This is a genomic window from Novosphingobium sp. KCTC 2891 (assembly GCF_025938155.1).
GTDB lineage: Bacteria > Pseudomonadota > Alphaproteobacteria > Sphingomonadales > Sphingomonadaceae > Novosphingobium.
On sequence record NZ_JAPCZG010000005.1, the window covers coordinates 1 to 55,615 of the forward strand.

At 66.5% G+C, this 55,615-nt stretch carries 52 protein-coding genes and 5 tRNA genes (1 of these 57 cut by a window edge); 36 read left to right on the forward strand and 21 right to left on the reverse strand.

The window, feature by feature from the left end:
• Positions 1-233 precede the first annotated feature (233 nt).
• From OLX02_RS10955 to OLX02_RS10965, 3 genes are all read right to left on the reverse strand, one after another.
• Positions 234-380, reverse strand: coding sequence for a hypothetical protein (locus OLX02_RS10955; protein ID WP_264422777.1), 147 nt, complete (start codon positions 378-380; stop codon positions 234-236).
• Positions 381-517: 137 nt separating this feature from the next.
• Positions 518-592: transfer RNA gene (locus OLX02_RS10960), tRNA-Asn, on the reverse strand.
• Between the two features lie 78 nt (positions 593-670).
• Positions 671-1,450 (reverse strand): NAD kinase, encoded by a 780-nt coding sequence (locus tag OLX02_RS10965; protein ID WP_264422779.1) that lies wholly within the window; start codon positions 1,448-1,450, stop codon positions 671-673.
• A gap of 134 nt (positions 1,451-1,584) precedes the next feature.
• Between OLX02_RS10965 and OLX02_RS10970 the strand changes: the two genes are divergently transcribed.
• Entirely contained in the window at positions 1,585-2,871 is a 1,287-nt protein-coding gene (locus OLX02_RS10970) for a GGDEF domain-containing phosphodiesterase (RefSeq protein ID WP_264422780.1), read from the forward strand.
• A gap of 9 nt (positions 2,872-2,880) precedes the next feature.
• Here the strand turns inward: OLX02_RS10970 and mfd are convergent, their stop codons facing one another.
• From mfd to OLX02_RS10985, 3 genes are all read right to left on the reverse strand, one after another.
• Positions 2,881-6,366 carry a transcription-repair coupling factor gene (gene mfd, locus OLX02_RS10975; protein ID WP_264422781.1) on the reverse strand — a complete coding sequence of 1,162 codons (3,486 nt, stop codon included), beginning with the start codon at positions 6,364-6,366 and terminating at the stop codon, positions 2,881-2,883.
• Positions 6,367-6,429: 63 nt separating this feature from the next.
• Entirely contained in the window at positions 6,430-6,696 is a 267-nt protein-coding gene (locus OLX02_RS10980; RefSeq protein WP_264422782.1) for a succinate dehydrogenase assembly factor 2, read from the reverse strand.
• 144 nt (positions 6,697-6,840) lie between these two features.
• Entirely contained in the window at positions 6,841-7,248 is a 408-nt protein-coding gene (locus tag OLX02_RS10985; RefSeq protein WP_264422784.1) for a host attachment protein, read from the reverse strand.
• 125 nt (positions 7,249-7,373) lie between these two features.
• Here OLX02_RS10985 and recG point away from each other — a divergent pair, with 125 nt between their 5' ends.
• On the forward strand, positions 7,374-9,431 hold the full coding sequence (gene recG / locus OLX02_RS10990; RefSeq protein ID WP_264423265.1) for an ATP-dependent DNA helicase RecG: 2,058 nt from the start codon (positions 7,374-7,376) through the stop codon (positions 9,429-9,431).
• Positions 9,432-9,501: 70 nt separating this feature from the next.
• Here recG and OLX02_RS10995 read toward each other — a convergent pair whose 3' ends face one another.
• The 4 genes from OLX02_RS10995 to OLX02_RS11010 all read right to left on the reverse strand — a co-directional run bounded on the left by OLX02_RS10995 (position 9,502) and on the right by OLX02_RS11010 (position 12,248).
• Positions 9,502-10,008 carry a hemerythrin domain-containing protein gene (locus OLX02_RS10995; protein WP_264422786.1) on the reverse strand — a complete coding sequence of 169 codons (507 nt, stop codon included), beginning with the start codon at positions 10,006-10,008 and terminating at the stop codon, positions 9,502-9,504.
• A gap of 176 nt (positions 10,009-10,184) precedes the next feature.
• Positions 10,185-10,261 (reverse strand) — tRNA-Pro (locus tag OLX02_RS11000).
• A 150-nt stretch (positions 10,262-10,411) separates the two neighbouring features.
• Positions 10,412-11,968 (reverse strand): methyl-accepting chemotaxis protein, encoded by a 1,557-nt coding sequence (locus OLX02_RS11005; protein ID WP_264422788.1) that lies wholly within the window; start codon positions 11,966-11,968, stop codon positions 10,412-10,414.
• Positions 11,955-12,248, reverse strand: coding sequence for a hypothetical protein (locus tag OLX02_RS11010; protein ID WP_264422789.1), 294 nt, complete (start codon positions 12,246-12,248; stop codon positions 11,955-11,957). Before OLX02_RS11010 ends, OLX02_RS11005 begins: the two co-directional genes overlap by 14 nt.
• Before the next feature lie 181 nt (positions 12,249-12,429).
• Between OLX02_RS11010 and thyA the strand changes: the two genes are divergently transcribed.
• From thyA to OLX02_RS11030, 4 genes are all read left to right on the forward strand, one after another.
• Positions 12,430-13,392, forward strand: coding sequence for a thymidylate synthase (gene thyA / locus OLX02_RS11015; RefSeq protein ID WP_264423266.1), 963 nt, complete (start codon positions 12,430-12,432; stop codon positions 13,390-13,392).
• A gap of 134 nt (positions 13,393-13,526) precedes the next feature.
• A complete protein-coding gene (locus tag OLX02_RS11020) occupies positions 13,527-14,810 on the forward strand; it encodes a 3-methyl-2-oxobutanoate dehydrogenase (2-methylpropanoyl-transferring) subunit alpha (RefSeq protein ID WP_264422791.1) in 1,284 nt (427 codons plus the stop codon).
• A 2-nt stretch (positions 14,811-14,812) separates the two neighbouring features.
• Positions 14,813-15,865 carry an alpha-ketoacid dehydrogenase subunit beta gene (locus OLX02_RS11025; RefSeq protein ID WP_264422792.1) on the forward strand — a complete coding sequence of 351 codons (1,053 nt, stop codon included), beginning with the start codon at positions 14,813-14,815 and terminating at the stop codon, positions 15,863-15,865.
• Positions 15,866-15,870: 5 nt separating this feature from the next.
• Entirely contained in the window at positions 15,871-17,190 is a 1,320-nt protein-coding gene (locus tag OLX02_RS11030; RefSeq protein WP_264422793.1) for a dihydrolipoamide acetyltransferase family protein, read from the forward strand.
• A 10-nt stretch (positions 17,191-17,200) separates the two neighbouring features.
• Here OLX02_RS11030 and OLX02_RS11035 read toward each other — a convergent pair whose 3' ends face one another.
• Positions 17,201-17,665 carry a hypothetical protein gene (locus OLX02_RS11035; protein WP_264422794.1) on the reverse strand — a complete coding sequence of 155 codons (465 nt, stop codon included), beginning with the start codon at positions 17,663-17,665 and terminating at the stop codon, positions 17,201-17,203.
• A 208-nt stretch (positions 17,666-17,873) separates the two neighbouring features.
• Here OLX02_RS11035 and OLX02_RS11040 point away from each other — a divergent pair.
• Both OLX02_RS11040 and OLX02_RS11045 read left to right on the forward strand, forming a co-directional pair.
• Positions 17,874-17,950, forward strand: a tRNA-Asp gene (locus OLX02_RS11040).
• A 52-nt stretch (positions 17,951-18,002) separates the two neighbouring features.
• Positions 18,003-18,079, forward strand: a tRNA-Asp gene (locus tag OLX02_RS11045).
• Between the two features lie 73 nt (positions 18,080-18,152).
• Here the strand turns inward: OLX02_RS11045 and OLX02_RS11050 are convergent.
• From OLX02_RS11050 to OLX02_RS11065, 4 genes are all read right to left on the reverse strand, one after another.
• A complete protein-coding gene (locus tag OLX02_RS11050) occupies positions 18,153-18,377 on the reverse strand; it encodes a DUF2842 domain-containing protein (protein WP_264422795.1) in 225 nt (74 codons plus the stop codon).
• A gap of 2 nt (positions 18,378-18,379) precedes the next feature.
• Positions 18,380-19,003: a 5-formyltetrahydrofolate cyclo-ligase gene (locus OLX02_RS11055; RefSeq protein WP_264422797.1), complete on the reverse strand. Its 624-nt coding sequence runs from the start codon at positions 19,001-19,003 to the stop codon at positions 18,380-18,382.
• Positions 19,004-19,172: 169 nt separating this feature from the next.
• Complete coding sequence (locus OLX02_RS11060) at positions 19,173-19,520, reverse strand: cell division protein ZapA (protein ID WP_264422799.1); 348 nt, start codon at positions 19,518-19,520, stop codon at positions 19,173-19,175.
• Between the two features lie 9 nt (positions 19,521-19,529).
• The gene (locus OLX02_RS11065; RefSeq protein ID WP_264422800.1) at positions 19,530-19,748 is read right to left on the reverse strand and encodes a hypothetical protein; all 219 of its coding nucleotides are present in this window, start codon (positions 19,746-19,748) and stop codon (positions 19,530-19,532) included.
• 318 nt (positions 19,749-20,066) lie between these two features.
• On the opposite strand from OLX02_RS11065, the gene tkt reads away from it, so the two are divergent.
• The 5 genes from tkt to OLX02_RS11090 all read left to right on the forward strand — a co-directional run bounded on the left by tkt (position 20,067) and on the right by OLX02_RS11090 (position 25,780).
• On the forward strand, positions 20,067-22,037 hold the full coding sequence (gene tkt, locus OLX02_RS11070; RefSeq protein WP_264422802.1) for a transketolase: 1,971 nt from the start codon (positions 20,067-20,069) through the stop codon (positions 22,035-22,037).
• 27 nt (positions 22,038-22,064) lie between these two features.
• Positions 22,065-23,072, forward strand: coding sequence for a type I glyceraldehyde-3-phosphate dehydrogenase (gene gap, locus OLX02_RS11075; protein ID WP_264422804.1), 1,008 nt, complete (start codon positions 22,065-22,067; stop codon positions 23,070-23,072).
• Between the two features lie 6 nt (positions 23,073-23,078).
• The gene (locus tag OLX02_RS11080; protein WP_264422805.1) at positions 23,079-23,540 is read left to right on the forward strand and encodes an MOSC domain-containing protein; all 462 of its coding nucleotides are present in this window, start codon (positions 23,079-23,081) and stop codon (positions 23,538-23,540) included.
• A complete protein-coding gene (locus OLX02_RS11085) occupies positions 23,537-24,730 on the forward strand; it encodes a phosphoglycerate kinase (protein ID WP_264422806.1) in 1,194 nt (397 codons plus the stop codon). The genes OLX02_RS11080 and OLX02_RS11085 overlap by 4 nt, the downstream gene beginning before the upstream one ends.
• A 141-nt stretch (positions 24,731-24,871) precedes the next feature.
• On the forward strand, positions 24,872-25,780 hold the full coding sequence (locus OLX02_RS11090; RefSeq protein WP_264422808.1) for a fructose bisphosphate aldolase: 909 nt from the start codon (positions 24,872-24,874) through the stop codon (positions 25,778-25,780).
• A 91-nt stretch (positions 25,781-25,871) separates the two neighbouring features.
• Here the strand turns inward: OLX02_RS11090 and OLX02_RS11095 are convergent, their stop codons facing one another.
• Complete coding sequence (locus OLX02_RS11095) at positions 25,872-26,261, reverse strand: hypothetical protein (RefSeq protein WP_264422810.1); 390 nt, start codon at positions 26,259-26,261, stop codon at positions 25,872-25,874.
• Positions 26,262-26,343: 82 nt separating this feature from the next.
• Between OLX02_RS11095 and thiE the strand changes: the two genes are divergently transcribed.
• From thiE to OLX02_RS11115, 4 genes are all read left to right on the forward strand, one after another.
• Entirely contained in the window at positions 26,344-27,003 is a 660-nt protein-coding gene (thiE, locus tag OLX02_RS11100) for a thiamine phosphate synthase (protein ID WP_264422812.1), read from the forward strand.
• 40 nt (positions 27,004-27,043) lie between these two features.
• Complete coding sequence (locus tag OLX02_RS11105) at positions 27,044-28,231, forward strand: L,D-transpeptidase family protein (RefSeq protein ID WP_264422814.1); 1,188 nt, start codon at positions 27,044-27,046, stop codon at positions 28,229-28,231.
• A gap of 105 nt (positions 28,232-28,336) precedes the next feature.
• Positions 28,337-28,873, forward strand: coding sequence for a M23 family metallopeptidase (locus tag OLX02_RS11110; protein WP_413630229.1), 537 nt, complete (start codon positions 28,337-28,339; stop codon positions 28,871-28,873).
• A 66-nt stretch (positions 28,874-28,939) separates the two neighbouring features.
• Complete coding sequence (locus OLX02_RS11115; protein WP_264422818.1) at positions 28,940-30,895, forward strand: OPT family oligopeptide transporter; 1,956 nt, start codon at positions 28,940-28,942, stop codon at positions 30,893-30,895.
• Between the two features lie 9 nt (positions 30,896-30,904).
• Here OLX02_RS11115 and OLX02_RS11120 read toward each other — a convergent pair whose 3' ends face one another.
• The gene (locus OLX02_RS11120; RefSeq protein ID WP_264422820.1) at positions 30,905-31,339 is read right to left on the reverse strand and encodes a hypothetical protein; all 435 of its coding nucleotides are present in this window, start codon (positions 31,337-31,339) and stop codon (positions 30,905-30,907) included.
• 96 nt (positions 31,340-31,435) lie between these two features.
• Between OLX02_RS11120 and efp the strand changes: the two genes are divergently transcribed.
• The 3 genes from efp (at position 31,436) to OLX02_RS11135 (ending at position 32,971) form a co-directional block, all read left to right on the forward strand.
• The gene (gene efp, locus OLX02_RS11125; protein WP_264422823.1) at positions 31,436-31,999 is read left to right on the forward strand and encodes an elongation factor P; all 564 of its coding nucleotides are present in this window, start codon (positions 31,436-31,438) and stop codon (positions 31,997-31,999) included.
• 6 nt (positions 32,000-32,005) lie between these two features.
• Positions 32,006-32,845 carry an inositol monophosphatase family protein gene (locus OLX02_RS11130; protein ID WP_264422825.1) on the forward strand — a complete coding sequence of 280 codons (840 nt, stop codon included), beginning with the start codon at positions 32,006-32,008 and terminating at the stop codon, positions 32,843-32,845.
• Positions 32,846-32,887: 42 nt separating this feature from the next.
• A tRNA-Leu gene (locus tag OLX02_RS11135) sits at positions 32,888-32,971 on the forward strand.
• Between the two features lie 50 nt (positions 32,972-33,021).
• Here OLX02_RS11135 and OLX02_RS11140 read toward each other — a convergent pair.
• Complete coding sequence (locus OLX02_RS11140) at positions 33,022-33,576, reverse strand: hypothetical protein (RefSeq protein WP_264422827.1); 555 nt, start codon at positions 33,574-33,576, stop codon at positions 33,022-33,024.
• Positions 33,577-33,649: 73 nt separating this feature from the next.
• Between OLX02_RS11140 and radA the strand changes: the two genes are divergently transcribed.
• The 9 genes from radA to OLX02_RS11185 all read left to right on the forward strand — a co-directional run bounded on the left by radA (position 33,650) and on the right by OLX02_RS11185 (position 44,796).
• A complete protein-coding gene (radA, locus tag OLX02_RS11145; RefSeq protein WP_264422829.1) occupies positions 33,650-35,017 on the forward strand; it encodes a DNA repair protein RadA in 1,368 nt (455 codons plus the stop codon).
• 10 nt (positions 35,018-35,027) lie between these two features.
• On the forward strand, positions 35,028-35,612 hold the full coding sequence (locus OLX02_RS11150) for a CvpA family protein (RefSeq protein WP_264422830.1): 585 nt from the start codon (positions 35,028-35,030) through the stop codon (positions 35,610-35,612).
• A gap of 9 nt (positions 35,613-35,621) precedes the next feature.
• Complete coding sequence (locus OLX02_RS11155) at positions 35,622-36,044, forward strand: iron-sulfur cluster assembly scaffold protein (RefSeq protein WP_264422831.1); 423 nt, start codon at positions 35,622-35,624, stop codon at positions 36,042-36,044.
• Positions 36,045-36,133: 89 nt separating this feature from the next.
• On the forward strand, positions 36,134-37,750 hold the full coding sequence (locus tag OLX02_RS11160) for an MFS transporter (RefSeq protein ID WP_264422833.1): 1,617 nt from the start codon (positions 36,134-36,136) through the stop codon (positions 37,748-37,750).
• Positions 37,731-38,792, forward strand: coding sequence for an alanine racemase (alr, locus tag OLX02_RS11165; RefSeq protein WP_264422835.1), 1,062 nt, complete (start codon positions 37,731-37,733; stop codon positions 38,790-38,792). The genes OLX02_RS11160 and alr overlap by 20 nt, the downstream gene beginning before the upstream one ends.
• A gap of 88 nt (positions 38,793-38,880) precedes the next feature.
• Complete coding sequence (gene phaR / locus OLX02_RS11170; RefSeq protein WP_264422836.1) at positions 38,881-39,435, forward strand: polyhydroxyalkanoate synthesis repressor PhaR; 555 nt, start codon at positions 38,881-38,883, stop codon at positions 39,433-39,435.
• Between the two features lie 66 nt (positions 39,436-39,501).
• Positions 39,502-41,052, forward strand: coding sequence for a proline--tRNA ligase (gene proS, locus OLX02_RS11175; protein ID WP_264422838.1), 1,551 nt, complete (start codon positions 39,502-39,504; stop codon positions 41,050-41,052).
• A 71-nt stretch (positions 41,053-41,123) separates the two neighbouring features.
• Positions 41,124-42,461 carry a M28 family peptidase gene (locus OLX02_RS11180; RefSeq protein ID WP_264422840.1) on the forward strand — a complete coding sequence of 446 codons (1,338 nt, stop codon included), beginning with the start codon at positions 41,124-41,126 and terminating at the stop codon, positions 42,459-42,461.
• Between the two features lie 52 nt (positions 42,462-42,513).
• Complete coding sequence (locus tag OLX02_RS11185) at positions 42,514-44,796, forward strand: ribonuclease R family protein (protein ID WP_413630231.1); 2,283 nt, start codon at positions 42,514-42,516, stop codon at positions 44,794-44,796.
• Between the two features lie 12 nt (positions 44,797-44,808).
• On the opposite strand, the gene OLX02_RS11190 is transcribed toward OLX02_RS11185, so the two are convergent.
• Positions 44,809-45,270 carry a universal stress protein gene (locus OLX02_RS11190; RefSeq protein WP_264422843.1) on the reverse strand — a complete coding sequence of 154 codons (462 nt, stop codon included), beginning with the start codon at positions 45,268-45,270 and terminating at the stop codon, positions 44,809-44,811.
• Positions 45,271-45,445: 175 nt separating this feature from the next.
• Here OLX02_RS11190 and OLX02_RS11195 point away from each other — a divergent pair, with 175 nt between their 5' ends.
• The 6 genes from OLX02_RS11195 (at position 45,446) to OLX02_RS11220 (ending at position 51,324) form a co-directional block, all read left to right on the forward strand.
• Positions 45,446-46,732: a pyruvate dehydrogenase complex dihydrolipoamide acetyltransferase gene (locus tag OLX02_RS11195; protein WP_264422844.1), complete on the forward strand. Its 1,287-nt coding sequence runs from the start codon at positions 45,446-45,448 to the stop codon at positions 46,730-46,732.
• 86 nt (positions 46,733-46,818) lie between these two features.
• On the forward strand, positions 46,819-48,231 hold the full coding sequence (gene lpdA, locus OLX02_RS11200; RefSeq protein WP_264422846.1) for a dihydrolipoyl dehydrogenase: 1,413 nt from the start codon (positions 46,819-46,821) through the stop codon (positions 48,229-48,231).
• 83 nt (positions 48,232-48,314) lie between these two features.
• A complete protein-coding gene (locus OLX02_RS11205) occupies positions 48,315-48,461 on the forward strand; it encodes a hypothetical protein (RefSeq protein WP_264422848.1) in 147 nt (48 codons plus the stop codon).
• A gap of 85 nt (positions 48,462-48,546) precedes the next feature.
• Positions 48,547-49,752, forward strand: coding sequence for an NAD(P)/FAD-dependent oxidoreductase (locus OLX02_RS11210; RefSeq protein WP_264422850.1), 1,206 nt, complete (start codon positions 48,547-48,549; stop codon positions 49,750-49,752).
• 188 nt (positions 49,753-49,940) lie between these two features.
• Positions 49,941-51,071: a calcium-binding protein gene (locus OLX02_RS11215; protein WP_264422852.1), complete on the forward strand. Its 1,131-nt coding sequence runs from the start codon at positions 49,941-49,943 to the stop codon at positions 51,069-51,071.
• 70 nt (positions 51,072-51,141) lie between these two features.
• On the forward strand, positions 51,142-51,324 hold the full coding sequence (locus tag OLX02_RS11220; RefSeq protein ID WP_264422854.1) for a hypothetical protein: 183 nt from the start codon (positions 51,142-51,144) through the stop codon (positions 51,322-51,324).
• Between the two features lie 31 nt (positions 51,325-51,355).
• On the opposite strand, the gene OLX02_RS11225 is transcribed toward OLX02_RS11220, so the two are convergent.
• Both OLX02_RS11225 and OLX02_RS11230 read right to left on the reverse strand, forming a co-directional pair.
• The gene (locus tag OLX02_RS11225) at positions 51,356-54,013 is read right to left on the reverse strand and encodes an HWE histidine kinase domain-containing protein (protein ID WP_413630194.1); all 2,658 of its coding nucleotides are present in this window, start codon (positions 54,011-54,013) and stop codon (positions 51,356-51,358) included.
• Positions 53,904-54,440 (reverse strand): biliverdin-producing heme oxygenase, encoded by a 537-nt coding sequence (locus tag OLX02_RS11230; RefSeq protein WP_264422858.1) that lies wholly within the window; start codon positions 54,438-54,440, stop codon positions 53,904-53,906. The genes OLX02_RS11225 and OLX02_RS11230 overlap by 110 nt, the downstream gene beginning before the upstream one ends.
• A 222-nt stretch (positions 54,441-54,662) precedes the next feature.
• Between OLX02_RS11230 and OLX02_RS11240 the strand changes: the two genes are divergently transcribed.
• Positions 54,663-55,615, forward strand: the 5' portion of a protein-coding gene (locus OLX02_RS11240; RefSeq protein ID WP_319641242.1) for a calcium-binding protein. The gene runs 160 nt beyond the window's last position; 953 of the gene's 1,113 nt are visible here — the first part of the coding sequence; the start codon lies at positions 54,663-54,665; its stop codon lies beyond the right edge, outside the window.

Sequence of the window (55,615 nt, forward strand, 5' to 3'; positions counted from 1 at the left end):
GCCTCGGCTTCCTTCAGCACCGCAATGATCTGCTCTTCCGTGAACCTCAATCGCTTCATCGTCCGTCCTTCCATCAGGGCCGGACTCTAATCACACTTGGAGGAAAATCAGGGGGTCACGTCACCGCGATTGTTAGTAAGCAATTAATAAATAAAGATCTTCTGCGTCCAGGAAGCCGATGCCGCGTGTCCATGCCGGGGGACGCTTTCCATGTTGCCGCAAGGCCGCTGGAGTCAGCGCATTCGCTGCCCGCTGCCGGCAGCGGATCGCCAGGACTGCCGCGCGTCGGGCGAGAGCGGAAAATGGATGTTCCCGCCGCCTGCAATGGCCGGTTCGGGATCGAAGGCCTCGAGGTTCCTGGCCTTGTCCGCCAGCGTCATCCGACATCAACGGCATTGCAGCCGAAGCGGTCTGAGCGGCGTGACAGCTAAAGGGAAAGGGGACTAAAGCCCGTTGGGCGAATTCTTCGGAATTCAGCCATTCCCCAGCCTGCATGGGCAGGACTGGGAAAAGATGTTGGCTCCCTGAGTAGGATTCGAACCTACGACCAAGTGATTAACAGTCACCTACTCTACCGCTGAGCTATCAGGGAGCAGCCCCGGTCGCCCGGGGCAGGTGCGCCTAATAACAGGGGATTCTGGTTTGGCAAGCACCTGTTTCGATGTTTTTCTCAGACCATGAACTGTTCGGCGAAAATCCGTTCCTCAAGGCTCTGGCCGCGGTCGAACAGCAAGGTCAGCCGGTGTTCCGGTTCGGCCACCACGCGCACCTCGCTCACGTCGCGCACTTCCTTCTGGTCGGCCACGACGAGGACGGGGCGCTTCACGGATTCGCGCGCGCGGAACACGATCTCGTAGGTTTCGGGCAGGATCGCACCGCGCCAGCGCCGGGGGCGGAACGGGCTGATCGGGGTGAGCGCGAGCATGTTGGAGCCGAGCGGCAGGATCGGACCGTTCGCGGAAAGGTTATAGGCGGTCGAGCCTGCCGGCGTCGCCACCAGCACGCCGTCGCACGCCAGCTCGGGAATGCGGACCTTGCCGTTGACCGAGACTTCCAGCTTCGCGGTCTGGCGCGTTTCGCGCAGCAGCGAGACTTCGTTGATCGCCCAGGAACTGGCCTTCTCACCGGTGTTGGTGGTGGCCTCCATCCGCAGCGGCGCGACCGCGATCGAGCGGGCCTTGGCCACGCGCTCGGCGATCGTGCGACTGGATTTGTATTTGTTCATCAGGAAGCCGACGGTACCCAGATTGAGGCCGAACGCGGGCATCATCGGCCCCTGTTCCAGCATCTGGTGCAGGATCTGCAGCATGAAGCCATCGCCGCCCAGCACCACCACCGCATCCGCTTCCTCGAACGGCACCCAGTCGTACGCATCGCGCAGTGCCTGTTCGGCGTCCTGTGCCCGCTCGGTCGGCGAAGCCAGCAGCGCCAGGCGCTGGGTTTCCGGCATGGTACTCGTTCCCCTGTCATGGCCTTGTCGGCGGAGCCGCTGGCTCGCGGGTGATATGGAGCGCACCAAACTGGTGCAATGGCAAAAGGAACGGGCGGGTGATTTCGCCGTCGGCTTGGTCTAAGCGGCGGAGGATGGAAGCGAAGGGTATTCTAGCGCGCGCGCAGCGCGATGTGCTGACCGGACTGCCGGGCGCGGACAGCGCCAGGGCGTGGCTCGATGCAGCGGGGCGCGCCGGCTTCGTCCAGGCCATGCTCGTCAGCCTTCAGCGGCTGCAATCGGTCAACCTGGCCTATGGCAAGAGCGGCGGCGATCAGGCGCTGGCTGAAGTGGCTCGGCGCATCGCCGATTTCGCGGCAGAGGAACTCGGGCCGGACGCGCTGGTTGCGCGCACCGGCGGCAGCGAGTTCCTCGTCGCATCGCGCGAGGCGGTGAGCCGCGACCGCTGGCAGTGGCTGGCGGAAACGCTGGGACGCGCCATCGCCCGGCCGCTGACGGTGGAGGGTGAATCCATCCGCATCCAGCCGCGAAGCGCCCTGCTGCGCGGGCTGACCGGCGAGCCCGGCGCCAACCTGCTCGACCGGCTTGACCAGGTCAGCCTCGAACTTCAGCGCAGCAGCACGCGGCGCATCCTGTGGGCCGACGGCAGCCACCCCGCACGCGGGCAAAGCGCCGCCACCCTGGAGGCGGACCTGATCGGCGCGCTTCACCGTGAGGAAATCTCGGTGCTGTTCCAGCCGCAGTTCGATGTCGCCACCGGCGCGCTGGCCGGGGCCGAGGCTCTGGCGCGGTGGGAGCATCCCTCGTTCGGCCGTATCGGCGCGGAAACGCTGTTCGCGGTGGCGGAGCGCGGCGATCTCGTCACCCAGTTGACCGAACACATCGCGCTGCGTGCATTGCGTGCCGCCCGTGACTGGCCCGCGCCGCTGCGGCTCTCGCTCAACGTCACGGCGGAGGACTTCGCGCTCGGCCAGTTCGCCGCCACCATGCGCCGGCTGCTGGCCGAGACCGGCTTTGCGGCAGAGCGCCTGACGATCGAGATCACCGAGCGTACGCTCATTTCCGATTTCGAGGACTGCGCGATGGCGCTGCTCGACCTGGCCGAGGCCGGCGTCAGCGTCGCGCTCGACGATTTCGGCACCGGCTTTTCCAATTTCCGCGCGCTCAAGGCGTTGCCGCTTCACGCGCTCAAGATCGACCGCTCGCTGGTGAAGGACATCGCGCGCGACTTGCGTGACCGGGCCATCCTTTCCGCGATGATCGCGATGGCGCGCGCGCTGGACATGAAGGTGATCGCGGAGGGCATCGAAACCGAGGCGCAGCTCGCTATCCTGCAAGAGGAAGGCTGCGACCTGTTCCAGGGCTTCCTGCGCTCCGGCCCGGTTTCGGCGGAGGACATGGCGGCGCTGGCGGCCGGCTGATCGACCTGATCAGGCGGCCTTCTTCGCTGCCCGCCGTGCGATGGCCGAAAGCCCCTTGGTCAGCTGCACCAGCCCGTTGAGCCGGCTTTCCGCGTTGCCCCAGGCGCGCTGGATCACCAGCTTGTTGTCGGGCCGCAGCTTGGCCACGCCGTTCAGCCGCTCGACATAGGCGATCAGCCCCATGGGATCGGGGAAATCGTCGTTGTGGAACGAGACGAGCGCGCCCTTTGCGCCCACATCGATCTTGGCGATGCGCGCCTCGATCGCCTGTCGCTTCACTTCGATCAGCCGCAGCAGGTTCTGCGTGGGCGAGGGCAGGGGGCCGAAGCGGTCGATCATCTCGGCCGCCAGTGCTTCCACCGCGTCGGGCCCCTCTGCATCGTTCATCCGGCGATAGAGCGCCATGCGCACCGCAAGGTCGGGCACGTAGTCCTCGGGGATCATGATGGGTGCATCGACGGTGATTTGCGGGGAAAGCGTGTCGCGTTCGCGCGCCAGCCCGATGTCGCCCGCCTTCGCCGCCAGGATCGCATCCTCCAGCATCGACTGGTAAAGCTCGAAGCCCACTTCCTTGATGTGGCCCGATTGCTCGTCGCCCAGCAGGTTGCCCGCGCCGCGCAGGTCCAGATCGTGGCTGGCGAGCTGGAAGCCCGCACCCAGCGAATCGAGATCGCCCAAGACCTTCAGGCGCTTTTCCGCGATCTCGGTCAGCGCCTGGTTTTCGGGGAAAGTGAGGTAGGCATAGGCGCGCAGCTTGCCGCGGCCCACGCGCCCGCGCAGCTGGTAAAGCTGCGCCAGCCCGAACCGGTCGGCGCGGTGCAGGATGATCGTGTTGGCGCTGGGAATGTCGATCCCGCTTTCGACGATCGTGGTCGAAAGCAGCACTTCGTATTTCTTCTCGTAGAACGCGCCCATGCGGTCCTCGACCTCGGTCGGGCTCATCTGGCCATGCGCGGTGACGAAGCGGATTTCCGGAACGTTCAGCCGCAGCCAGTCCTCCAGCTCGGGCATGTCGGCGATGCGCGGCACCACGATGAAGCTCTGCCCGCCGCGCTGGTGTTCGCGCATCAGCGCCTCGCGCATCACCACGTCGTCCCAGGGCATCACATAAGTGCGCACCGCGAGCCGGTCGACCGGCGGGGTCTGGATCGTGGACAGCTCGCGCAGCCCGCTCATCGCCATCTGCAGCGTGCGCGGGATCGGCGTTGCGGTCAGCGTCAGCACGTGGACGTCGGCCTTCAGCTCCTTGAGCTTTTCCTTGTGCGTCACGCCAAAGCGCTGCTCTTCGTCGACGATGACGAGCCCCAGCCGCTTGAACTCCACCGATTTCGAAAGAAGCGCGTGGGTGCCGATCACGATGTCCACCGTGCCGTCGGTCAGCCCGGCCTTGGTCGCCGCCGCCTCCTTTGGCGGCACGAGCCGCGACAGCCGCCCGACATTCAGCGGGAAGCCGGAAAAGCGTTCGACGAACCCGGCATAATGCTGGCGCGCCAGCAGCGTCGTCGGTGCGATCACCGCCACCTGCTTGCCGGCCATCGCCGCGACGAAGGCGGCGCGCAGCGCAACTTCGGTCTTGCCGAAGCCCACGTCGCCGCACACCAGCCGGTCCATCGGCTTGCCCTCGGCCATGTCGCCCAGCACGTCTTCGATCGCGCGTTCCTGATCCTCGGTCTCGTCCCACGGAAAGCGGTCGACGAACGGATCGTAGCTGGCCGGATCGACCGGCATCACATCGGCCACGCGCAGCGCGCGCAGCGCGGCGGTGGCCATCAGCTGCCCCGCCATTTCCAGGATGCGCTCGCGCATCCGCGCCTTGCGCCGCTGCCATGCCTCGCCGCCCAGCTTGTCGAGCGCGACCGCTTCGTTCTCCGCGCCATAGCGCGACAGCACGTCGAGGTTCTCGACCGGGATATAGAGCTTGTCGCCGCCGCTGTAGGTCAGCTGCACGCAATCGTGAGGGCTGTCGCCCACCTTGATCGCTTCCAGCCCTTCGTAGCGGCCGATGCCGTGGTCCATGTGGACCACCAGATCGCCGGGATTGAGCGCGGACAGCTCGGCCAGGAACGCGTCTGCGTCCTTGCGCTTCTTCTTCCGGCGCACCAGCCGGTCGCCAAGGATGTCCTGCTCGGTCAGCAGTTCCAGTTCGTCGTTGGCGAAGCCCTGTTCCAGCGGCAGCACCACCGCCACCGGCTTGCCCTTGGCGGCAAGGCCCAGTGCGTCCTGCCAGGTCTCGGCCATTACCGGCGGCTGCTTGCCCGCTTCGGCCAGCAGCGAGGCAAGCCGCGCGCGCGAGCCGGTGGTATAGGCCGCCAGGATCGGCTTCAGCCCCCGCGTGCCGAGCGCAGCGAGGTGCTTCGCCGCCGCCTCGTAGATGTTCAGGCCCTGCGTCCGCTCGGGCGTGAAATCGCGGCTGCTCGCAAATCCGAAATCGAGTACCTGCTTCGATTCCGGCTCCGCGAACAACGTCATGCGGTGCACCGGCCACCCGGCCAGCGCGCGCTCGAACTCGTCCTGCGAAAGATAGAGCGCTTCTTCGCCCAGCGGACGATAGGTGCCGGGCGAGCGCTGCGCGCCCTCGACCCGCGCCTGATGATAATCGGCGATGTCGGCAAAGCGCGTTTCGGCGGCCTTGGCCGCGCCCGCGTCGATCACCATCAGGTCGTCTTCGCCCAGATGGTCGAACAGCGTGACCAGCCGCTCCTCGAACAGCGGCAGCCAGTGCTCCATGCCGGCCAGCCGCCGCCCGTCGCTCACCGCCTGATAGAGCGGGTCGCTGGTGGCGTTGGCACCGAACAGCTCGCGATAACGGCCGCGGAAGCGCTTGATGCTGTCCTCGTCGAGCAGGGCCTCGCTTGCCGGGATCAGCAGGTGCGTTTCCACCGGCTGCACACTGCGCTGCGTGCCGGGATCGAACAGGCGCAGCGTTTCCAGCTCGTCGCCAAAGAAATCGAGCCGCAACCCGTGGTCCAGCCCGGTGGGAAAGATATCGAAGACCGATCCGCGCACGGCATATTCGCCGGCATCGACCACCGTGTCGGTGCGCGAATAGCCCTGCCGCTGCAGCAGCGCGATCAGGCTCTCGCGCCCGATCTCGATTCCCGCCTTCAGCAGGCGGGTCGATTCGCGGATGCGGAAGGGCGTCAGCACGCGCTGGAGCAGCGCGTTGATCGTGGTGACGATCAACTGCGGCCGGTCGCGCTTGTGCTGCAACTTCTGCAGCGCCGACAGCCGCCGCGCGCTGATCGTCAGCGCGGGCGAGGCGCGGTCGAACGGCAGGCAGTCCCACGCGGGAAAGTCGATGACCTCAAGCTCGGGCGCGAAGAAAGCGGCGCTTTCCACCACGGCGCGCATCGCCGAATCGTCGGGTGCGACAAACACCGCGCGCCCCTTGGCGGCGCGGGCAAGGTCGGCCAGCACGAGCGGCTGCGCCCCGCGCGCGACCGAGGACAGGGTCAGCGGCGACTGGGCCGAAAGAACGCGGGAGATGTCGGACATGGGAAAGGGGGATTAGTGGGGGGCGCGCCGAGTGCAAGCGGTTCCAGCGGGCAATGCCCGCAATCAGCGCGGTATTTCGACGTAATCCAGCTTGCGCATCACATCCATCATCGGCCCGACATATTCGGGCGGGACGGAGATCGTGCCCAGCGCCCAGCCCATGATATCGACGTCTTCCTCGTCGATCAGGCGCTCGAACCACTGCACCTCGTCTTCGCCCCAGCCTGCGTGGAAGCGGTCGAAATAGCAGCCGATCATGTAGTCCGCCTCACGCGTGCCGCGATGCCAGGCACGGAACTTCAGGCGGCGGAGGCGGTCGGGTTCGATCATGGAATCGCGGTTAGGCGATCCGTTCGCCTGCATCAAGGGTAGCGCTCCCCAGGATTTCCGACCATATGAAAACACATCCCGGCGACGGGCCTTCCCCTGCCGCCGGGATGCCGCGTCCCCCCGTTCCGAGGTCCGCGTAACGCGTTACTTTCCGCGAAGGGCGGCCAGCACCTCGTCCGGCTTGCGGCCGATCAGGTCCTTGGCGACTTCGCCCAGCAGCACCTGGCTGACCTGCTTGGCATAGTGGTGCCGCAGTTCGCCCAGCGTGCGGGGCGGGGCGATCACCACCAGATGTTCGATCTTGTGGCCGATCACCTGCTGGTTGAGCCACTCCGCCACGGCGCCGGCGTGCGCGTCTTCGTGCATCTGGCGGGGCGAGGGGTTGCTGGCGGTGGGACCGTGGCGGCCGCCGCTGCCCGAATGGTTGTGCTCGTCGATATGCGGCGTGGGCAGTTCGGCAAGGTCGGGCGTGGCTTCGTTGCCGGCATTGCGCAGCAGGGTCCAGTTCTCGCCATCGACAAGGGCAATCACGGCGCCATGGGGAAGCAGCATTTGGGATCTCCTCTTTGTGTTCTCTCGCAACCGACCCAAGCGCGCCGACCGCCTGCGTTCCATGCGCTGGGTCAAATCGGGCACAGGCTGTGGCGATTTTGCCCGCAGCCGATTATGTCCGCGCCATGCGCCCAGACCTGCTCAATCCGTTGTTCGCCGAATCCGGCAGCCTCAAGGGCGTGGGGCCAGGCCTGGCCCGTCCGCTCGAGAAGCTGGGGCTGACCCGGGTCCGGGATCTGGCATACCACCTGCCCGACCGGTTCGTCACGCGCCGCGCGGTCACCAATCTGGATGAGGCGAGCGTCGGCGAGCAGATCGTGGTGGCGCTGACGGTGCGCGAGCATCGCGCCTCCGCCGGGCGCGGCCCGTTCCGGATCCTGGCGGAAGACGCGGCCGGCAACGTGGTCGCGCTGATCTATTTCGGCCGCGCATCCTACAGCGCGCGCAAGCTGCTCCCGACGGGCGAAACGCGCTGGGTGGCGGGCCGGCTCGACCAGTTCGGCCAGACGCTCCAGATCGTGCACCCCGATCATGTCGCCGAGGACGGGGCAGGGCTGATGGGCCAGCTGAACGAGGCGGTCTATCCGCTGTCCGAAGGGCTCACGCAGGGGCGGGTGCAGGGCCTCGTGCACCAGGCGCTCGAACACCTGCCGGAACTCCCCGAATGGATCGAGCCGGGCCTTGTCGACAAGATGGGCTGGCCGACGTGGAAGGACGCGCTGGGCCTTGCGCACAAGGGGCAGCACCCGCTGGCGCGCGACCGGCTCGCCTATGACGAACTCCTCGCCAACAGCCTCGCGCTGCTGCTGGTGCGCGCCAGCAACCGCACGCGCACCGGCACGCCGCTGGTGGGCGACGGGCACTTGCGCGCCAAGCTGAACCTGCCCTTCGCGCTCACCGGTGCGCAGGCCCGCTCCATCGCGGAAATCGAAGGCGACGTGGCACAGGGCGCGCCGATGCTGCGCCTGCTGCAAGGCGATGTCGGTTCTGGCAAGACGGCGGTGGCGCTCCACGCCATGCTGATCGCGGTGGAAGCGGGTGCGCAGGCCGCGCTGCTGGCGCCGACCGAAATTCTCGCGCGGCAGCACGCCGAAACGCTGACCCGCATGGTCGCCGGCACCGGTGTGACGATCCAGCTGCTCACAGGGCGCGACAAGGGCCGGGCGCGCGAATCGATCCTGATGGGCTTGCTCGATGGCTCCATCCAGATCTGCGTCGGCACCCACGCGATCTTCCAGGAGGCGGTCGCCTATCGCAACCTGGGGCTGGTGGTGATCGACGAGCAGCACCGCTTCGGCGTGGGCCAGCGCCTGATGTTGACGCAGAAGGCGAAGCGCACGCCGCATTGCCTCGCGATGACCGCCACGCCTATCCCGCGGACGCTCACGCTGGCCCAATATGGGGAGATGGACGTGTCCCGGCTCGACGAGATGCCGCCGGGCCGTCAGGCGATCGACACCCGCGTCGTCGCGCAGGACCGTCTGGTCGATGTGGTCGAGGGCGTCGGCCGCCATATCGCCTCCGGCGCGCAGGCCTATTGGGTGTGCCCGATGGTCCGCGAACAGGAAACCGAGGATCTCGCCGCCGCAGAAGCCCGTCACGCCGCGCTCAAGGAGCGCTTCGGCGATACCGTCGTTCTCGTCCACGGCCAGCTCCGGCCCGAGGCGAAGGACGCCGCGATGGAACGCTTCGCCAGCGGCGAGGCCAAGCTGCTTGTCGCCACCACGGTGATCGAGGTTGGCGTCGATGTGCCCAATGCCACGCTCATGGTCATCGAGCAGGCCGAGCGCTTCGGCCTTGCCCAGCTGCACCAGCTGCGGGGCCGTGTTGGGCGCGGAAGCCAGAAATCCACCTGCCTCCTGCTGCGCGGCGAAGCGCTCTCCGAAGTGGGACGCGAGCGGTTGGCTTTGATGCGCGAAACGCAGGACGGTTTCCAACTCGCCGAGGAGGACTTGCGCCTCCGCGGCGGCGGCGAACTGCTCGGCACGCGGCAGTCGGGCGACACACCTTTCCGCGTTGCCGATTTTGAACAGATCGCGCGCCTGCTGCCGGTGGCGCACGATGATGCGCGGCTGTTGATGGAGCGCGATGGTGGACTTTCCTCGCCGCGAGGGGAGGCGGCGAGAGTGTTGCTCTACCTGTTCGAGCGCGACTGGGGCGTGCAGTTGCTCAGGGGCGGTTGAGGCGCCCCGAGGTGCCGCTTGCGCGGCCTCGGGACGCTCTCGGGTCGTTTCAGGTGTCGTTAGGTGCCGTTCAGGCCGCGAGGCCCACAACCTTGATTTCAGCCGGCGGAAGCTCGCCCGACTTGGCCTGCACGGTCAGCTCCTGCTTGCGCGCCAGCATCGCGTCGCGCAGCGCCACAAGGTCCACGCCCGCTTCGCGCGCCTGCGCGAACATTCCTTCGGAGCGCGCCTCCTCCTCGTGGACGTGGTGCTTGATCTCCTCCGACAGCACCTTCACCTTGGCGTCGAAGAACGCGTCCTCGGGCGACGAGGCGACGATGTCGTTGATGAGCACCTTGGCGCCGTCGTGCTCGACATAGGCCTCGGTATAGGTCTCGTCCTCGATCTTGCCCTTCAGCGCGGGGTAGAAGATCTCTTCCTCGATGATCGTGTGGATTTTCAGCTCGGTGCAGATCTGCTGCGCGAGATCGGCCTTCTTCGCGTCGGAAGCGCTCTCGTACTTCGAGAACAGTTCCTCGACCTTGCGGTGATCGGCCTTGAGCAAGGCGATGGCGTCCGAATACGTCTGGGTGGGCATCGATGGTCTCCTGTTCCGGAGGCGCGAGGGGCGCCTTTGCCGAGACAGTGCGCGGGCCATGCCATTGGTTCCGCGCGGTCGCATCGGAATGCTGATCGATCCCGACCGCAGTGGCGCCGGAATCGAAAAAGCCGCCCCGAAGGACGGCTTTCCGATCTCGCTTTAAAAGCGTGAAGTGGTCGGGGAGAGAGGATTCGAACCTCCGGCCCCTGCCTCCCGAAGACAGTGCTCTACCAGGCTGAGCTACTCCCCGACCGATCCGCTGCCGGTCACCCGGCTGCGAGGCAGGCGCGCCCTATACGGGGGCGTTTTCCGGGTGGCAAGCAGGTTAGGGAACATTTTTCTCCGACCCGCCATTTTCCGCAGAAATCCGCCATTTTTTCGATATTTTCCAATTCTCCGATCAGGCCGCGCGACGGACGAAGGCGTCGGCCGATCCGGCGCGAGCCGAATCGTCGGTGCGGAAGCGGGACACCAGTCGCGTCAGCCCGTCCGCTTCGCGGGAAAGGTTGTGCGCGGCCGCGTTGCTTTCCTCGACCATGGCCGCGTTCTGCTGCGTCACCTTGTCGATCTGGCTGAACGAGCGGCTGACGTCGTGCAGGTCGCGCGCCTGCGTCTCGGCCGCATCCGCGATCTCGCCAATGGCGCTGCTGATGCCGGTGACCTGCTCCACGATGGCGCGCAGCACGGTGCCGGTCTCTCCCACCAGGGCCACGCCCTGGCCCACCTGCTGCGACGAGGCGGTGATGAGCTGCTTGATCGTCTGCGCCGCGTCCGCGCTGCGCTGGGCAAGCGCGCGCACTTCGGTGGCGACGACCGCGAAGCCCCGGCCCGCATCGCCGGCGCGCGCGGCCTCGACCCCTGCGTTGAGCGCGAGGAGGTTGGTCTGGAAGGCGATGCCGTCGATCAGCGAGATGATCTGGCCGATCTCGCTGGCCGAGCGTTCGATCGCGTTCATCGCATCGATCGCGCGTTCGACCACCTGGCCGCCATTGACGGCATCGGCCTGCGCCGCGGTGATCGCACCGTTGACGTCGCCCGCGCGCTTGGCGGTGGTTTCGATCTGGCCGGTCAGGCGACCGGTCGAGGCGCTGTTCTGTTCGAGCGCGCTGGCCTGCTGCTCGGTGCGGCGGGCCAGATCATCCGAGGCATTGCGGATTTCCGCCGCGCCGTTGGTGATCTGGTGGGCCGATCCGTTGACCGCGCAGACGAGGCGGTTGAGGTCGGTGGTCGCGGCGTTGAGCGTCTGGCGCAGCGCTTCGTAGCTGGCGGGGAAGGCCGTATCGATGTGCGTTGCAAGGTCACCTTCGGCCAGCGTCTTGAGGCGCGTGGCGAGGGCTTCGATGACCTGCTTCTGCTCGGCGGCAGTCCGCGCTCGCTCGGCAGCGGCGGCGGCTTCCAGATCGGCCTGGGCCTGCCGTGCGGCGGCCTGTTCGATGACCAGCGTTTCAAGCTGGCGTGCCACGACGGCGAGAACCGCGGTTTCGATCACCACGACCACGGCGTGCAACAGGACGCGGGCAGTGTCCGGACCATCGGGAAACACAAGGCTGGGCGCGAGGAAGTTGGTGGCGAGATGGTGGACCGCAGTGACCGCCGCGGCGAGCACGATCGGCCGCCAGTCGGCGAGGCCGGCCAGCGTGGCGATGATCGCGAAGAAGATCATGTGCTGGTCGAGAATCCAGTCGCTGCCCGCCCACTGCATCAGGAAGATCGCGGGGTAGAGCGGGATGGTGAAGCCCAGCACGAGGCGTGCGGCCGCATCGCAGCGTCCGGCACGGGCGAACATCGTGGGCGCGATCGTGATCGCCAGGGCCAGCAGGGGCGGTATCCAGCCGCCGCTGCCGAAAGCCGCGCGCAGGCCTGCCAGCACCACGCATAGCCAGCCGACGACGGCCAGTGCCATCACGCCGCGCCGGCGCAGGATGTCGAGGTCTTCCACGGTATCAGTTCCTTCCATGGCGGCCGTCGCCGCAAAGCGTCGAGGGTATCGCAACGACCAGCCAGCCCTGGCTGAGTGCGGCAAGCGCGGTGGCGTCGCTGGTCACGCGCACCATGGGCAAGCCGCTCGCGCCGGCCCCGCCGACGTCGAGCGTGCCCACCAGCGTGGCGCCGCCTTCCACCAGCCAGCGAAGCGCGCTGCCACGGTCCCCGGCGAGCGGGATCACGACGGCAGCCTGCCCGGCGCGCGGATAGGCGAGGGCCATCACCAGCGCGGTAATGGCCAGTCCCCATTGCACTGCGAGCGCTGCCCTGCCGCTTTGTCCTGAGCCGAATCGTTGCATCATCGACAAAGGTAGGGGTTGATCCCTTGATGTGGATTTCCCCTCCGATCCGGATAAATCCCTATCGGAATTGGCGATTTGTTTGGGAATGGCGCATGGGCTTCCGCTCTGCCTTCGCGCCGTCTACCCTGACGGCATGGCTTCCGTGTCGCTTCCCGCCGAGTCCCGCGCCGATGCGCCCCACGCCGAATGGCAATATCTCGACCTGATGCGCCGCATCTGGGAGCAGGGCGACGAGCGGATCGATCGCACCGGGGTGGGGACGCGGTCGGTATTCGGCGCGCAGCTCCGCTTCGATCTGTCCGGCGGGCGGATGCCGTTGCTGACCACCAAGCGGGTCTACTGGAAGACCGCGACGCGCGAATTCCTGTGGTTTCTGACGGGCGATACCAACATCCGTGCCCTCTGCGCGCAGGGCGTGGAGATCTGGACCGACTGGCCGCTCGCCCGTTATCGCCGCGAGACCGGCGACCCCATCGGCCGCGCCGACTTTTCGCGCCGCATCGTCGAGGATGCGGATTTCGCAGCGCGCTGGGGTGATCTCGGCCCGGTCTATGGCAAGCAGTGGGTTGACTGGCCCGTTTACGAGGCGGCCGGCGATGGCCTGTTTCGCCAGCGGGCGCAGGGCGTGAACCAGGTGGCCGAGGTGGTTGCCAGCCTGCGCGCCAATCCCGGCAGCAGGCGGCACATCGTGGAAGGGTGGAATGTCGCCGAACTCGATTCGATGGCGCTGCCGCCGTGCCACAAGACCTACCAGTTCCATGTTGCCGGCAACCGCCTGAACGGTCTGCTCTACCAGCGCAGCTGCGACGTGGCGCTGGGCCTGCCCTTCAACCTGTGGGGCGCGGCGCTGTTCATCCGTATGCTGGCGCAGCAATGCGATCTGGAGCCGGGCGAACTGGTGTGGATGGGCGGGGACACGCATCTTTACCTGAATCACGCCGATCTGGTGGAGCAGCAGCTTGCCCGCACGCCTTCGGGCGACCCTGTCCTGGAGATCGTGCGGCGGCCTGAATCGGTGTTCGGTTACGCGATCGAGGATTTCGTCGTGCAGGGCTATGCACCGCAGGGAGCCTTGTCTGCGCCGGTTGCGGTATGATGCGATAGCGTGATTGACTCGGAAACCGCTGTGAAATAAAATAACACAACGGTAAAATTTTGCGACTTGCGGCACGGCGGTGAGCGTCGTGCGTTGGGGTCGCGGGAGAGTCTTCATATGCGGGTTTGCGCAGCATGACCGCGAAGGCCAGTGGCAACCTGCCGCCGCTTTCGCTCCACGTACCCGAGCCGAAGTTCCGGCCCGGCGACAAGGTGGATTATTCGCACATCGTCGTGCCGCCAGCAGGCGCGCAGCCACGACCTGATGAGGGTTGTGCCGCGGCGGAAACGCATCCGCTGTGCCTCGATCTGGTCCGCGTGCTGGACGAGGATCACCGCGCGGTGGGCCCTTGGGATCCGAAGCTGGACGCCGAGACGCTGCGGCGGATGCTGCGGACGATGGCACTGACCCGCGCTTTCGATGACCGGATGTATCGCGGCCAGCGGCAGGGCAAGACCAGCTTCTACATGAAGTGCACCGGCGAGGAGGCGACCTCGGTCGCGCCGGCGATGGCGCTCGCCAGCGACGACATGGTGTTTCCCAGCTATCGTCAGCAGGGCATCCTGATCGCGCGCGGCTATCCGATCGTCGAGATGGTCAACCAGATCTACTCCAACCGGGCGGACAAGCTGAAGGGCCGCCAGCTGCCGATCATGTATTCGGCGCGCGACGTGTCCTTCTTCACCATCTCGGGCAACCTCGCCACGCAGTATCCGCAAGCGGTGGGCTGGGCGATGGCGAGCGCGATCAAGGGCGATACGCGCATCGCCGCGACCTGGGTGGGCGAAGGCTCCACGGCGGAAGGCGACTTCCATTCCGCGATGACGTTCGCCGCGGTCTACAACGCCCCGGTCATCTTCAACGTCGTCAACAACCAGTGGGCGATTTCCAGCTTCTCCGGCTTTGCCGGCGCGGAGCGGACGACCTTTGCCGCGCGCGCCATCGGTTATGGCATCGCGGGGCTGCGCGTGGACGGTAACGATCCGCTGGCGGTCTATGCCGCGTCGCGCTGGGCGGCCGACCGTGCGCGCGCCAATGGCGGGCCGACCCTGATCGAGCACTTCACCTACCGCGCGGAGGGGCATTCCACCTCCGACGATCCCGGTCAGTACCGTTCCGCGCAGGAACGCGAGGAATGGCCGTTGGGCGATCCCATCATGCGGCTGAAGCGCCACCTGATCGCGCTGGGCGAATGGTCTGACGAACAGCACGAGGCTATGGACCGCGAGCTGGTCGAGCAGGTCAAGGCCGCGACCAAGGAGGCCGAGAAGAACGGCGTGCTGGGCCACGGCCTGCACCATCCCTTCCACACCATGTTCGAGGACGTGTTCGAGGAACTGCCCTGGCACCTCAAGGAACAGAGCGAGCAGGCGATCCGCGAGCGACGGATCAAGTGGCCGGAATGGAAGGAGTCGTGAGCATGATCGAGGAAGCAGCGGTCAGCCTTGCTGACGCGCCCACCCGCCGGCTCAACATGATCGAGGCGATCAACGATGCGCTCGATATCATGATGGAGCGCGATCCCGGTGTTGTCGTGATGGGCGAGGACGTCGGCTATTTCGGCGGCGTGTTCCGCGCCACGGCCGGCCTCCAGAAGAAATACGGCAAGACCCGCGTGTTCGACACGCCGATCTCAGAGTGCGGGATCATCGGTGTCGCCGTGGGCATGGGTGCCTATGGCCTGCGCCCGGTGCCGGAAATCCAGTTCGCAGACTACATCTATCCCGGGCTCGACCAGTTGGTCTCCGAGGCGGCGCGGCTGCGCTATCGCTCGGCGGGCGAATTCACCGCGCCGATGACGGTGCGCTCGCCTTTTGGCGGCGGGATCTTCGGCGGGCAGACTCACAGCCAGAGCCCGGAGGCGCTGTTCACGCACGTCGCGGGGATCAAGACCGTGGTGCCGGCGACGCCGCATGACGCCAAGGGTCTGCTGATCGCCGCGATCGAGGACAACGACCCGGTGATCTTCTTCGAGCCGAAGCGGATCTACAACGGCCCGTTCAACGGGTATTACGACAAGCCGGTGGAGCCTTGGGCGAAGCACGCGGACAGCGTGGTGCCGGAAGGCTATTATTCGATTCCGTTGGGCAAGGCGCGGATCGTGCGGCCGGGGCAGGCGTTTACCGTGCTCGCCTATGGCACGATGGTCCACGTCGCCGCAGCGGTCTGCGCCGAGAAGGGCGTCGATGCGGAGATCATCGACCTGCGCACGCTGGTGCCGCTCGACATCGAAACGATCGAAGCCTCGGTCGAGAAGACAGGCAAGTGCCTGATCGTACATGAGGCGACGCGCACCTCCGGCTTCGGCGCGGAGCTGTCCGCGCTGGTGCAGGAGCGGTGCTTCTATCACCTGGAGGTGCCGATCGAGCGCGTGACCGGGTTCGACACGCCTTATCCGCACAGCCTGGAATGGGCGTATTTTCCGGGGCCGGTCCGCATCGGCGAGGCCATCGACCGACTGATGAAGGCTTGAACACGATGGGCAAGTTCATATTCCGCCTGCCGGACATCGGCGAAGGCATCGCCGAGGCCGAGATCGTCGCCTGGCACGTGAAGGTGGGCGATACGGTCGAGGAAGACGGCCGGATCGCAGACATGATGACCGACAAGGCGACGGTCGAGATGGAAAGCCCGGTTTCGGGCAGGGTAATCGAGGTTGCCGGCGAAGTGGGCGACGTGGTCGCCATCGGTTCGCCGCTGGTGGTGATCGAGACCGAGGGGGCAGGGGAGGCCGAGGTTTCCGCACCCGCGCCTGCGCCGAAGGCCGAGGCGGTGGAGGAACGGATCGAGGCGGAAACACCCGCGCCGGAACCCGCGCCCCAGACAGCGCCAGCCCCTGTGGCCGCGACTGCGCCAACGCCCGCGCCGGCACCTCCGGCGCCCACGCGTGCACCGGCTCCGGCACAAGCTCACGCCCATTCCAGCGCACGCGTACTGGCCAGCCCGGCGGTGCGCCAGCGCGCGCGGGATCTGGGCATCGACCTGTCTGAAGTGCGTCCTTCCGAGGAAGGACGCATCCGGCACGCTGATCTCGACCAGTTCCTCGCCTACAACGCGGCGGGGGGTTATCGCTCGGCCGGGGCGGAGCGGGGCGACGAGGTGATCCGGGTAATCGGGATGCGCCGCCGCATTGCCGAGAACATGGCGGCGTCGAAGCGCCACATCCCGCACTTCTCCTATGTCGAGGAGTGTGACGTAACGGCACTGGAAGCGATGCGCGAGCAGCTCAACGCCAATCGGGGCGACAAGCCCAAGCTGACCTTGCTGCCGCTGCTGATCACCGCGTTCTGCCGCACGCTGCCGCAGTTTCCGATGCTCAACGCGCGGTATGACGACGAGGCTGGCGTCGTAACGCGTTACGGCGCGGTGCACATGGGCATGGCGGCGCAGACGCCGGCCGGGCTGATGGTGCCGGTGATCCGCAACGCGCAGTCGCTCAACCTGTGGCAACTCGCGCGCGAGATCGGCCGGCTGGCTGAAGCGGCGCGCAGCGGCACGGCGAAGCCGGAGGAGCTGTCCGGCTCGACGCTGACCGTTACGTCACTCGGTCCGCTGGGCGGCGTGGCGACGACGCCGGTGATCAACCGCCCGGAAGTGGCGATCATCGGGCCGAACCGCATCGTCGAGCGCCCGATGTTCGTTTCCGACGGAATGGGCGGGGAGCGCATCGAGAAGCGCAAGCTGATGAATATCTCGATCAGCTGCGATCATCGCGTGGTCGATGGCTGGGATGCGGCCAGCTTCGTGCAGGCCGTGAAGAAGCTGATCGAAACGCCGGTGCTGCTGCTGGCCGACTGATCGGAGACGATTAGCGGACGATGCCGCGATAGGTCATCTGTCCGGCGCCGAGCGCGGCGATTGCGCCCGGCACGCGCCAGCGCAGGTGGGTGACGTCTTCGGGCGTCGCCCGCCGCAGCCGTCCGTCCGCCTCGCGTACGGCCAGGTCGCCGAGTTGGCCCCAGCTGCGTCCGCCATCGACCGACACTTCCTCGTCGCCCTGTGCGGTGCCCTGGAACGACACCGTGCGGGGCATCGGGTTGGTGACGGTGAATTCGCGTCCTTGCTGCGCCTTCCAGTTCACGACGAAGACCACGCGGTCGCCGGCGCGCAGGCGGTCGGCGCGTTCGAGTACGCGCGCGGTGCGGCCGTTGCCGGCAGGCTGGAAGCGTTCCACGAACACATCGCTGGCGAAACGCACCGGCTCCGCCGCGTGGGCCATGACCGGCGCTGCCGCTGCTGCCAGCGCGGCTCCTGCGGCCATGACTGTCGTCATCGTCCTGATCATCGTATCTTGCCCCTCACGGCATCCCGTTGCCGTTGGGGGCAGGTGTCTCACGCGTCCGGCTAATGTTTGGTTAACGCCATAGAAACCACGTTTTCGCGCCGTTCGCCGTGTGTGCGAGGCTGTTGAAAAAATCTTCGCTGCAATTTGTTGACAGCCGCCGGCACCTGCCATAGAGGCGCGGCTCCCAAGCGGAAACGCGGGTGTAGCTCAGTTGGTTAGAGTGCCGGCCTGTCACGCCGGAGGTCGCGGGTTCGAGCCCCGTCACTCGCGCCATTCGCTTTGGGAATATAAAAGGGCGCTTTGTGGCGCCTTTTTTTGACGATGAGCGGGTGTAGCTCAGTTGGTTAGAGTGCCGGCCTGTCACGCCGGAGGTCGCGGGTTCGAGCCCCGTCACTCGCGCCATCGTCGAAAATGAAAAGGCGCCCCGCGGGGCGCCTTTTTCGTTTCCGCCGTCGGCTTGGTTCCGCTGGGGACATCAGCCCCAGCGGCCGGTTTCCATCCAGATCAGGAAGCGACGCAGCGGCAGCAGCCAGACAATGCCCAGCACCAGGTAGATCGGCACCTGCGCGAGCACCGGCAGCATGCCGACGAGTCCGGACAGCGTGGCGACCAGAAAGGCGTAGAGGCCCAGCGCGACCAGAAGGGCCAGAACGCCCACCGGCTTGCGCCAGGTCGGGCGGGCCGACTTGAATTCGTCCATCGTCAGTTCTCCCACGGGCCATAGAGCCGCGTCGGCGTGACCACCGCGCGCAGGGGGTGGTCATGTGCCTCGCGCGGGAGGCTTTCGACGCGTTGACTGTCCCACGCAAGGCCGATCGCGGGAACGCCGGGATGGGCGCCAAGCCAGCGATCATAGTGTCCGCCGCCCTGGCCGAGTCGGTGGCCGTCGTCGGTGAAGCCGAGCAGCGGCACAAACAGCAGGTCTGGCGTGACGGGCTCTGCGTCCATCAGCGGTTGCGCCACGCCCCAGGGGCCAGGCTCCAGCAGATCGTTGATGTGGGGCGAATCCCAACCGCGAAATTCCATCGGTGCCTCGCGTCCGGCAAACCACGGCAACGCGATCCGATGGCCGGCCTCATGGAAAAACCGCGCATAGGAAAGCGCAGGGGCCTCTTCCGGGGTAGGAAGGTAAAGGCCGATATTGGCCCCTTCCGGAATAAGCGGCAGCAGCGGCGCGGGCGGGCGCATGAACAGCAGCGCCTTGATCCGGGGATCGAGCGCGGCAACGTGCGCCTTGCGAGCCGCGCGCAGTTCCTTCCGCAGGGCAGCCTTGCTCTCCACGCTGTGATCTCCGCAGGTTGTAAAGGGGGGTGACGGGCCCACCATAGGTCGTTTGCTCGGAAAATCCTCCGACGCCTCAACGTCAGGTGGGAGCCATATGCACCGGACCCCACTGTGACCAGTGTGATACGGGCAGGGACAGCCCCCTAGGATTGCTTATAGCCTCAGGGATGTTCAATCGGCTCGTGCCGGGCAGATCCCGTCACCGCTTGATTTAGGCGTCCGTGGCCGTTTGCTCAAGGTGCGCGGCAAGTTTTTCGACACGCGCGGCCAGCGCTTCGACGCGGGCGACCATTTCGGGCGACGGGCCTTCCGGCTCCGGCGCGACTTCAGGAGTCGGCGGGGCAGGGGGAGGAGCCTGCTTGTGCGCCTCGTGCAGTTCGTCGGCCAGCACCAGCGCGGCAAACAGCAGCATCCGCGTCTCGCTCTGTCCCGATCCGCCAGCCATGCGTCCGACACGATCCTCGATCATGCGGCCGAGCATCTCGATATGGCTTTCCTCGCCGGTCGCCGCAGAGACGGTGAACGGTCGATTTCCGATCTGAAGCAAGACGTTAGGCATGATCGGGGATCATCCGCGCGGGCTGGGGAGGTTGGCGAGCAGCAGGTCGAGCTGGCGAAGTTCCTGCGCGACCGTATCCTTCAGCTTGCGATGCCGGTTGCGCAATTCACCCAGTTCCGCCTCGGCGGCGTTGTCCTGCGCCGCCGCTTCGGCCTGCCGTTCGACAGCACCTTCGATGCGCGCCAGCGCCTGCTCGATCCGGTCGAGCGCTGTGTCCAGAGCTTCCATCGCCATCGTCTCTAGCGCTAGCACACTGTCCAAAGCGCGCAAGCGCCTGAACGATGCGGTCCCCAGCTTTGCGAAGCTGACCGGCATTGCCAAGAGGCGGGGAGAAGAACAGGGCGCAGGGACGGGCCCTGTCCGGGGCCTGGCACTGTGAAGGGGTTGCAAATCGGATCCCGCATTCGTATGCGCCAAAACGCTACGAGGGACCGATGCATTCGCCTGCCAGCCTTGACGCTGGGGGGCAGGGTGACCAAAGAGACCCCGCTCCGAATCACCGGCTAAACGCGCGCCCCCGCGCGCTGGAAGGGCTTTTCTCAGGTTATGACTCGTGAACCCACCGCGCTGGCGCCCATGGCCAACGCGATCCGTGCGCTCGCCATGGACGCGGTCCAGGCTGCCAATTCCGGTCACCCCGGCATGCCCATGGGCATGGCCGACGTTGCCACGGTGCTCTGGTCGCAGTTCCTGAAATTCGATCCCAGCGCGCCCAAGTGGAGCGACCGCGACCGCTTCGTGCTGTCTGCGGGCCACGGCTCGATGCTGATCTACGCGCTGCTGCATCTCTCTGGCTACGACAGCCCGACGATGGAAGACATCCGCAACTTCCGCCAGATGAACAGCGTCTGCGCCGGCCATCCCGAGAACTTCCTGATCGACGGCGTGGAATGCACCACGGGTCCGCTGGGGCAGGGCGTGGCGATGGCAGTCGGCATGGCGATGGCCGAGCGTCATCTCAATGCGCAGTTCGGTGACGATCTGGTCGACCACAAGACCTGGGTGATCGCCGGCGACGGCTGCCTGATGGAAGGCCTGAACCACGAGGCGATCGGCCTTGCGGGCACGCTCAAGCTGGGCCGCCTCAACGTGCTGTGGGACGACAACAAGATCACCATCGATGGCGACACCTCGCTGTCGACGAGCGAAGACGTCCTCGCCCGCTATGCCGCGACGGGCTGGCACACCGCCACCTGCGACGGGCACGACTTTGCCGACATCGCACGCGCGCTGGCCGAAGCTGCCGCCGATCCGCGTCCGTCGCTGGTCGCCTGCCGCACCGTGATCGGCAAGGGTGCGCCCAACAAGCAGGGCGGCCATAACGTCCACGGCTCGCCGCTGGGCGCAGACGAGATCGCCGCCGCGCGCGAATACCTGGGCTGGACGGCCGCTCCGTTCGAGATCCCGGCGGACATCCTTGCCAACTGGCGTTCGACCGGCGAGGCCGGCAAGGCGGTGCATGCGGCGTGGGTCGCCCGCGCCGCCGCGAACCCCAAGGCTGCTGAACTCGCGCGCCGCATGGCTGGGGATCTTCCCGCCGACACCGGCTTCGATGCCTACATCCAGTCGCTGATCGCCAACCCGCCCAAGGTGGCCACCCGCAAGTCGAGCGAGATGGCGCTGGAAGCGTTCACCGCCGCGATTCCCGAGATGGTCGGCGGTTCGGCCGATCTCACCGGTTCGAACCTGACCAAGACCAAGTCGACCGCGCCGTTCTCGGCGGACAGCTACGACGGTCGCTATGTGTTCTATGGCATCCGCGAATTCGGCATGGCCGCCGCGATGAACGGCATGGCGTTGCACGGCGGGATCATCCCCTACGGCGGCACCTTCCTCGTGTTCGCCGACTACTGCCGCAATGCAATCCGTATGTCGGCATTGCAGCACATCCGCTCGATCTACGTGCTCAGCCACGATTCGATCGGCCTCGGCGAAGACGGCCCGACCCACCAGCCGGTCGAGCATGTGATGAGCCTGCGTCTGATCCCCGGCCTCAAGGTGTTCCGCCCGGCCGATGCGATCGAGACCGCCGAAGCCTGGGCGCTGGCGCTTGCGGACAAGCACGCCTCCTCTGTCCTCGCGCTGTCGCGTCAGAACCTGCCGCCGGTGCGCTTCGATGCCGAGATGAAGAGCGCCAAGGGCGCCTATCGCCTCACCGCAGCCGAAGCCCCGCGCAAGGTCGTGCTGGTTGCCACCGGCTCGGAAGTGGCGCTGGCGAAGGACGTGGCCGGTGCGCTCGAAGCCCAGGGCATCGGTGCGGACGTGGTTTCGGCCCCGTGCCTCGAACTGTTCGACGCGCAGGATGCCGCCTACCGCGCCGACGTGCTGCCGGCCGACGTGCTCAAGGTCTCGATCGAGGCGGGCGTCACCATGGGCTGGCACAAGTATGTCGGCGATGGCCTGACCATCGGCCTGGACACCTTCGGCGCTTCCGCGCCGGCCGAAGAGCTGTTCGACCACTTCGGCTTCTCCGTGGACAAGATCGTTCCCCGGATTCTCGCCCGACTGGGCAATTAACGGACTAAAAGCAGGGAGTTTTGCGACATGGCGACCAAGGTTGCGATCAACGGTTTCGGACGTATCGGGCGCAATGTTGCCCGCGCCATCCTCGAGCGCCCCGAATGCGGGCTCGAGCTGGTTTCGATCAATGATCTGGCGGATGCTAAGGCGAACGCCCTGCTGTTCAAGCGCGACAGCGTCCACGGCGCCTTCTCGGGCGACGTGTCGGTCGATGGCAACGACCTGATCGTCAACGGCAAGCGCATCCAGGTGACCGCCGAGCGCGATCCGGCGAACCTGCCGCACGCCGCCAACGGCATCGACATCGCGCTGGAATGCACGGGCTTCTTCACCAACCGCGACGGCGGCCAGAAGCACATCGATGCGGGCGCCAAGCGCGTGCTGATCTCGGCTCCGGCCAAGAACGTCGATCTCACGGTCGTGTTCGGCGTGAACCACGACAAGCTGACCGGCGATCACAAGATCGTGTCGAACGCCTCGTGCACCACGAACTGCCTGGCCCCGATGGCCAAGGTCCTGCACGAAGCCATCGGCATCGAGCGCGGCCTGATGACCACGATCCACTCGTACACCAACGACCAGAAGATCCTGGACCAGATCCACAGCGATCCGCGCCGCGCCCGCGCTGCCGCGATGAACATGATCCCGACCAGCACCGGCGCCGCCGTTGCCGTGGGTGAAGTGCTGCCCGACCTGAAGGGCAAGCTCGACGGTTCGTCGATCCGCGTGCCGACCCCGAACGTTTCGGTCGTCGACCTGACCTTCACGCCGAAGCGCGACACGAGCGTCGAGGAAGTCAACGGCCTGCTCAAGGCTGCGGCCGACGGCGCGCTGAAGGGCGTGCTGGGCTACACGGCCGAGCCGCTGGTCTCGATCGACTTCAACCACGATCCGCACTCGTCGACGATCGACAGCCTCGAGACCGCCGTGCTCGAAGGCAAGCTGGTGCGCGTTCTGTCGTGGTACGACAACGAGTGGGGCTTCTCGAACCGCATGCTCGACACCGCGGGCGCGATGGCGAAGTTCCTCTAAGACCCGATGGATGCGGGACTTCTCAAGGGCATCGCGCGGCATGACCGGCCGCGCGGCCCCATCGAGACGGTGTCCCGTGTCCGCGTAACCGAAGGCGAGGGCGTCCACGGCGATCTGCGTGGCGCCCTCCGCCCCGGCAAGACCGGCAAGCGCCAGATCACGCTGATGGAGGCGGAATCGTGGACCGCGGCGATGGCCGAACTTGGCCTGGACCTGCCGTGGCGCGTGCGCCGTGCCAACCTGCTGGTCGAAGGATTGCGCCTGCCGCGCGAACCCGGTGCCATCATCCGCATCGGTGATACTTTACGCATTCGCGTCACCTGCGAATGCGACCCATGCAACCGCATGGACGAAATCGCCCCCGGCCTGAAGGTCGCGCTCCTGCCCGATTGGCGCGGCGGGGTGTGCGGCAAGGTCATCAGCGATGGCGATATCGCCATCGGCGACGAAGTGAGGATCGAGACATGAGCTTCAAGACGCTTGACGACATCGGCGATGTTTCCGGCAAGGCCGTGCTGGTGCGCGAAGACCTCAACGTGCCGATGGCCGATGGCAAGGTTACCGACGACACGCGCCTGCGCGCCGCCGTGCCCACGCTGACCGAACTCGCCGACAAGGGCGCCAAGGTGCTGGTGTTGGCACACTTCGGCCGCCCCAAGGGTGAGCGCAGCGAAGCCAACTCGCTCCGTCAGGTGGTCGATGCGCTGTCCGGCGTGGTCGGCCGTCCGGTCGCCTTCATCGATGACTGTGCGGGCGAAGCCGCAGAGGCCGCCGTGGCGGCGCTGCCGGCCGGCACGATCGCGATCCTTGAAAACACCCGCTTCCACAAGGGCGAGGAAAAGAACGATCCCGCGCTGGTTGCCGCCATGGCGAAGCTGGGCTCGGCTTTCGTCAACGACGCCTTCTCCGCCGCCCACCGCGCGCACGCCTCGACCGAGGGTCTGGCCAAGGCGCTTCCAGCCTATGCCGGCCGCGCCATGCAGGCCGAACTCGAAGCGCTGGAAAAGGCGCTGGGCAAGCCCGAGCATCCTGTGGCGGCCGTGGTTGGCGGGGCCAAGGTTTCCACCAAGCTCGACGTGCTGAAGCACCTGGTCGGCAAGGTCGATCACCTGATCATCGGCGGCGGCATGGCCAACACGTTCCTCGCCGCGCGCGGCGTCGCCGTGGGCAAGTCGCTGTGCGAGCATGACCTGACCGGCACCGCCGACGAGATCCTCGAAAACGCGGACAAGGCCGGCTGCACCGTCCACCTGCCGTACGACGTGGTGGTGTCGAAGGAATTCGCCGCCAACCCGGCCAGCCTGCGCACCTGCAACGTTCACGAAGTCGCTGCGGACGAGATGATACTCGACGTTGGCCCGGCTGCGGTTGAAGCGCTGGCCGACGTGCTGAAGACCTGCAAGACGCTGGTGTGGAACGGCCCGATGGGCGCGTTCGAGACCGAGCCGTTCGATGCCGCTACCGTGGCGCTGGCCCGGACCGCCGCGGCACTGACCAAGGAAGGCTCGCTGGTTTCGGTCGCGGGAGGCGGGGACACCGTCGCCGCGCTCAACCACGCGGGCGTCGCTGCCGATTTCTCCTACATTTCCACCGCCGGGGGCGCGTTCCTCGAATGGATGGAAGGCAAGGAACTGCCGGGCGTCGCGGCGCTCGGCTAAAAAAACCGCACTCCAGGACAGGCGCGATGTTGCACTGCAACCCGCGCCTGTTTATGGAGCGCTCGCGCATAGGTATGCACGGTTCGCCGTGCCCATCCCCAGGGTTCCGCCAGGCGGCCCTCAACAGCACAGGGACAGACGATGAACCACGCTGAAATGACCGAGAAGATGGCCGCGGGTAACGGCTTTATCGCAGCGCTTGACCAGAGCGGCGGTTCGACCCCCAAGGCGCTCAAGGGCTATGGCGTGGAAGAAAGCGCGTGGAACACCGAAGAGGAAATGTTCGGCCTGATCCACGACATGCGCAGCCGCATCATCAAGTCGCCCGCGTTCACCGGCGACAAGGTGATCGGCGCGATCCTGTTCGAGCGCACCATGGACGGCACCGTCGAAGGCAAGGGCGTTCCCGCCGCGCTGATCGAGAAGGGCGTCGTGCCGTTCATCAAGATCGACAAGGGGCTGGAGGACGAAGCCAACGGCGTGCAGCTGATGAAGCCGATGCCGACGCTCGACGCGCTCCTTGAACGTTCGAAGGCGCTGGGCGTCTATGGCACCAAGGAACGCTCGGTCATCAATTCGGCCAATGCCGAAGGCATCGCTGCGGTGGTGAAGCAGCAGTTCGAGATCGGCCGCCAGGTGCTGTCGCACGGCATGATGCCGATCATCGAGCCGGAAGTGAACATCAAGAGCGAAACCCGCGCCGAGTGCGACAAGATCCTGCTCGCGGAGATCCTCAAGAACCTCGACGAGCTGCCCGAGGGCGAGCGCGTCATGCTGAAGCTTTCGCTGCCGGTCGTGGCGGGAACGTTCGATCCGCTCGTTTCGCACCCCAAGGTTCTGCGCGTCGTCGCTCTGTCGGGCGGCTATGCCCGTCCGGAAGCGTGCGTCGAACTGGGCAAGAACAACGGCATCATCGCCAGCTTCAGCCGTGCGCTGCTGTCGGACCTGCGCTTCCAGATGTCCGACGCCGAGTTCGACGCTTCGCTCGGCGCTGCGATCGACGACATCTACAAGGGATCGACGGTCAAGACCGCAGCCGTCGCGGCCTGACCCATCCGGGCCTGAGGCCCGGAACGTATTGCGTGAGGATGATAAAAGGCGCGCCCCTTACCCCGGCAACCGGGGGAGGGGCGTTTTGCTGTCAGCGCGGATCGTAGCGGAAGTGGAAGCGGTAGTCGCCGCGGCGGATCGGAACGTCGGTGCGGGTCGGTGGCTCCACGCTATCGAGCACCAATGCGCCATCGCGGGTCAGCGACGGTTCGCCCAGTGTGACCGAGCGGCGCTGCGTGCTGCCGGCGTCGGTCACCGTCACCGCGAGCACCACGCGCCCGGCCCAGATGCAGCGCGCGTTCATTGGGCAGCGGCTGTCCTCCTGCACCTCGTCCGCCCGTACCACGAGCGGCCCGGCGCGGGTCGCCTCGCCAAGCCGCGCGAAACCGTCGCTGCGCACGGGGGACGGGATGGTGGCGCAGCCCCCAAGCGCCAGCAGCGCGAGGGCGGGCAGGGCGAGCGTGGTGGGGGCGATCCTCATGCTCGCCAGAATGCCGGCGGCGGCTGAACAGTTCCGGAACGACGATTGCGATCACGGCAAGGGGCGGGTAGGGGACAGGGTCATGTCCGAACCCACCTGCCAGCTTTACCTCATCTCCCCGCTCGACGTGGCGGGCTCGTTTCCCGATCGCTTGGCGCGCGCGCTCGATGCGTCCGATCCGGCGGCGCCCATTGCGGCGTTCCAGTTCCGGGTGAAGGGCGTGGACGAACACGCGGCAGCGCGCCTTGCCGAGCCGCTCCAGCGCATCTGCGCCGACCGCGACGTTGCGTTCATCGTCAACGATTCCATCGCGCTGGCAAAGCGTATGGGTGCCGATGGAGTGCATCTGGGGCAGGACGATGGCGTCGTGGCCGATGCCCGCCAGCGGCTTGGCCGCGATGCGCAGATCGGCGTGACTTGTCACGACAGCCGCCATCTGGCGATGGAAGCGGGCGAAGCCGGGGCCGACTATGTTGCTTTCGGCGCCTTCTTCCCAAGCGAAACGAAGGAAACCAAGCACCGTCCGGAACCGGAACTGCTGACCTGGTGGTCCACGCTGTTTGAAATTCCGTGCGTCGCCATCGGCGGCATCACCGCTGAAAACTGCGGTGTGCTGGTGAAGGCCGGCGCGGATTTCCTTGCCGTCAGCAATGCCGTCTGGCGCGGAGACGAAGCCGAGGCAGTGCGCGCTTTCACCCGTGCGATTGCGTCGGCCGCGCAGGACCGCGCCGGAACTTCGTGATCGCTCGGACGTTCCCCGGCAAACAAAACTGGGAGTCGTAATGCGCCGCTTGCTCTTGACCACCTGTCTCGCCGTTCTGGTCGCGGGATGCAATTCCAACGGATCGGGTCAGGCGGGCGGTGAACAAGCGACGTCGGCCGCCGCCGAGCCGAAGGTGGATCCCGATGCCTCGGCCGTGACGGCGGATTCCATGGCTTCGCATGATCCCGGCCCCGGCGAAGCGCCCGATTCCGCCACCGCCGACGACAAGCCGCGACCGATGATGAAAGTCCAGGTCGTGCTAGAGCGGCTCGGCTTCGCGCCGGGCATCGTCGACGGCAAGATGGGGCTTTCGACGCGAAACGCGCTCCTGGCCTTCCAGGAAGTCAACGCCGTGCCCGTGACGGGCGAACTGGACGAACAGACACTCACGGTGCTGTCACGCTGGTCGCAGATCGGCGCCACCCGCGTGGTCACGATCCCCGCAGACTTTGCCGCCGGCCCCTTCGCGCCTTTGCCGAAGGATCCGGTGGAGCAAGCCAAATTGCCTGCGCTGGGCTATGCCTCGCTTGATGAAAAACTGGCCGAGCGGTTCCACACCACCGTCGCCACGCTGAAGGAGCTCAACCCGCAGATTGCCGCTCCTCAAGGGGCCGCATCCCCGGTTGCGGGAGCCGCATCGACACCAGTGCCCACGCCGACCGGCCCGGTGTTCGCCGCGGGTCAGAAGATCCGCGTGCCCAATGTTGGCGCGGACGCCATTGACGGCACCGCGAACGCCGATCCCGCCTGGCTGCGCACGCTGGTGTCGCTGGGCGTCGGCAACGACCAGCCCACCGCCGACCGGATCGTGGTGAGCAAGGGCAAGGGCACGCTGCGCGCCTATGACACCGCTGGAAAGCTGATTGCCGTGTTCACGGTCACCACGGGATCGAGCCACGACCCTCTGCCGCTGGGCAAGTGGAAGATCAACGCGGTCGATCACAATCCCAAGTTCCACTACAATCCCGAGCTGTTCTGGGACGTTTCGGACGCGAAGCCCAAGGCGCTCCTTCCGCCCGGGCCGAACGGGCCGGTCGGCGTGGTCTGGATCGACTTGTCGAAGGAGCACTACGGCATTCACGGGACGCCCGAGCCGGAGACGATCGGCCGGACCCAGAGCCATGGTTGCGTGCGCCTGACCAACTGGGACGCGGCAAGGCTCGCGCAGATGGTGAGCAAGGAAACCAAGGTGGAATTCGTTTCCTGATGCGTCGGAGCCGCTGACATGGAGCGGTGGCAGGACAAGGCGCGACTGGTGATCGTGACGGCCACGGTCACCTCCGCCGCGTGGCTCGTGGCGGGGGCGCTCTGGATGAATGCGCGCGTGCCGCATCCCCAGGGGCCAGACGTCCGCCGTCTGGCAACTGTCCCGGCCCGAAATGCCGAGCCCCCAACCGGGCCGGCAGGCAACGGACTTCGCCTGATAATTCCGGTGCAGGGCGTTCTGCCTGAGCAACTGGTGGACACCTACACCCAGGCCCGCGCCGACGGCGCGCGGACGCATGATGCCATCGACATACTGGCGCCCACGGGCACGCCGGTGCTGGCTGCCGCCGACGGGCGTGTCGAGAAGCTGTTCCTGTCAAACGACGGGGGCAACACGATCTACGTGCGCAGTCCCGATGCGCGGACCATGTCCTACTACGCCCACCTGTCCGCCTACGCCCCCGGGCTTGCAGAAGGTCAGCTTGTGCGGCGCGGGCAAGTGATTGGCGCTGTTGGTGCCACAGGCAACGCCGATCCGGCCACGCCGCATCTGCACTTCGCGATCTTTCGCACGACGCCGGAAACGCCTTGGTATCAGGGTGACCCGGTCAATCCATATCCCTTGCTGCGCGGGGTTCCCTGACCCGGACGGCTGTGCCACACTTTTTGCACGTGCCGCTTTCCCCGGCCGTGCGCTGCGGAGACGACAATGGCCGGTGAAATGACGACCCGCGAGTTGACCCTGCGCGGCGTGTTGCTCGGCGCGGTGCTCACCGTGATATTCACGGCGGCCAACGTCTATCTCGGCCTGCGAATCGGCATCACGTTTGCCACGTCCATTCCGGCGGCAGTGATATCGATGGCGATCCTGCGGTTGCTGCCCGGCGCGACGATCCAGGAAAACAACATCGTCCAGACCATCGCGAGTTCGGCGGGAACTCTATCGGCCATTGTCTTCGTCCTGCCGGGTCTGGTCATGGTGGGCTGGTGGAGCGGATTTCCCTATTGGGAATCGGTCGCGGTCATCGCCATCGGCGGCGTGCTGGGCGTGATGTACTCAGTGCCGCTGCGCCGTGCTCTGGTGACCGGTTCGGACCTGCCCTATCCCGAAGGTGTTGCCGCGGCGGAAGTGCTCAAAGTGGGCGCGGGCGTGGGCGGCGCGGAGGAGAACCGCAAGGGGCTGGCCGCCGTCAGCCGGGGGGCGGCGCTGGCCGTCGCCTATCCGCTGCTCGCCAAGATGAAGCTCGTTGCCGAAGAGGCCGCGACCACCGTGCGCGTCGGCACCGGGGGCACGTCATTCGCCGGCGGGCTTTCGCTGGCGCTGGTGGCCGTGGGGCACCTGGTCGGTCTGGCCGTGGGTATCGCCATGCTGGTGGGCATCGTGATCAGCTTCGTGTTCCTGCTGCCGTCTTTCACCGCCGGGGGCGCGCCCGCCGGAACCGAGTTTGCCGATTTCGTTTCGACCGTGTTCCGGCAGAAGATCCGGTTCATCGGCGCAGGCACCATCGGCGTTGCGGCGATCTGGACCCTGCTTCGCGTGATCGGCCCGATCGTGCGCGGCATCGCGGGCGCGCTGGCCGCCAACCGTGCGCGCAAGGGGCAAGGGATCGAGGCGCTCGACATCACCGAGCGCGACCTGCCGATCGGACTGGTGGGTGGCACCATCGTGGCGCTGATGATCCCCATTGCCCTCCTGCTCGCCGATTTCGCTGCGGGCGGTCCGGTGGGCGGGAACCTTGGCATCGGGCTGATCGCAGCGGTGCTCTATGTCCTGGTCGCAGGAATCGTGATCGCTTCGGTCTGCGGTTACATGGCCGGGCTGATCGGAGCGTCCAACAGCCCGATTTCGGGTGTCGGCATTCTGGCCGCGCTCGGCATCTCGCTGCTGCTGCTGGCGCTCTTCGGGCACGGCGGCGGACCGGGCGACACCAAGGCGCTGGTCGCCTTCGCGCTGTTTGTCACGGCCATCGTGTTCGGCGTGGCGACGATCTCGAACGACAATCTCCAGGACCTGAAGACCGGCCAGCTGGTGGGCGCGACACCGTGGCGCCAACAGGTCGCGCTGATCCTTGGCGTGGTGTTCGGCGCCATCGTCATTCCGCCTATCCTCGACCTGCTCAACGCCACCTTCGGCTTCGAGGGCGCGCCGGGAGCGGGGCCGAACGCGCTTTCCGCGCCGCAGGCCGCGCTGATCTCTGCGATCGCGCAGGGCGTTCTGGGCGGCAATCTCGACTGGGGGCTGGTGGGCCTTGGCGCCGGCATCGGTGTGGTCGCGGTGGCCGTGGACGAAGTCCTGCGCCTGACGAAGCGTGGTTCGCTCCCGCCGCTTGCCGTCGGCATGGGTATGTACCTGCCGATGCAGGTGACCGCGCTCGTCGTGGTGGGCGCGGTGCTGGGCCATCTCTACAATCGCTGGGCCGCGCGGCAGTCGGACCCGGAATTTGCCGAGCGCATGGGCGTGCTGACCGCCACCGGCCTGATCGTTGGCGATGGGCTGTTCAACATTGCCTATGCCGCGATGGTTGCCGCCACCAACAATGCAGACGTGCTGGCCGTGATGGGCGAGAATGCGTGGAGCGTTCCGCTCGGGCTGGCGGTGTTCGCCGGGATCGTCGGCTTCGCCTATACGATGATGCGACGCGACGGCATGCGCCGGACGGCCTGAGGCGGCGCCTCAGCCCTGCGGCGTTGCCGCGGGGCCGGGTTGCGACGCAGGCTGGGGCGCTGGCTCGACATAGACCGATGGCGTACCGGATTTCACGCAGCGCAGGTCTTGCTGCTGTCCGTCCGCACCCAGGCGATGGACCATCGCGCTGCTGTCGAGCCGATAGCGATGGCCATTCTTCGGGCCAGAAGTCATCGTCAGCATATTGCCAAGCAACAGGTAGCTGCCCTGTTCGCCGCTGCGCAGGCGGTAGCTCGAATCCTGCACGATCCAGAAATCCTCGTCCGTCACCGGCGTCGCCGGCAAGGCCGCGTCGCCGGGCAGTTCGCACACCCAGCGGCCGACGGTCATCGTGCCGAGCTGGCCGCCCGGAACGGCCGCGGCGGGAGTTGCGGCAAGCGCCACGATCATGGCGAGCGAGGGTAGAAGCGGGCGCAGATTCATGACGATTGTCGCGCTAGCACGACGCGCGCGCTTGAAGCAATCGGCGCCAGCGGCTAAGGGCCGCGCTTCCCATTCTTTGGCAGGGCTCTTTCCATCATGAAGATCAGCGGCGTGGACATCCGTCCGGGCAACATCCTGGAATACGAAAAGGGCATCTGGAAAGTTGCCAAGACCCAGCATACCCAGCCCGGCAAGGGCGGTGCGTTCATGCAGGTCGAGATGAAGAATCTGATCGATGGTCGCAAGACCAACGTCCGCTTTCGCAGCCAGGACACGATCGAGCGCGTTCGCCTCGACACCAAGGATTTCCAGTTCCTTTACGCCGAGGGCGATGACCTGGTGTTCATGGACGTCGAAACCTACGAGCAGATCACGCTGCCGAAGGATCTTCTTGGCGACGCTGCCGCCTTCCTGCAGGACGGCATGACCGTGCTGCTCGAAATGTACGACGATCGCCCGATCTCGGTCCAGCTCCCCGAGCAGGTCGAGGCCACCATCGTGGAGGCCGACGCCGTGGTGAAGGGGCAGACCGCTTCTTCGAGCTACAAGCCCGCCATCCTCGACAATGGCGTGCGCGTGATGGTTCCGCCGCACATCGGCAGCGGCACGCGGATCGTCGTGGACGTCTACGAGCGTTCTTACGTCGGCAAGGTGGGCTGATCGACCATGGCTGCTATCTCGGGCCTGATGCGCGTCATGGAGAAGGCCGCCCGCAAGGCCGGCCAGCGCCTCCGCCGTGACTTTGGCGAAGTCGAACATCTCCAGGTCAGCCGCAAGGGCCCTGCCGACTTCGTGTCGAAGGCCGATCAGGCGTCGGAGCGCACGCTGTGGGACGAACTGCGCGTTGCGCGGCCGGACTGGGGCTTCGTGCTCGAAGAAGGCGGCGTGATCGAGGGCGATCCGACCAAGCCGCGCTTCATCATCGATCCGCTCGATGGGACGAGCAACTTCCTGCATGGCATTCCGCACTTCGCGATTTCGATCGCGGTGCAGGAGCCGGCGCTCGACGGCAAGGGACCGGATGGTTCGGGCTGGGGCGACGTCACGGCCGGAATTGTCTACCAGCCGGTCACGGACGAAAGCTTCTGGGCCGAGAAGAGCCGCGGCGCCTGGTTGCAGGACCGCCGTCTGCGCGTTTCGGCACGGCGCCATCTGGACGAATCGCTGATCGCCACGGGCATCCCGTTTTCGGGCCGGGGCGACATGGGCGAATGGACCCGCATCTACCACGAGCTGGCGCCGCGCGTGGCTGGTATCCGCCGCTTCGGCGCGGCCTCGCTCGATCTCGCATGGGTGGCGGCGGGCCGGTATGACGGCTTCTGGGAATCGTCGCTCGAATCGTACGACACCGCCGCCGGCTGCCTGCTGGTGCGCGAGGCCGGCGGCTTCGTTTCCGATTATCGCGGCCGTTCGCTGCCGATTTGCGCCGAGACGGTGCTGGCTGGCAACGATGCGCTGCACTCCAAGCTGCACAAGCTGGTTGCCGGCGCGCTCAAGGCCGGTTGAACCGGAACGGCAGGGCGGCTAAGTCCGCCCTGCCGGCCTAGTGCCCCTGTGGTGGAATGGTAGACGCGACCGACTCAAAATCGGTTGGAGAGATCCGTGCCAGTTCGAGTCTGGCCAGGGGCACCATCACTGAATTGTATCGGGCCGAGCGGTCTTGCGGCGAGACGCGGACGCGGTCAGTCGTCGCCTTCCGACCCCGACCGCAGCGCGGATGCCGAGCGCAGCGACTGAAGTTCGGCTGTCGTCGGGCGGTAAGGCCCCTGGGCCTCCCTCCGCCGTTTTTCCTCGTCCAGCTTCTTGAGGTAGGCCTGCCGCTGCGCCGGCGTCATCTGCGCCAGCATCCGGGGATCGACTTCGACTTGGATCGTGTTCGCCATGGGCGGGGGCAGAACCACGACGCTGCCGCCGTCACTGCCGCCGCTGTCCATCGGTGCGCCGAAATCGCCGCTTTCGCTGCCCCATCCGCCGCCGCGCGCATCGACGAGCACCGGCTTCGGCTTGGCCTTTTCTGTTTCCTGGCGCTTCAGTTCGGCCTGATGCTCTTGCTGCTGCACCTGTGCCGCAATCGATTCTTCCTGATCGCTGTCCGCGAAAATGGCGACGCTGATCGATATGACCAGCGTCAACGCCGCGAAGTGGCGATACATCTTCGGGTCGATGCCCAGGAGGGGTGCAGCGGCAGCCATGCTTGTCCCGCTATGACGGAGAGCGGTTAACGAGCCGTTTGCCAAGGAGAGCCAGTTTCCCCGATCTGGTGGCAATCGGTGGCTTGTGTTCGTGCTATGTTCGCGTTAGGCCGCGTCCATGGCCAAACCCAAACGTCGATATGTCTGTCAGGCCTGCGGCGGCGTCTCGCATCGCTGGCAGGGCCAGTGCCCCGATTGCTCGGAATGGAATACGCTTGCGGAAGATGCGCCGGAGACGGTGTTTTCCGCCCGGCATGATCTGTCGAGCGGCGGGCGGGCGGTGCAGTTCGTCTCGCTGGACCAGCCCGTTGCCCTGCCGAAGCGGCGCAAGACGGGCCTTGCGGAATTCGACCGCGCGCTGGGCGGCGGGCTCGTTCCCGGGTCCGCGATCCTGATGGGCGGCGATCCCGGCATCGGAAAATCCACGCTGCTGCTTCAGGCGGCGGCGAGTATCGCGCTTTCGGGCGGGCATTCGGTCTATATCAGCGGCGAGGAAGCGGCCGATCAGGTTCGTCTGCGCGCCGACCGGCTTGGGCTGGGCAAAGCGCCGATCCTGCTCGCCGCGGCGACTTCGGTTCGCGATATCCTCACCACGCTGGGCGGAATGCCCCCGCCGGCGCTGTTGGTGATCGATTCGATCCAGACGATGCATTCGGACCAGATCGAAGGCGCGCCGGGCACGGTCAGCCAGGTGCGAGGATGTGCGTTCGAGTTGATCCGTTATGCGAAGGAGAACGGCGTCGCGATGGTGCTTGTCGGCCACGTGACGAAGGACGGCTCGATTGCCGGGCCCCGCGTGCTGGAACACATGGTCGACGTGGTGATGAGCTTCGAGGGCGAACGCAGCCACCAGTACCGCATCCTGCGCGCGATCAAGAACCGGTTCGGCGCGGTGGACGAGATCGGCGTGTTCGCGATGGCCGGTGCCGGGCTTGAGGAAGTGGGTAACCCCTCGCTGCTGTTCCTGTCCGGCCGCGAGGAGCAGATCGCCGGCAGCGCCGTGTTCCCCGCGCTGGAGGGCACCCGCCCGGTGCTGGTGGAAATCCAGGCGCTGACGGTTCGCCTCGCCAGTGGCGCCACGCCCCGCCGTGCGGTGGTTGGGTGGGACAGCGGCAGGCTCGCGATGCTGCTCGCGGTGCTGGAAGCACGGTGTGGGCTCAGCTTTTCATCGGCCGAAGTGTACCTTAACGTGGCTGGCGGTTACCGCCTGACCGACCCGGCGGCCGATCTCGCGGTCGCCGCCGCGCTGGTCTCCGCATTGGCCGACAGGCCGCTGGCGGCAGATGTCGCGTGGTTCGGGGAAGTGTCCCTTGCCGGCGAGGTCCGACCCGTGGCGCACGCCTCGATCCGGTTGAAAGAGGCGGCGAAACTGGGCTTCACCCGGGCCTGGGGGCCGGACGGCGGAGTGGAGAAAGTGGCGGGCCTGAACTACGGCACGCTGCGTCTGCTGCCAAATCTCGTTGACCGCATTGTGGGCGGCTCGTAGTTTCGCGGCAATGACCGGCTTCGACTATGTGGTATTTCTGATCGTCGCGGTCGGCGCGATCGGTGGGTTCTTCCGCGGTTTCGTGGAGGAAGTCCTTTCGCTGGCCGCTTGGTGCGCCGCCTTGTTCGCGGTGCGCTATCTCCATGAACCGCTGACGCTGTGGCTGGCCCCGCACCTCTCGAACGAGACGGGGGCAGGGGTGCTGGCTTTCGCCCTGCTGCTCGTGGTGCCAACGCTGCTCACCCGGTTCATCGCCCGCCATGTGGGCCGGGCAAGCCGGGCCTCGATGCTGGGGCCGATCGACCGGCTGCTCGGCTTCGGCTTCGGCGCGGTGAAGGGCTTCATCATCGTCGTGCTCGGCTTCTCGGTCGTGGTGTTCGGCTATGACGTCGTCTGGGGCGTTTCGGGCCGGCCGGCGTGGATTTCGCAGGGGCGCACATATCCGTTCCTCAATGCCGCCAGTGAGGAATTGATGACGATGATCGCTGACCGGCGTGCAGAGGCGGCCAAGGCGGCCACCGATGAACAGGCTGGCGGCACAGATTCGGACGCGCCCCGGAAGAAAAAGAAGAGCGCCGGCGCTCCGACGGCCTGAAGCACAGTCATGGCCGCTCCCGCCCGCGCTCTCTACACGCCTGCCATGCTTTCCGCCGCAGCCGGCCTTGCAGCCTTTCCGTGGGACGAGGCGCTTCCGCTGCGCGGAGAGGCGCGGTCGCGTTCCTGCGGCAGCAGCATCGTGCTGGGGCTTTCCATCGATGACATGGGCCGCGTCGCCGGCATTGGCATCCGGCCGCATGCCTGCGCGGTAGGCCAGGCTGCTGCCCACGCCTTCGCCGGCGGCGCGACAGGACGCACCCGCGACAACATCGCCGCCACACGGCAAGCCCTGGCGCTCTGGCTCTCTGGCGAAGGGACGATGCCCGACTGGCCGGGGCTCGGCCTGCTCGAACCGGCGCTGGACTATCCGGGCCGCCACCCGGCCATCCTCCTTGCGTGGGATGCGGCGCTGTCGGCCCTGCCATCCTGATCGTTGAGCAATCCTGATCCTCTGGCGGGCTTTCGCGGCCGCGAAGGCTTCGCTAGAGCGTCCCGACAACGTGGGGAGTAGGGACGGGCATGAGCGAGACAACAGCTGAGCCAAGCGCCAGCGACATCCGGTTGGTGATCGCCGCGAGTTCGGCGGGGACCGTTTTCGAATGGTACGATTTCTTCATCTACGGCACGCTCGGCTCGATCCTGTCCAAGGCGTTCTTCCCCACCGGCAATGCCACGATGGAAATGCTGCTGTTCTGGCTGGTGTTTGCGGTGGGCTTCGGATTCCGGCCGCTCGGCGCGGTCCTGTTCGGCTTCCTGGGCGACAGGCTCGGTCGCAAGTATACGTTCCTCGTCACGGTGCTGCTCATGGGCATCGCCACCGCCGGCGTCGGCCTGATTCCGTCGGCGGCCACGATCGGCATGGCGGCGCCCGTGCTGGTGATCCTGCTGCGCATCATGCAAGGTCTCGCACTCGGCGGCGAATACGGCGGCGCGGCGGTCTATGTCGCGGAGCATTCCGCGCCCGGCCGGCGCGGCTATTTCACCAGCTACATCCAGGCCAGCGTGATGGGCGGCTTCGTCCTCAGCCTGCTCGTCGTGCTTTCCTGCAAGGGGCTGATGAGCGAGGAGACGTGGAAGGACTGGGGCTGGCGCGTACCCTTCATCGTCAGTCTGGCGCTGCTGGGCGTGTCGCTGTGGATGCGGCTGAAGCTGTCGGAAAGCCCTGTGTTCAAGGCTATGAAGGAACAGGGCGAACTGGCTGGCAATCCTTTCGTCGAAAGCCTGACCTATCCCGGCAACAAGCGCCGGCTGTTCATCGCGCTGTTCGGCGTTGCCGCCGGCCTGACCGTGATCTGGTACACGGCGATGTTCACTGGGCTTTCGTTCCTCAAGTCCGCCATGCGGGTAGAGGATACCACGGCCGAAATCCTCGTCGGCATTGCCTGCGTGATCGGGATGCCTTTCAATCTGCTGTTCGGCCACATCTCGGACAAGGTGGGCCGCAAGAAGCCGATCGTGCTGGGCTACATCGCCACGCTGGCCCTGCTGTTCCCGGCGTTCTGGCTGGTTGGCGGAGCGGCCAATCCGGCATTGGCCGACATGGCGCGCCGCGCGCCGGTCGTCGTCACTGGCCCGGACTGCGCCTACAGCGCCTTTGCCACCGAGCAGGCAACCAATTGCGGCAAGCTCCTGTCCGACCTGACCGGTTCTGGCGTGCCCTACCGGTTGCATCAGGGTGCGGACCTCTCGCTCAAGGCAGGCGATACGGCGCTGCCGCTCGACGCTTATCCGTGGGCGGACAAGAAGGCGCGGGCCACCCAGCTGCAATCGATGCTCACCACGGCGGGCTATGATTTCACCAAGGTCGTGCCTGATTTCGGCCGCGCTGCTGTCGTCGTGCTGGGGCTTGTCCTGCTGATGGCGCTTTCGGGGGCCACCTATGGTCCGGTGGCGGCGCTGCTGGCGGAAATGTTCCCGCCGCGGATCCGCTACAGTTCGATGTCGATCCCCTATCACATCGGCACCGGGTATTTCGGCGGGTTCCTGCCGTTCATTTCCAGCCTGATCGTGGCCAAGACCGGCGATCCTTACGCCGGGCTCTGGTACACGTGGATCGTCGTGCTCGTGGCCTTTGGGGTCGCGGCCTGGGGTTTGAAGGGCGGAATGCCAAAAGAATATGGAGACAACGCTGCCTGATTTCCTGCCCCCGTCGCCGCTCCGTCTGAAACTTGACCTGGAAGCCCTGGCCGCGAACTGGCGGGCGCTGGACCGGATGTCCGGCGCGGCGAGGGCGGGCGCGGCGGTCAAGGCCGACGCTTATGGCCTGGGCGCGGCGCTCGCGGTACCTGCGCTCGCTGCGGCCGGTTGCCGCGACTGGTTCGTGGCGCACTGGCAGGAAGTGCCCGAATTGCTGCGCCACGTTCCCGCAGCGCAGGTTTCGGTGCTGCACGGCCCGATGAACGCGGCGGAGGCGGCGTTCGGCGTGGAAACCGGAGTCCGCCCGGTGCTCAATTCGCTGGAGCAGGTGCGGCGCTGGCGCTCTGCGGGAGGCGGCGCGTGCGATGTGATGGTCGATACCGGCATGAGCCGACTCGGGTTGAGACTGGCCGATCTGGGCGATACGGCGCTGGCCGGGTTGGAGATCGACTGCGTGCTCAGCCATCTCGCCAGCGCGGACGAGGACGTGCCGCAGAACGAGGCGCAGCGCGCGCGCTTTGCTGAAGTGCGCGCCGCCTTGCCGGGGCGCCGCTATAGCCTTGCCAACAGCGCCGGGATCGCGCTTGGCGATGCATATCACGCGGATCTGACGCGGCCGGGCATTGCACTATATGGCGGAATTCCGCGCGCCGCGATGGAGCGGGATATTCGCCAGGTGGCCTATCCCGAAGCAGCGGTGATCCAGGTCAGGAACCTCCTCCCCGGTGACAAGGTCGGCTACAACGCCACATTCACGGCAGATCGCCCCATCCGCGCGGGAATTGTCGCGGTGGGTTATGCAGATGGTTACTTGCGCTGCTGGTCGGGCAAGGGATTGTTCCGATTTGGCGACGATGTCCTGCCGGTGCTCGGCCGCGTGTCGATGGACATGACGATTGTCGACCTTGATTCTGCGCCGCATTGCACGGAAGGCGATTGGCTCTCGATTGCCTATGACCCTGTTTCCGCAGCAAAAGTCAGCGGACTGTCACAATACGAGCTATTCACCCTGCTGGGCCGCCGCTTTTCGCGAGTTGGTTGATTTTTACCACGATCGTTAACGTTTATTGCGCTGCACATACCGCATCTGCTAAGTCATAGGTGAAATCCCAGCGGGGGGCGCGAATACCATGGCTAACCAAGCGAAAGACGGCGAAACTGTTATCATCAAGAAATACGCCAATCGCCGGCTGTATAATACGCGCACGTCGAGCTACATCACGCTCGATCACCTCGCGCAGATGGTGAAGGAAAACGTCGACTTCAAAGTGATCGACGCCAAGACAGGGTCGGACCTGACCCACACCATCCTGACGCAGATCATCATGGAGGAAGAAGCCAGCGGCGAGCAGATGCTGCCGACAAACTTCCTGCGCCAGCTGATCTCGATGTACGGCAATTCGATGCAGGCGCTGCTGCCGGGCTATCTCGAAGCGTCGATGGACCATTTCCGCGAGAACCAGACCAAGCTGCGCAAGGCGATCGAGGACAGCATCGGCGCCAACCCGCTCGCGCAGATCGCGCAGCGCAACATGGAAATGTTCAAGGCCGCCGCCGCCGCCTTCGTTCCCGGCGCCAACGCGCGCGAGGATGGACAGCCTGCTGCGGGTGAGGGCGATCAGCTCGCCGGCCTGCGTGAGCAGATGGCCGAGATGCAGCGCAAGCTCGACCAACTGGGCAAGTAAGCCGTTTCGGGCTTTCGAAGGGACTTGGGCATTGCCCGAATCCCTTCGGCCCCGTAACCGGCGGGCATGACCAAGCAGCCCACGATCAAGCACGCGCTCAACGTCACGCGCGATGAAGATTTCGCCCAGTGGTACCAGTCGGTAATCGCCGAGGCCGAGCTTGCCGAGGAATCCGGCGTGCGCGGCTGCATGGTGATCAAGCCCTGGGGATACGGCATCTGGGAACGCATCCAGAAGCTGATGGATGAGCGTATCAAGGAAGCTGGCGTCGAGAACTGCTACTTCCCGCTGTTTATCCCCCTGTCCTACTTCGCCAAGGAAGCCGACCACGTCGAAGGCTTCGCCAAGGAAATGGCGGTCGTTACCCACCACCGCCTGATCGCCGATCCCAAGGGCGGGTTGATGCCCGATCCCGAAGCGAAGCTCGAAGAGCCGCTGGTCGTGCGCCCCACCTCCGAAACCGTGATCGGCGCCGCGATGGCCCGCTGGATCCAGTCCTGGCGCGACCTGCCGTTGCTCACCAACCAGTGGGCCAATGTCGTGCGCTGGGAAATGCGCACGCGGATGTTCCTGCGCACCAGCGAATTCCTCTGGCAGGAAGGGCACACCGCCCACGCCGACGAGGCCGACGCCATGGCCGAGACGCTGCGCGCGCTCGAAATGTATCGCAGCTTTTCGGAAGACGTTCTGGCCATGCCGGTCATCACCGGGCCGAAGCCCGAGAACGAGCGTTTCCCCGGCGCCGTCGCGACATATTCGATCGAAGCGATGATGCAGGATGGCAAGGCGCTCCAGGCCGGCACCTCGCACTACCTCGGCACCGGCTTCGCGGAAGCCGCCGGCATCCGCTATCAGGACAAGGAAGGCCAGCAGACGCTGTGCCACACCACCAGCTGGGGCGTTTCCACGCGCATGATCGGCGGCGTCATCATGACGCATGGCGACGACGACGGCCTTCGCACGCCGCCGCAGGTCGCCCCGCAGCAGATCGTGATCTTGCCCATGCTGCGCGACAATGACGGCGATGAGGCGCTGCTGGCCTATTGTGAAGCGCTGCGCGCGGATCTGGCGAAGCAGTCGGCGTTCGGCGAGCGGGTCCGCGTCCTGCTCGACAAGCGCCCCGGCAAGGCCACGCAAAAGCGCTGGGCCTGGGTCAAGAAGGGCGTGCCCCTGATCCTGGAGATCGGCGGCCGCGATGCAGAAGGCGGGCAGGTCTCTGTCCTGCGCCGCGACAAGCTGTGGAACGATGCGGCCAAGGCCAATTTCGTCGCCATGAGCCAGGGCGAGTTCGTCGCCGCCGCTTCGGCGGAGCTCGAGGACATCGAGCGCGCGCTGTTCGAAGAAGCCCGCACCCGCCGCGATGCGCAGATCGTGCGCGACGTGACCGACCTTGATGGGCTGGCGGCCTATTTCGCCGAAGACCGCAAGTTCCCCGGTTGGGTTGAAATGCAGTGGTCGCGCCCGACGGGCGACGCGCTGGACAAGGTGGTCGAACAGCTCAAGGCGCTGAAGCTGACCATCCGCAACACGCCGACGGGCGCCGCGCCTGCGGACGGAACCTGCCCGTTCACGGGTGATCCGGCGGTGGAGCGCATTCTCGTCGCACGCTCCTACTAACTGACGCATAAGGGCAGGCGGTTTCTCCGGCAACCGCTTGCCCCTTTCGCCGGGGCGGCTAAGCTGCCCGGATGACACGGATAATCCTGACCCTTGCAGCACTCGGCGCTGCCGTCCCCGCGGTTGCGCAAACGCCGGTTCCCGCGCCCGAGGCCTCCGTCTCGCAAGTGCGGATGGAGACGGACATTGCCCGGCTCGTCGCATTCGGCACGCGGCACACGCTGTCCACCCAGACCGATCCGAAGCGCGGCATCGGCGCCGCGCGCAAGTGGGCGGAGGCCGAGTTTCGCAAGACGTCGAAGTCCTGCGGCGGGTGCCTCGAAATCGCGCTACCCGAAACGATGATCTCGGGCGAACGGGTGCCCACGCCGACGCGGCTTGTGAACGTGGTGGCGATCCAGCGCGGCACCGAACGTCCCAACGAAGTGGTGATCGTCCAGGGGCACATCGACAGCCGCGGCACCGACGTGATGAACGCAGCGATCGATGCGCCCGGTGCCAACGATGACGGATCGGGCACTTCGCTTGTCCTGGAAGCGGCGCGCGTGTTGTCGCAGCACAAGTATCCCGCAACCATCGTCTACGCCGTGCTCTCGGGCGAGGAGCAGGGGCTCTACGGTGGCAAGTTGCTGGCCGACTACGCCAAGGCGCAGGGCTGGACGGTGAAGGCAGTGTTCAACAACGACATCGTCGGCGGTTCGACCGGGTCTGACGGGCTGAAGGACGACGCCCATGTGCGCGTGCTGTCCGAAGGGCTGCGCGCGGACTCCACCGATGCCTTGCGCGCGCAGATGCGGCGTTTCGGCGGCGAGAACGACAGCCCGTCACGCAACATCTCACGCTGGATCGCGGGCCTGGCGGACAAGGATGCAGGAGGGCTGGCGGTGCGCCAGATCTGGCGGGCAGACCGCATGGGACGCGGCGGCGACCAGCTGCCGTTTTCGGACAAGGGCTACCCGGCGGTGCGGTTTTCCGTCGCCATCGAGGATTACGAGCACCAGCATCAGGATGTCCGCACCGAAGGCAGCGTGAAATTCGGCGACACCATCGACGCGATGGATTTCCCCTATCTCGCCAAGGTCACGCGGCTGAATGTGCGCGGGCTTGCCGCGCTGGCCTCCGCGCCGATGCCGCCGGAGGTCACCGCCAAGGCGGCCGTTTCGACATGGACCGATCTCGAGTGGGAGCCGGTGCCGGGCGCCACGGGCTACACGGTATGGCGTCGGCGCACGGACGCGCCGGGCTGGGACGAAAAGGTGATCGAAAACATCGCCGCCACGTCCACCCGGCTCGAACACGTCCGCGGCGACGACTGGTTCTTCGGCGTGAGCGCGCACGGCGCAAACGGAGTGGAAAGCCCGGTCTCCTCGGCGGTGCCGGGCGGGGCGTTCGGGCCGCTCGGCGGGTGATTTAGCGCGCTGGGCGGTTGCTATGGGGCCGGGGAACCGCCACATGGCAAGGATGGTCAAAACCAAACTCCCGCAGGGATTGCCGACGCGCCAGCAGGTGCTCGATTTCATCGCCAGCAGCGACGAGGCCGCAGGCAAGCGCGAGATCGCCAAGGCCTTCGGGCTGAAGGGCACCGAGAAGATCGCGCTCAAGTCCCTGCTCAAGGACATGGCCGAGGAAGGCCTGATCGACGGCAACCGGACCGCCTTTCATCGCATGGGCGGCGTGCCGCGCGTGACAGTGCTGCGCGTGGTCGAGATCGACGAGGGTGAGGCGCTCGCCATTCCCGATACCTGGCAGCCGGATGACGCCACCCCGCCGCCGCGCCTGCGCATCGTGGAGCCCAAGGGCCGCGCGCGCAGCCGCGAGGCGGCGCTGAAGGCGGGCGACCGCATACTGGCGCGCACCGAGGAAGCCGGCAAGGGCTGGCTCGCGTATCCGATGAAGAAGATCGCCGTGCGCGAGGAGCAACTGCTCGGCGTCATCGAGATCGACGGCGCGGGCAAGGGCTGGCTCGCGCCCGTGGACAAGCGCGTGCGCAATTCGGTGCCGGTGTCCGATCTGGGCGGCGCAGCGGAAGGCCAGCTTGTGCTGGCCGAGCCGGCGGGCCGCTCGCCCCGCGCCGGCATGAAGGTCACGGAAGTGCTGGGCGATCCGCTGGCGCCCCGCGCGTTCAGCCTGATTGCGATCCACAAGCACGGCATTCCCTTCGTTTTCCCGGAAAAGGCGCTGGAAGAAGCAAGGGCCGCAGCCGCGCTGCCGTTGTCCGAGGACATGCGCGAGGACTTGCGCCATCTGCCCATCGTCGCGATCGACCCGATTGACGCACGCGACCATGACGACGCCATCTGGGCGCAGCCGGACGGGCAAGGCGGCTTCAATGCGGTGGTCGCCATCGCGGACGTGAGCTTCTATGTCCGGCCGGGCGGAACGCTCGACCGCGAGGCGCGCAAGCGCGGCAACTCGGTCTATTTCCCCGACCGCGTCGTGCCGATGCTGCCGGAAGTTCTCAGTGCCGACGTCTGTTCGCTCAAGTCCGGTGCGGACCGCGCGGCGATGGCCTGCCATCTCACCATCGACGCCCACGGCCGGGTCACGGGCTGGCGCTTCACCCGCGCCATGGTGCGGATCGCCGAAGTGATCGCCTATGAAGAAGCGCAGCGCCGCATCGACGCGGGCGAGGCGGCGCCGCACCTGGCGCATCTGTGGGAGGCATGGCGCCTGCTGGAAAAGGCGCGCCATGCGCGCGATCCGCTGGAGCTGGAGCTGCCCGAGCGGCGCGTGGTGCTGGATGCAGCGGGCAAGATCGCGGAAGTCGCGGTGCGCGAGCGTCTCGATGCGCACCGCGTGGTCGAGGATTTCATGATCGCAGCGAATGTCGCGGCGGCGAAGGCGCTGGAGGCCAAGGTGGCCCCGGTGGTCTATCGCATCCACGAACCGCCGAGCCGCGAGAAGCTGATCGCGCTGAAGGACTATCTCGCCACGTTCGACCGCAAGCTGGCGCTGGGGCAGGTGATCACCCCGTCGCTGTTCAACCGCCTGCTCAAGGACGTGTCGGACGAGGCGGAAAAGGCGCTGATCATGGAAGCCGTGCTGCGCAGCCAGACGCAGGCCTACTACGGGCCGCAGAACGCCGGCCACTTCGGGCTTTCGCTGGGCAGCTACGCGCATTTCACCTCGCCGATCCGCCGCTATTCGGACTTGCTGGTGCACCGCGCGCTGGTCGATGCCTATGATCTGGAACAGCCCCGACCCAAGGGCGGCGAGGTGCCGCCGGCCACGGGCCTGTCGGACCGCGACCGGTCGGATCTTGGCCGGGTAAGCGAGGCGATCAGCGTCGCCGAGCGCCGCGCGATGGAGGCCGAGCGCGAAACGATCGACCGCTATGTCGCCGCATGGCTCTCGGCGCGGGTGGGCGAAGTGTTCGATACGCGCGTCACCGGGGTGCAGAAGTTCGGCCTGTTCGCCACCATCGTCGGCCTTGGCGGTGACGGGCTGGTTCCGATCTCGACGCTGGGGGCCGAGCGGTTCGGCTATGACGAAAAGGCCCACCGCCTGATCGGCGAGCAGAGCGGCGTGGAATTTGCCATGGGCATGATGCTCAAGCTGCGCTTGGCCGAAGCCAACCCGCTGACCGGTGCGCTCAAGTTCGAGCCGGTCGACGTGGCCGAAGGCGTGCGCCGGATCGAGCGGCGCGGCGGGCGGGCGGATAGCAAGCCCAAGCCGAAGGGCAAGTTCATCGCCGGACAGCGCGGGCGTCCGGGCAATATCCGGCACCAGGGAAAGAAGCGCTGAGCGATCCTCGCCTTAGCTGACGGCGTCGATCCCTTCCTCGTCGATGGCGCCGGGGACGATCATCAGCACGCAGGGGAGTTGCCCTGCGTGCGCCGCAAAGTGGGTGACGAGCGCCCCGGGTGCGCCTTCCGCGGCGGCGCCAAGGACAAGCGCGGACACTTCCGGGTGTTCGGCCAGGAATTCGCGCACCACTTGCGGGCCGTCGCCCTGCTTGACGGTGATCGTCGGGGTCAGTCCCGATTCGACCGCCAGCCCGCCGGCGGCGGTTGTGGCGAGCACTTCGGCGCGGTCGCGCGCTTCCTCCTCGATGGTGGCCTGCACGCCGCCGAAGGCAACGAATTCCTGCTGCGGAACCAGGGCCAGGATATGGACCGCGCCATCGGTGCGCACGGCTCTGCGCGCGGCAAATCGCAGCGCGCGCAGAGCCTCCGGCGTTTCGTCCATGATGACAAGATAGACGCGCTGCTGCCCCATGGCCGCTCCCCTGGCTTCGCGTTCACCATCGGTCTAATTCGTATGCGGAGCAAGCGGCAATGGGGTTGACCCCGCGCCTGAGGGTGGCGAAATGAACGCGCGCCCGCCGAACAGCAAAAAGAACCTGAACGGCACTTAAGCGATCCTGACAGACACCAGAACGGAAAATCCCGCCATGCCCGTCACCATCAAGATGCCCGCGCTTTCCCCGACGATGGAGGAGGGCACGCTCGCCAAGTGGCTGGTGAAGGTCGGCGACAAGGTCTCTTCCGGCGACATCATGGCCGAAATCGAGACCGACAAGGCGACGATGGAATTCGAGGCGGTGGACGAAGGGACGATCCTGTCCATCGACGTTGCCGAAGGCACCGAAGGGGTCAAGGTCGGCACCGTGATCGCGACACTGGCCGGCGAGGACGAGGATGCCGAGGCACCGGCGCCTGCCCCCAAGGTGGAGGCTGCCCCGGCTCCGGCACCGGCGCCCGCCCCGGTGGCCAAGGTGGAACCCGTTGCTGCGGCCGCTGCTCCTGCTCCGGCGGCTCCTGCGGCGGCACCGGCCTCGCATGCGGACCGCGTAATCGCCAGCCCGCTCGCCAAGCGGATTGCGGCTGACAAGGGCATCGACCTTGCCGGCGTGAAAGGCACCGGCCCCAACGGGCGGATCGTGAAGGCCGACGTTGCCGACGCCCGGCCGGTTGCAGCGTCGGCTGCGCCCGCACCCGCAGCGGCACCTGTTGCCGCCGCTGCGCCCGTGGCCGTGCCGGACTTCGGGATCCCTTACGAAGCGGCAAAGCTCAACAACGTGCGCAAGACCATTGCGCGCCGCCTGACCGAGGCGAAGCAGACGATCCCGCACATCTACCTCACCGTCGATATCCGGCTCGATGCGCTGCTCAAGCTGCGCGGCGAACTGAACAAGGCGCTGGAAGTGCAGGGCGTGAAGCTGTCGGTCAACGACCTGATCATCAAGGCACTGGCGAAGGCGCTGCTGATCGTGCCCAAGTGTAACGTCAGCTTCGCCGGCGATGAACTGCGCAGCTACAGCCGGGCAGACATCTCGGTCGCCGTCGCCGCGCCGTCGGGCCTGATCACGCCGATCATCGTCGATGCCGGCAACAAGTCGGTCTCCGCCATTGCCACCGAGATGAAGACGCTCGCGAACAAGGCGCGCAAGGGCAAGCTGCAGCCGCACGAATATCAGGGCGGCACGGCAAGCCTGTCGAACCTGGGCATGTTCGGCATCAAGCAGTTCGACGCGGTGATCAATCCGCCGCAGGGCATGATCCTGGCGGTGGGCGCAGGCGAGCAGCGCCCTTATGTGATCGACGGCGCGCTGGCCGTGGCCACGGTGATGAGCGTGACCGGCAGCTTCGACCACCGCGCTATCGACGGTGCGGACGGGGCCGAGCTGATGCAGGCGCTCAAGACGCTGATCGAGAACCCGCTGGGCCTTCTGGCCTGAAGCAGGACTGACACTTTGACGAGCGGCGCCGCGCGCGCGGGCCGCTAGATCATGATCCCGACAGAGGGACCTGAAGGAGCATTCGCGTGGCAGACCAATACGACGTCATTGTCCTCGGATCGGGCCCCGGCGGCTATGTCGCGGCGATCCGCGCTGCGCAGCTGGGCCTGAAGACGGCAATCGTGGAGCGTGAGAACCTGGGCGGGATCTGCCTCAACTGGGGCTGCATTCCGACCAAGGCGCTGCTGCGCTCGGCCGAAGTCTATCACCAGATGAAGCACGCGGCGGCCTATGGCCTGGCGGCGGAGAACATCACCGCCGATATCGCGGCGGTGGTGAAGCGTTCGCGCGGGGTGGCCAAGCAGCTGAACCAGGGCGTCACGCACCTGATGAAGAAGAACAAGATCGTGGTCCACATGGGCACGGGCGTGCTCAAGAGCGCGACCACGCTGGAAGTGACCAGCGACAAGGGCACCGAGACGCTTTCGGGCAAGCACATCATCGTCGCCACTGGCGCGCGTGCCCGCGACCTTCCCTTCGCCAAGGCGGACGGCGAGCGCGTGTGGACCTATCGCCACGCGATGACGCCGAAGGAAATGCCGACCAGGCTGCTGGTGATCGGCTCGGGCGCGATCGGTATCGAGTTCGCCAGCTTCTACAACGACATGGGCGCCGACGTGACCGTGGTCGAGATGATGGACCGCGTGGTGCCGGTGGAGGACGCCGACGTGTCGGTCTTCCTCGAAAAGGCGCTGAAGAAGCAGGGCATGACCATCCTGACCGGCGCGGGCGTCGAGAGCATCGACGTGGGCGCGAATGGGGTGAAGGCCAGGATCAAGGGCAAGGACGGCGCCGTTACCGAAGGCGACTACAGCCACGTGATCGTCGCGGTGGGCATCGTGCCCAACACCGAGGCCATCGGGCTCGAGACGCTGGGCGTGAAGGCCGAGCGCGGGATCATCGCCATCGACGGCTATGGCCGCACCAACGTCAAGGGCGTGTGGGCCATCGGCGACGTGACGCCGGGGCCGTGGCTGGCGCACAAGGCGAGCCATGAGGGCGTGATCGCGGCCGAATCCATCGCGGCGGAACTGGGCAACAAGGACGTCCACCCGCACCCGATGGACCGCGCCAACATCCCCGGCTGCACTTATTGCCACCCGCAGATCGCCAGCGTCGGCCTGACCGAGGCCAAGGCAAAGGAAGCGGGCTACGGGGTGAAGGTGGGCATGTTCCCGTTCATCGGCAACGGCAAGGCAATCGCGCTGGGCGAGTCCGAGGGCTTCGTGAAGACGGTGTTCGACGAGAAGACCGGCGAACTGCTGGGCGCACACATGATCGGCGCGGAAGTGACCGAGATGGTGCAGGGCTTCGTCGTCGGCAAGACGCTGGAGACCACCGAGGCCGAGCTGATGCACACCGTGTTCCCGCACCCGACGATCAGCGAAGCCATGCACGAAAGCGTCCTCGCCGCTTATGGCCGCGCCCTGCACATCTGAGCGCATTTGTGCGGTAAATACCTGATCTGAAACGGAACGGTCGCTTTCCTCGTGCATTTTGCGCAATGAGGAGAGCGACCGCCGTGGAATACGAGATCGAGGAAAGCATCAACCCGCATTCCTGGCAGCAGGAGCTGGCCGAAGCACGCGGCGAACAGTCGCCCCTGCTGCGGTGGACGCCCGTGCAGGAAAAGCGTGCGACGCTGATCCCGGAGAGTGACGAGGCCTGAAGCGAGGGGGCGCTGCCCCACCTTGCACAGCCTTTCCAGCGCACAATGCGCTTCCCTTTTTCGCTGCCTGCCCTAGGGCCGCGCCATGGCATCAACCCATGACGTGATCGTGCTCGGCGCCGGCGCCGCAGGCCTGTTCTGTGCCGCGACTGCCGGCCAACGGGGCAAGCGCGTGGTGGTGCTCGATCATGCCGAAGCGCCGGGAAAGAAGATCCTGATTTCCGGTGGCGGCCGGTGCAATTTCACCAACATCCACACCGCGCCCGATCGATACCTGTCCGAAAACGCGCATTTCGCGCGTTCGGCGCTGGCGCGCTACACGCCGGCGGATTTCCTCGCGCTGGTGGAAAAGTACGGCATAGCCTGGCACGAGAAGACGCTGGGCCAGCTGTTCTGCGACCGTTCCGCGCGCGAGATCGTGGAGATGCTGCTGGAGGAATGCGCGGTGGGCGCCGCCGAGGTGCGCTGCCATGCAGTGATCGAGGACGTAACCCACGCCGATGGGCTGTTCCGCGTCCAGACCGGAGGGCGCGACCTGACTGCGCCCGCGCTGGTGATCGCCACCGGCGGGCCGGCAATCCCCAAGATGGGCGCGACCGGCTTCGCCTATGACCTTGCGCGCAAGTTCGGGTTGAAAGTGGTGCAGCCGCGGCCTGCGCTGGTGCCGTTGACGCTGTCCGGCGAGGAGGCGCTGTTCAAGTCACTCTCCGGCGTCTCCGCCGAGGTGGTGGCGCGCGCCGGCAAGGCGGCGTTCCGAGAGGCCGCGCTGTTCACGCACAAGGGCCTGTCGGGCCCGGCGATCCTGCAAGTCTCGTCCTATTGGAAGCACGGCGAGGCCATCGGCATCGACTTCCTGCCCGACGCGGCAAGCGATTGGTTGCTGGCGGCCAAGCGCGAGCGCCCCCGCGTTGGAGTTCGGCGGGTGTTGGCGGAAACGCTGCCCGAGCGTCTGGCGCAGGTGCTGGCGGACCAGCTCGCGCTGCCGGCGGAACTGGGCGGCGGGGCCGACAAGGTCTTGCGGAGCGCCGAGGCACGGCTGCGCGACTGGCGCTTCACGCCGACCGGAAGCGAGGGCTACGCGAAAGCCGAAGTCACGGCCGGAGGGATCAGCACCGCCGAGCTTTCCTCCAAGACCATGGAAGCGAAGAAGGTCCCCGGCCTCTATGCCATCGGCGAGGCTGTCGACGTGACCGGCTGGCTGGGCGGCTACAACTTCCAGTGGGCCTGGGCGAGCGCGCGCGCCGCCGGGCTGGCGGCAGGCGAAGAGGACATGGCGAACGTTACGGTGTGATGTTTTATACAGGAGCGAATAGCATCCGATGCTATAGCCGCCTCGACATCGGTCAGTCGGGGGACAGATACCGTGGGCTTGTATACTGACGAGTCGCCGGTTGTGCGCTTTGGACCTACACAGATCCGGACGGCGTCTATCATCCCAATGCCGCGACCGGGCAGTACGACTATCTGCTCCGCTCGCCGATGGTGGTCGACATTGCGGCGATCCAGACGATCTACGGCGCGAACATGACGTATCACACGGGCAACGACACCTATGTGTTCAAGCCCGACGATCCGTTCTTCGAGACGATCTGGGATGCCGGCGGCAAGGACACCATCGACATCAGCGCCTTTTCCGGCACGTGCCTGATCAACCTGGGGGAGGGCGAATACTCGTCGATGACGTTCGACGACGTGGCGCTCGATCTCAACCTGGGCATTGCCTACGGTTGCCAGATCGAGAACGTGACGGGCGGGCAGGGCGCCGACGGGATCGAGGGCAACGCGGCGGCCAACGTGCTGTCAGGCAACGGCGGTGACGACGTCATCGGAGGCTATGGCGGCGCGGATACGCTGTCCGGAGGCGCGGGCGCCGATATCGAGGCGGGCGGCGCTGGCAACGACACTTTCCTGACCGGCGCGGATGGGGGCAACGACGAGATCGACGGCGGCACCGGCGCCGATACCGCCAACTATTCCAAGGCCGCAGCAGCGATCGTGGTGAACCTTGCCCGGCAGAGCGGCACCGGGCTGGCGGCAGGCGACGCGGCAAGGATCGGCATCGACCATCTCGTGTCGGTGGAAAACGTGACGGGCAGCGGATTTGCCGACCAGTTGACCGGCAGCAGCGGGGCCAACCGGATCGATGGCGGGCGCGGCAACGACGTGATTTCGGGCATGGGCGGGAACGACACGCTGATCGGCGGCACCGGCAACGACAAGCTGTCGGGCGGTGCCGGCAATGACGTGCTCCGGGGCGGCGTCGGCGCAGACGCGGTCACGGGCGGCACGGGCGCGGACCGTTTCGTCTTTGACGATAGCGAGTTCGCCGGTGCGACAGCATCGGGCGCGGATGCGATTGCGGATTTCCAACGCTCGGAAGGCGACCGCATCGACCTTTCCGCCGTCGACGCCAAAGTGGCGACGGCAGCCGACAACGCCTTTGCCTTTATCGGCACGGCAGCCTTCGGGCACGTTGCGGGCCAATTGCGCTACCAGGTCTCCGGCACGAATGCCTATGTGTTCGGCGATACAAACGGCGATGGTCTGGCCGATTTCGCGCTCCGGGTGGCGGGGGTGACCAGCCTTGCCGCGGGCGACTTCGTGCTCTGATCGGAACGGGGTTTCGTTCCGCGCGTATGGCGAAAGACAAGGCGCGCGCCATGCGCCGGGAGAGCGTTCGGTGACCACAACTCTCAATTTCGTCCCTGCCGCGGTGGCGGGTTCGCTTGCGGCAGCTTCGCTGCGCACCTCCGCCGGATGGGTGCGTTTCGCGCAATGGGACGCGGTGATGACGCACCTTGCCATCGGCGCGATGCTGGGCGCCACATCGCTCGTCTTCGTCCGGCGCGCGCGTCCGGCCTGATCCCCAGTCTATGCGCTTGTGCGACCGAGCCTCAGTCGGCGACTGAGGCCAGGGCGCGGGCGGCGGCGGCGGCGATCTGGCCGGCGCTGTAGGGCTTCTGCACCAGCGGCACGTCTTCCAGCCCCGGCACGGACAGCGAGTCGCCCAGCCCGGTCATGAACGCGAAGGGCACGCCAAGCTCGCGCAGCCGGCGCGCGACAGGCACGCTTGTGCCGTCAGCCAGGTTGTAGTCGAGCGCGGCGAAGTCCGGCCGATCGGCATCGAGGAGCGCAAGCGCTTCTCCCACCGTGGCGGCCACGGCGACGTCGCTCGCCCCCAGATCAAGCAGGTGGGCCTCGGCATCGAGCGCGATGATCATGTTGTCTTCGACCAGCAGGACGCGCAGGCCTGTCAGGGGCGCCCTGATTTCAGGCGGCGGCGTGGGCCGCGCGCGTTCGGCGCCGGGCGTGCCGCCAGTGCCGATGACGTGCCGCGCCGGGATGCGGAAATGGCCGACGAAGCCGTGGAGGCGGTAGCTCACGTCCGCTTCGCCGCCGAGATCGTGCGGGATCGAGGTTTCGATGACGACCGAGCCGAAGCCCCGCCGGCTTGGCGGAACCACGGGCGGACCGCCGCTTTCCATCCAGTCGAGCACCAGATCACCGTCCGCGTCGAGCCGCCACGAGATCAGCACCGTTCCATCGGTGGAAAGCGCGCCATACTTGGCGGCATTGGTCATCAGTTCGTGCAGCACCAGCGCCAGCGCGGTGAAGGCGACGGGCTGGAGCAGCACTTCCGGCCCCTTCATCACCAGCGCCGAGCGGCGGTGATCGAGGTATGCGCTGGCCTCCACTTCGAGCAACTCGGTGAGGCTGGCGGGGCCCCAGTGATCGTGCGTGACCTGATCGTGCGCGCGTGCAAGCGCCTGCACTCGCCCATCGAGATTGGTGACGAAATCCTCGATCGTGGTGCTCGATCGCTCGGTTTGCGAAATCAGCCCGCGGATCAGCGAGAGGATGTTGCGGACGCGGTGGTTCAGTTCCCCGATCAGCAGTTCTTGCCGCTCGTGCGCCTGCCCGCGTTCCTGCGCGGCATCCTCGGCAAGGCGCAGCAGCACTTCCAGCATGCCGTTGCGCAGCGTTTCCGCCACCTGCCGTTCGGCGCGTGTGAAGGGCAGGCTGGTGCCATCGACCAGCCGTGTCCACGCCTCAAAGCTTTTGCGCGGGGTGAGGCGGGAGCCGTTGGGGCCGAATTCGACAGACTTTTCCGGATTGCCGGCCCATCGCACCGAGCGAAGCTGTTGGGCGCGGAACAGCACGACATGGTTGTTGGGCGTGCGCGACAGGGGGATGGCCAGCATCCCCGCCGCAACATCGGCGTGCGCGGCGGCCTGCGGCACCACCGACTGAATCGAATCGATGGCAAAGACTTCGGCCGGGGGCGCTTCGTTCAGGAAATCGTGAATGGCCGCGCATTGCTCGACGCTGGGGGTGAGGCCGCTGAGCGTAATCTGACCATCGAGAAACACGGCCACGCCGTCTGCCGGGATCAGCTCGAAGATCACGTCCCCCAGCCATGCCGGATCGTGCAGCAACCGCGAATTGTGCGCGATCGTCGCCATGATCCGGTCGCTGGCGCGTCGCGCGCGCAGTTCGTAATCCGATGTCTCGCTGCGCAGCCGGCTTTCGAGCATGAACGAAAACAGCTGGCCGAACAGTTCGGCGGTAGTCCGCATCGCCAGGCTGGGCAGGCGCGGCGCATAATGATGGCAGGCGAACAGCCCCCACAACTCGCCTTCGACCACGATCGAGATCGACAGCGAGGCATCCACCCCCATGTTGCGCAGATATTCGATGTGGATGGGCGACACCGCGCGCAGGACGCACAGCGACTGGTCGAGTGCCACGCCTTTTTCATCGAGCGACGGCCGGATCGCCACTGGCGCCGCACTCACATCGGCAATGACGCGGAACACGTTGCGCAAGTAGAGCTTGCGCGCCTGGACCGGGATGTCCGAGGCGGGATAGTGCAGGCCATAGAAACTGTCGACGCCGGGGCTGAGCGCTTCGGCGACGACTTCCCCCGATCCCGCATCGTCGAACCGGTAGACCATCACGCGGTCGAATCCGGTCATGGCCTTCACCTGCCGCGCGGCTTCGCGCAGGAATCCGGGCATCGTTTCCGTCTGGCGCAGGCGCCCGGTGAAGGAGCGGATCAGGTTGCCCGCTTCGGCGGCGCTTTCGGTCGCCGGCTCAGCTTCGATCACGAAGTCGTCACCCGAAAGATGGACGGCCACGTCGAATGGCGCGCGCCCTTCGATCAGCGGCAGGCCGAACAGCCGTTCGACTGCGTCCGTTCCGCGCAGGACCGTAAGCCGGTCCCGCAGCGCCACCATCGCTTCAGCCGCAAACAACGCGGCCAGTTCCGCGCCGATCGCGGCTTCCGCATCGGTTCCGGTAAAACGCGCGAAGTTGTCCGACACGCGGCGGATTCGCCACTCGGCGTCGACGCTGACGAGAAAGCCGAAGGGCTGGATCGTGCCCAGCGCATGGATCGGTTCGCGGTCACAGTTGCTCAGGTCCACCTGACCGGACTGCTTGTTAATGGTGGGCAGGGTGCGTCTCCCGCGCGGCCTCGGCGAATAGGGCGAAGGCGCGGTTCGCGCCGGCGAGGGCCTGGTCCCGCCATGCCGCGCCGCCGGCTGCGGCATGGCTCTCGATCTGGTCAAGCAGGGATCGCCAGAGGCCCGGCGCCTGACGCGCGCCGAGATAGCCGGTGGGCAGATCCTGCGGCACATCGCGCACCAGCACCGACGCACCAAGGCGCGATCCTTCGATCACGTAAAGCGCACCCCACCGTGCCGGCGCCGTGGGTGTCCAGTCGAGGCGGGGGGCTGGCGGCGGCGGTGCTGCCAGCGCGGCCAGATCGTCAGCCACGGCAGCGCTGCGTCCCGTCCATCCGGGAAGGAGATGCTCCGCCACGATCCACTGTTCCAGCGGGATCAGCGCGCGGGCATGAGCGGCCAGAAACGCACGGTAGGTTGCTGCCTGTTGCAGTGGATAGCGGGAGAATGCCCGGTCCACCCGATCGTGCCATTCGCGCGTGGAGGTGCGCAGCAGAGTGCGAAAGTCACCCATGCTGGGCGGCCCGTTCATCCGGAACAGGCCGCTGGGGCGGTAGTGGAAGGTTGGGGATCATCGGCCTCACGCGTGTATCAAGCCGGAAATACGCAAATGCTGCGGAGTGGTTCCCGCCCTTGATGCGCGCCAACCGTGGGCGCGAGGGGCGCTCGGTAACTGTCGTCACTTTGAAACACGCTCCGTCCAAGGCGATGCCAGCCTCTTTTGCGATGAACCGAGATGATCAAGATCCTTGCCGAAACCGCGCTGCGCACCATTCGGGGGACCGCCGGCACGGATGTTCTGGTCGGCACGAATGCCGACGAGCAACTGCTGGGTCTGGCCGGGAAAGACAGCCTGACGGGCAATGGCGGCGATGATCTGCTTGACGGTGGCGCCGGTGACGACATCATGCGCGGCGGCGCGGGTGACGACACGTATGTGGTCGATGCTCCGGGCGACAAGGTCATCGAAGCCGCGAACGACGGGGTCGACACGGTGCTGACCGGGCGGGCCGTCTACAAGCTCGGCAAGAATGTCGAGAACCTGACCTTCACCGGTTCAACCGCCCATTTCGGCAGCGGCAATGCGCTGGCGAACACCATCACCGGCGCTGGCGGCGCGGACAATCTCCATGGGGGCGGCGGTGACGATACGCTGCTGGGCGGGGGCGGCGCCGATCTTCTCTACGGCGGTATCGGCAACGACCTGCTGGACGGTGGCACCGGCGCGGACCTGATGCTGGGCGGCAAGGGCAACGATACGTACGTGGTCGACAGCGCGCGGGACCGTGTGCTTGAATCGCGCGACCGCGGCACCGACCTGGTCAAGACGTCGATCAGCTACGCGCTCGGCAGCAATGTGGAGAATCTGGAACTGACCGGCAGCCGTGCGATCAACGGTACGGGCAACAAGCTGGCCAACGCGCTTGTCGGCAACGAGGCCAAGAACACGCTCTCCGGCGGGCGGGGCGATGACGTGCTCGACGGCAAAGGCGGCGCGGACCGCCTTGTGGGCGGACTGGGCGCGGACCACTTCGTGTTTTCGACCGATCCGGCAGGCGGCAACCTCGATGTCGTCGCGGATTTTTCCTCGGCCCAGGGCGATCATGTCGTGCTGGATCGTTCGGTGTTCACCGCCTTCGACGGGCGCGGATCGGTCAGCGCCAGCGCGTTTGTGGCCGGTGACGGCGT

What these genes read in the sequence shown, in the direction of transcription:
- OLX02_RS10955 (WP_264422777.1), bottom strand. Translation starts at nt 380, where the DNA reads ATGACGCTGGCGGACAAGGCCAGGAACCTCGAGGCCTTCGATCCCGAA.
- OLX02_RS10965 (WP_264422779.1), bottom strand. Translation starts at nt 1,450, where the DNA reads ATGCCGGAAACCCAGCGCCTGGCGCTGCTGGCTTCGCCGACCGAGCGG.
- OLX02_RS10970 (WP_264422780.1), top strand. Translation starts at nt 1,585, where the DNA reads ATGGAAGCGAAGGGTATTCTAGCGCGCGCGCAGCGCGATGTGCTGACC.
- mfd (WP_264422781.1), bottom strand. Translation starts at nt 6,366, where the DNA reads ATGTCCGACATCTCCCGCGTTCTTTCGGCCCAGTCGCCGCTGACCCTG.
- OLX02_RS10980 (WP_264422782.1), bottom strand. Translation starts at nt 6,696, where the DNA reads ATGATCGAACCCGACCGCCTCCGCCGCCTGAAGTTCCGTGCCTGGCAT.
- OLX02_RS10985 (WP_264422784.1), bottom strand. Translation starts at nt 7,248, where the DNA reads ATGCTGCTTCCCCATGGCGCCGTGATTGCCCTTGTCGATGGCGAGAAC.
- recG (WP_264423265.1), top strand. Translation starts at nt 7,374, where the DNA reads ATGCGCCCAGACCTGCTCAATCCGTTGTTCGCCGAATCCGGCAGCCTC.
- OLX02_RS10995 (WP_264422786.1), bottom strand. Translation starts at nt 10,008, where the DNA reads ATGCCCACCCAGACGTATTCGGACGCCATCGCCTTGCTCAAGGCCGAT.
- OLX02_RS11005 (WP_264422788.1), bottom strand. Translation starts at nt 11,968, where the DNA reads ATGGAAGGAACTGATACCGTGGAAGACCTCGACATCCTGCGCCGGCGC.
- thyA (WP_264423266.1), top strand. Translation starts at nt 12,430, where the DNA reads ATGGCTTCCGTGTCGCTTCCCGCCGAGTCCCGCGCCGATGCGCCCCAC.
- OLX02_RS11020 (WP_264422791.1), top strand. Translation starts at nt 13,527, where the DNA reads ATGACCGCGAAGGCCAGTGGCAACCTGCCGCCGCTTTCGCTCCACGTA.
- OLX02_RS11025 (WP_264422792.1), top strand. Translation starts at nt 14,813, where the DNA reads ATGATCGAGGAAGCAGCGGTCAGCCTTGCTGACGCGCCCACCCGCCGG.
- OLX02_RS11030 (WP_264422793.1), top strand. Translation starts at nt 15,871, where the DNA reads ATGGGCAAGTTCATATTCCGCCTGCCGGACATCGGCGAAGGCATCGCC.
- OLX02_RS11035 (WP_264422794.1), bottom strand. Translation starts at nt 17,665, where the DNA reads ATGACGACAGTCATGGCCGCAGGAGCCGCGCTGGCAGCAGCGGCAGCG.
- OLX02_RS11050 (WP_264422795.1), bottom strand. Translation starts at nt 18,377, where the DNA reads ATGGACGAATTCAAGTCGGCCCGCCCGACCTGGCGCAAGCCGGTGGGC.
- OLX02_RS11055 (WP_264422797.1), bottom strand. Translation starts at nt 19,003, where the DNA reads ATGGTGGGCCCGTCACCCCCCTTTACAACCTGCGGAGATCACAGCGTG.
- OLX02_RS11060 (WP_264422799.1), bottom strand. Translation starts at nt 19,520, where the DNA reads ATGCCTAACGTCTTGCTTCAGATCGGAAATCGACCGTTCACCGTCTCT.
- OLX02_RS11065 (WP_264422800.1), bottom strand. Translation starts at nt 19,748, where the DNA reads ATGGAAGCTCTGGACACAGCGCTCGACCGGATCGAGCAGGCGCTGGCG.
- tkt (WP_264422802.1), top strand. Translation starts at nt 20,067, where the DNA reads ATGACTCGTGAACCCACCGCGCTGGCGCCCATGGCCAACGCGATCCGT.
- gap (WP_264422804.1), top strand. Translation starts at nt 22,065, where the DNA reads ATGGCGACCAAGGTTGCGATCAACGGTTTCGGACGTATCGGGCGCAAT.
- OLX02_RS11080 (WP_264422805.1), top strand. Translation starts at nt 23,079, where the DNA reads ATGGATGCGGGACTTCTCAAGGGCATCGCGCGGCATGACCGGCCGCGC.
- OLX02_RS11085 (WP_264422806.1), top strand. Translation starts at nt 23,537, where the DNA reads ATGAGCTTCAAGACGCTTGACGACATCGGCGATGTTTCCGGCAAGGCC.
- OLX02_RS11090 (WP_264422808.1), top strand. Translation starts at nt 24,872, where the DNA reads ATGAACCACGCTGAAATGACCGAGAAGATGGCCGCGGGTAACGGCTTT.
- OLX02_RS11095 (WP_264422810.1), bottom strand. Translation starts at nt 26,261, where the DNA reads ATGAGGATCGCCCCCACCACGCTCGCCCTGCCCGCCCTCGCGCTGCTG.
- thiE (WP_264422812.1), top strand. Translation starts at nt 26,344, where the DNA reads ATGTCCGAACCCACCTGCCAGCTTTACCTCATCTCCCCGCTCGACGTG.
- OLX02_RS11105 (WP_264422814.1), top strand. Translation starts at nt 27,044, where the DNA reads ATGCGCCGCTTGCTCTTGACCACCTGTCTCGCCGTTCTGGTCGCGGGA.
- OLX02_RS11110 (WP_413630229.1), top strand. Translation starts at nt 28,337, where the DNA reads ATGAATGCGCGCGTGCCGCATCCCCAGGGGCCAGACGTCCGCCGTCTG.
- OLX02_RS11115 (WP_264422818.1), top strand. Translation starts at nt 28,940, where the DNA reads ATGGCCGGTGAAATGACGACCCGCGAGTTGACCCTGCGCGGCGTGTTG.
- OLX02_RS11120 (WP_264422820.1), bottom strand. Translation starts at nt 31,339, where the DNA reads ATGAATCTGCGCCCGCTTCTACCCTCGCTCGCCATGATCGTGGCGCTT.
- efp (WP_264422823.1), top strand. Translation starts at nt 31,436, where the DNA reads ATGAAGATCAGCGGCGTGGACATCCGTCCGGGCAACATCCTGGAATAC.
- OLX02_RS11130 (WP_264422825.1), top strand. Translation starts at nt 32,006, where the DNA reads ATGGCTGCTATCTCGGGCCTGATGCGCGTCATGGAGAAGGCCGCCCGC.
- radA (WP_264422829.1), top strand. Translation starts at nt 33,650, where the DNA reads ATGGCCAAACCCAAACGTCGATATGTCTGTCAGGCCTGCGGCGGCGTC.
- OLX02_RS11150 (WP_264422830.1), top strand. Translation starts at nt 35,028, where the DNA reads ATGACCGGCTTCGACTATGTGGTATTTCTGATCGTCGCGGTCGGCGCG.
- OLX02_RS11155 (WP_264422831.1), top strand. Translation starts at nt 35,622, where the DNA reads ATGGCCGCTCCCGCCCGCGCTCTCTACACGCCTGCCATGCTTTCCGCC.
- OLX02_RS11160 (WP_264422833.1), top strand. Translation starts at nt 36,134, where the DNA reads ATGAGCGAGACAACAGCTGAGCCAAGCGCCAGCGACATCCGGTTGGTG.
- alr (WP_264422835.1), top strand. Translation starts at nt 37,731, where the DNA reads ATGGAGACAACGCTGCCTGATTTCCTGCCCCCGTCGCCGCTCCGTCTG.
- phaR (WP_264422836.1), top strand. Translation starts at nt 38,881, where the DNA reads ATGGCTAACCAAGCGAAAGACGGCGAAACTGTTATCATCAAGAAATAC.
- proS (WP_264422838.1), top strand. Translation starts at nt 39,502, where the DNA reads ATGACCAAGCAGCCCACGATCAAGCACGCGCTCAACGTCACGCGCGAT.
- OLX02_RS11180 (WP_264422840.1), top strand. Translation starts at nt 41,124, where the DNA reads ATGACACGGATAATCCTGACCCTTGCAGCACTCGGCGCTGCCGTCCCC.
- OLX02_RS11185 (WP_413630231.1), top strand. Translation starts at nt 42,514, where the DNA reads ATGGTCAAAACCAAACTCCCGCAGGGATTGCCGACGCGCCAGCAGGTG.
- OLX02_RS11190 (WP_264422843.1), bottom strand. Translation starts at nt 45,270, where the DNA reads ATGGGGCAGCAGCGCGTCTATCTTGTCATCATGGACGAAACGCCGGAG.
- OLX02_RS11195 (WP_264422844.1), top strand. Translation starts at nt 45,446, where the DNA reads ATGCCCGTCACCATCAAGATGCCCGCGCTTTCCCCGACGATGGAGGAG.
- OLX02_RS11210 (WP_264422850.1), top strand. Translation starts at nt 48,547, where the DNA reads ATGGCATCAACCCATGACGTGATCGTGCTCGGCGCCGGCGCCGCAGGC.
- OLX02_RS11215 (WP_264422852.1), top strand. Translation starts at nt 49,941, where the DNA reads ATGGTGGTCGACATTGCGGCGATCCAGACGATCTACGGCGCGAACATG.
- OLX02_RS11225 (WP_413630194.1), bottom strand. Translation starts at nt 54,013, where the DNA reads ATGCCGCAGCCGGCGGCGCGGCATGGCGGGACCAGGCCCTCGCCGGCG.
- OLX02_RS11230 (WP_264422858.1), bottom strand. Translation starts at nt 54,440, where the DNA reads ATGGGTGACTTTCGCACTCTGCTGCGCACCTCCACGCGCGAATGGCAC.